Raw genomic sequence first — 44331 nt, 5'->3', positions numbered from 1 at the left:
CCCGATGCCCCTGCGCACGCAGCCGCTCGGCCACCGCGAAAGCAAGAGTGGTCTTGCCCGCACTGGGCAGCCCGGTCAGCCACACGGTGGCGCCGCGCTCGCAGGGGTCGGCCGCGGGGGCCGCCTCTGCGGCTTCCCCGGCGGCCAAGGCGTCGGCTGTCGTCACGGTGATGTCTCCTGGATAGTAAGTGAGTTGACTGTGCGTCAGAGGTGGATGCCGCACTCGGTCTTGCCCGAGCCCGCCCACCGCCCGGCCCGGCCCTCCTCGCCCTCGCCGGGCTTGGCGGTGCAGGAGAGCGGTGAGCAGCCGATGGAGGTGTAGCCCTCCCACAGCAGCGGGTTGAGCAGTACCCCGTTGGCGTTGACATAGGCGTCCACGTCGTCCTGGGTCCAGCGGGCGATCGGTGCGATCTTCACCTTGCGGCGTTTGGCGTCCCACGCCACAACCGGGGTGTCGGCGCGGGACGGCGACTCGTCGCGGCGCAGTCCGGTCGCCCAGGCGTCGTACGCGCCCAGGCCCCGGTTCAGGGGCTCGACCTTGCGCAGCGAGCAGCACAGGTCCGGGTCGCGGTCGTGCAGGTTGGGCCCGTACCGGGCGTCCTGCTCGGCCACGGTCAGCTTCGGGGTGAGCGTGATGACGTTGACCGGCATGACCGCCGCGACGGCGTCCCGGGTGCCGATGGTCTCGGCGAAGTGGTAGCCGGTGTCCAGGAACACCACGTCGACGCCGGGAAGGACCGAGGAGGCCAGGTGAGCCACGACGGCGTCCTCCATCGAGGAGGTGACGCAGAACCGCTTGCCGAAGGTGTCGGCGGCCCAGCGCAGGATCTCCTGCGGCGTGGCCTCCTCCAGCTCGCGGCCGGCTCCGGTGGCCAGCTGCTCCAGATCGACCTCCGTGCTCATGCCCCCTCCCCGCTTCGCTTGTCGGGCGCTTCGCACAATGCGCAGATCCTGTTGATTCGCTCGCTACGCTCGCTCATGTGCCTGGCCCCCGTTGGCAGTCGACAGCAGTCCCAGGAACTTCAGCTGGAAGGCCCGGCGGCAGGCCGCGCACTCCCAGGCGCCGTGTCCGGTCTCGTTGGGACGCAGGTCCTCGTCCCCGCAGTACGGGCAGTAGAACGGTGCTGCGCGCTCGCTCACGACAGGGCCTCCTCGCTCGCGCGGGCCGTCCACTGGGCGAACCTCTCGCCCTCGTGGCGCTCGGCCTGGTAGCGGGTCAGCACGCGCTCGACGTAGTCGGGCAGACCCTCCGCGGTGACCTTGAGGCCGCGGACCTTGCGGCCGAAACCGGCCTCCAGGCCCAGTGCGCCGCCGAGGTGCACCTGGTAGCCCTCGACCTGCTCGCCGTTCTCGTCCGTCACCAGCTGGCCCTTGAGACCGATGTCCGCGACCTGGATCCGGGCGCAGGCGTTCGGGCAGCCGTTGATGTTGATGGTGAGCGGCTCCTCGAAGTCCGGCAGGCGCTGCTCCAGCTCGTCGATGAGGCTGCGGCCGCGCTCCTTGGTCTCGACGATGGCGAGCTTGCAGTATTCGATACCGGTGCAGGCCATGGTGCCGCGGCGGAACGGTGACGGGGCGACCCGCAGGTCGAGCGCCTCCAGGCCGGCCACCAGCGACTCGACGCGGTCCTCGGCGATGTCGAGGATCAGCATTTTCTGCTCGGCGGTGGTGCGCAGCCGGTCGGAGCCGTGCAGGGCCGCCAGGTCGGCGATCTGCGAGAGCAGCTTGCCGTTGACCCGGCCGACGCGCGGGGCGAAGCCGACGTAGAACCTGCCGTCCTTCTGCCGGTGCACGCCGACGTGATCGCGCCAGCGGCCGCTGGGCTCCTCGGGCGCCGGGCCGTCGATCAGCTGGTACTTGAGGTACTCGTCCTCCAGGACCTGGCGGAACTTCTCCACGCCCCAGTCGGCGACCAGGAACTTGAGCCGCGCGCGGTTGCGCAGACGGCGGTAGCCGTAGTCGCGGAAGATGCCGATCACGCCGCCGTAGACGTCCGCGACCTCCTCCAGCGGAACCCAGGCACCCAGCCGGACGCCCAGCTTGGGGTTGGTGGACAGACCGCCGCCGACCCAGAGGTCGAAGCCGGGGCCGTGCTCGGGGTGCACCACGCCGACGAAGGCGACGTCGTTGATCTCGTGTGCCACGTCCAGCAGCGGCGAGCCCGAGACAGCCGACTTGAACTTGCGCGGCAGGTTGGAGAAGTCGGGGTTGCCGATGAAACGGCGCTGGATCTCCTCGATGGCTGGCGTGCCGTCGATGATCTCGTCCTCGGCGATACCGGCGACGGGCGAGCCGAGGATGACGCGGGGCGTGTCACCGCACGCCTCGGTGGTGGACAGGCCGACGGCCTCCAGCTTCTGCCAGATCGCCGGGACGTCCTCGATCCGGATCCAGTGGTACTGGACGTTCTGGCGGTCCGTCAGGTCGGCGGTGCCGCGCCCGTACTGCTCGGAGACCTCGCCGATCGCCTTCAGCTGGGCCACGGTCAGGCGGCCGCCGTCGATGCGCACGCGCAGCATGAAGTACTCGGCGTCCAGCTCGTGCGGGTCCAGGACGGCCGTCTTGCCGCCGTCGATGCCCTCCTTGCGCTGGGTGTAGAGACCCCACCAGCGCATCCGGCCCCGCAGGTCGGCCGGGTCGATCGAGTCGAAGCCCCGGTGCGCGTAGATCGTCTCAATGCGTGTCCGCACATTGAGACCGTCGTCGTCCTTCTTGAACTGCTCGTTGGCGTTGAGCGGAGTGAAGTGCCCCATGCCCCACTGGCCCTCGCCACGGTGGCGGGTCACCTTGCGGGCGGCGGCAGGACGGCGCGCGGGCGCGCCGTCGGCCGCGGGCTCGACCGTCTCGGGAGTGGTGGCCATGGTGTTGTCCTTAGGCAGCAGGCTTGGTGGCGGGGCTGGCATCCCCGGGCGCGAAACTGCTGCTGACCTGCGGGTTCCAGCAGGTGACAGACAGACAGTGACCTCGGCCCAAGGACGCCTGTGCATCCGCGTCGGCGGAAGTGGCGAGGGGTGGCGCCGAGTGCGGTGGTGGCGGCGGGGTGGGGCTCAGGTCACCGGACAGATGGCGCTGGACACGCGAAGGAGATCGACGTGCAGTCGACCTACTAGGGTGGCTCCGGCGCTTGGCATGGCAAGAGATTCGCACGGCGAGCGACTCGCGGTCCACTAACGTCCGAATTGTGGACGCATTGGTTTCACTTTCTGAGACTCCGGTGACCGTGCCCAGACCGGGGCTCCGGTGCCACGTGCCGCGCCGGGCCGGCCGGCGTCCGATCCCGCCGGGTTCTCCCCTTCTATATGTCGTGTGCGTGCCGTCTGCGGGGGTGCTCGGCCGCGAGGGCCGGCAAGCCCCGCCCGACGTGTCGCCGGGCAGACCGGGCGGGGGCCGGGGCCCGCTACCGTAGGGGCGTGCAACCAGCAGGGGAAACCTCCAGGACGACGCCAGAGCGGCCTTCGCGACGCCGGGGCAAGGGCTCGCGCCGTGCCGTACGCAAGGCGACATGGCCGACCACGTTCTGGGCACTGATCAAGGACACCACCAACACCTGCGTGGAGTACCGCGTCACCGGGCTCGCGGCGGAGGCCGCGTTCTTCACTCTGCTCTCCATCCCGCCGCTGCTCCTCTGCCTGGCCGGCACCCTCGGCTACCTGGACGAGATCCTCGGCGCGGGCACCATCGACAAGCTCAAGCAGGACATCGTCTCGGCTGCCGGGACGGTGCTCTCGCCGAGCTCGATCGACCAGATCGTCCAGCCCCTGCTGAACGGGGTCTTCGGCAACGGCCGCCCGGACCTCATCTCGATCGGCTTCCTGCTCTCCCTCTGGTCCGGGTCACGGGCGCTGTACATCTTCATCGACACCATCACCGTCATGTACGGGCTGGACGGCAAGCGAGGCATCGTCAAGACCCGGTTGATGTCGCTCGGCCTCTACCTCGGGGCGCTGCTGATCGGCTCGCTGGTCCTGCCGCTGCTGGTCGCCGGTCCCGGGCTGGTGGTCGCCGCGTACCGACCGGCGGCAGGCGTGGTCAGCGCGCTGTACTGGCCCACCACCATCCTGCTGCTGATCGCCTTCCTCACCACGCTCTACCACGTGGCCGTCCCCGTCAGTACGCCGTGGCGCGAGGACATTCCAGGCGCGCTGGTCGCCCTCGTCGTCCTGGTGGTCTGCAGTGTGCTGCTGCGGATCTACCTGATCAGCTCGGTCGAGGGGCCTTCGGTGTACGGGTCGCTGGCCGCTCCGGTGGCCGTGCTGCTGTGGATCGGGGTGGTCGCGCTCGCCGTCCTGATCGGCGCCGCGATGAACGCCGCCATAGACCGCCGCTGGCCGACCGTCGAGACCGCCGACGCCCGTGCCGAGAACGAGCGCGCCAGCGAGGAGGCGGCTGCTGCGGTGGTCCGCGAGGTCACCGCCCGGCGCGCCGTCGAACGGGCCAGGCTGGCCAGGGAACTCGGCCTCGGCGAAGGCCACGAGGACGACCTGGAGGAGGACGAGGACGGCGGCGACGCACCCTCCGAGTACCCCGAACGCTGGGCCGACTTCCTGCCGCCGACCGACCTGCGCGGACGCCTCGGCGGCCGGGGCACCCACCGCCGCCGGCCTCCGCCCCCGCCCGACACCGACCGTCCGACCGGGCCCGCGCCGCACACCGACCCGCACCACCACGGCAGCTGGGGCAACCAGCGGCAGCGCTGAGCAGACCTCCTGGCGGGCTCTGCCCCGGCCTGGGCCCGCCTCGGCCTACTGCCGGGGGAGGATCGGGTTGGCGATCACACTGAGGCAGTCCGCGTAGCTGGCCGGGACCTCGACCCGCCGGGAGCCGTGGAAGCGGGTGCAGGCCACCGGGCGGAAGCGGATGGTGTCCGGAGTGTCGTCGTTCCGGCCGAACGCGTCGCAGTCCGCAGCCGAGCCGGTGGAGCGGTACCCGTCGTCGAATCCGCAGGCCACGGAGGTGTCGTAGGCCGAGAGCCGCGCCTCGTCCAGGGGAGTCCGCGCCTGGGCGGCGGCCGGGCCGCCGAGGCCGAGGGCGACGGCGGTCACCGCCGCCGCGAAGACGGTCGCGGTGCGGGGGGCGGCGGGGCGCGAGACGGACATCTGACCTCCACGTGGAGACGTGTCAGGGCGGCGGCGTTGCCGTTCGCATCCAACCGGTAGCCTCCCGGCATGGACCGGGCGAATCGCCCCACCGCCGATGAATATCACCCGATTGGGGCGTTTCCCAGGGCGGGCGTCCGTCGAGGGTCCGCTTCGGCCTCGGCCTCGGCCTCGGCCGGCTCCGGCCGGGTGGCCCGGTACAGCCGACGAGCCGACAGCAGGGCGGCCGCCAGCAGGAGGAGGTCGCGCGCGGCGAGCAGCCCAGCGGCCGTGGCCGACCCGTCGACCAACGCGCGGCCCATGAACGGGAACACCGCCATGGTCACCGGGCAGGCCGTCAGCACCAGGTACGCCACCGGCCGCTGCGAGGTCTCACGGTGCAGCAGACAGACCGCCGCCAGCGCCACCAGCCACACCAGGTACTGCGGACTCAGCACCCTGCTGGTCACCGTGAACAGCAGCACCGCCGTCAGCGCCGCGTCCGGCAGCACCCACCCCGGCCGCAGATCGGCCCGCAGCCGCCACCACACCAGCCACCCGAGCGCGAGCACCGTGCAGACCTCGCTGACCACGGTCGCCAGCGGAACGCCGGGCCCGAGGAACTCGGTCGAGCCGTAGTTGACGGCCAGTCGGCCAGACCAGCCCAGGTGCCGGGCGAGGTGGAACGGCAGTGCGCCGAGCGACTCGAACTGGATGCCGCGCTCCTCCTGCGCCGTCAGGAAGTCGTACGCGCCGGGGAAGGCGAGCGCCACTCCGCCCCCGGCCGATACCGCGGTGACCGCCGCCGCCGACCACGCCCGCCGGGTGCGCGGCCCGCGCGCCGTGCCGATCAGCAGCAGCACCGGCCACACCTTGATGAGTGTCCCGAGCGCGACCAGCACTCCGAACGCGCGGTCACCGCGCCTGGCGCTCAGCAGCGCCGCCACCGCCACGGCGGCCACCACGATGTCGAAGCGGGTCCACGGCACGGTCCACAGCAGTGGCAGTCCCGCCGCCCACAGCCAGCCCGCCGCGGCCCCGTGCCGGGCCCGGCCGGCCACCCGTACCAGCCCGGCCATCACCGCCAGGTCGCACAGCGCGCACAGCAGGACGAAGGCACGGTCGTACCCGACGAACGGGAACAGTACGGGCGCCGTGATCACCCCCGCCGCACCGGGCGGGTACTGCCAACTGACATCCCCGATCGGGAAGCGGCCCTCTGCCAGCACCTCGAACCAGCCGTGGTAGACGTGCGAGACCGAGTAGTCGAGCGGGTCCGTGGTCGCGAAAGGACCGACCTTGAGCGCACCCGCCACCAGGACGGTACGGCTCACCAGCCAGACGAGGACGGGCCAGGCCACGGGCGGGACGCGTCGTTGCCGGTACCGTCGTTGCGGGTGCGAGAGCATCGGGCCAGTCTCTCAACCCGGTCGGGACGGTCCGCCGCCGGTATTCTGCATACTGAGTGATCGTGATACCTCTGACGCCATCGACGCCCGGGCGGGCCTGGCCCGTTGTCCTGCCGCCGGCCTTACTGACTCTCCTTCTCGGGCTCTGGGGGATCGGCCGGGGCGGGAGTATCTGGCGGGACGAGGCGGTCAGTTACCAGGTCGCCCACCGCACCCTGCCCGAACTGTGGCGACTGCTCGGCGAGATCGACGCCGTGCACGGGCTGCACTATCTGATCCTGCACGCGGTCTTCTCCTGCTGGGACGGCGGTCTGGTTGCGCTGCGCCTGCCTTCCGTCCTTGCGATGACGCTGGCCGCCGCCGCTCTCGCCGAGACCGGTCGCAGGCTCGCCGGACCGCGGGTGGGGCTGCTCGCGGGCCTGGTCTTCGCGCTGGTGCCCGCGGTGCAGCAGTATGCGCAGGAAGGGCGCTCGTACGCCTCGGCGTGTGCGGCCGTCGTGGTCGGCACTCTGCTGCTGGTCCGCGCCTGGCAGCGGCCGAGGGCCGGGGCCTGGGCGGCGTACGGGGCGGTCATGCTGCTGGCGGCGCTGCTGCACGAGTTCGCCGTGCTGGCCATGGCCGGGCATGCGATCACGCTGGGGTGGGGACGGGCGGACCGGCGGGTGTGGCGGGGCTGGGCCGTGGCGACGGCCGCCGCTGCCCTCGCACTGCTGCCGCTGGTGCTGATCAGCCGCCAGCAGGCGGACCAGGTTGCCTGGATCAGGACGCCGGGCTGGACCGACATCTGGGCCCCGGCTCTCACCGGTGCCGTCGGCGCGCTCTGTGCGGGTCTGCGGGAACCGGCGGCTGCCGGGGCGCCGGTCCGGCTGCGGGCGGTGGCGCTGCCGCTGCTGGTCGTACCCCCGGCGGTGCTGATCCTGGTGTCGTATCTCGATCCGCTGTATGTGGACCGCTATGTCGTCTTCAGTTACGCGGGTCTTGCGCTGCTGCTCGGACTGGCCCTGGACCGCGCCTGGGCGCGGTCGGCGCTGCCGGTGCCGCAGCGGGCCCGCCCGGTCGTCGCGGCCTTCGCGCTGGCCGCGCTGCTGCTGGGGCCACTGCCGCTGGAGCACGGACTGCGGACCCCGCAGAGCAGGCCCAACGACGTCGCGGCGGCTGCGCGGGCCGTGCGGGAGCTGGGGCGTCCGGGAGATGCGGTGCTCTTCGTCCCCGGCGCCCGCCGGGAAGCGGCCCTCTACGACCCGGCTGCCTTCGCCGGGCTTCGGGATCTCGCTCTGGCCGAGACCGGTGCGGCCTCCGGCACCATCAACGGCGTGGAGGCCGAACCCGGCGCGATCAGCGCCGCCCTGACGACCCCGCGCCGCGTCGTGCTGGTGACCGACCCCCGCCCCCGTGCCACCGTCCCCGCCCGCGACGAGGCCAAGCTCGCCGCTCTCGCCGACCGCTTCCAGCCCTGCCGGACCACCACGGTCCACGGCATCAAGGTCACCCTCTACGCCGTCCCGGAATCCTGCGGCTGACTCTGCATCAGATCTGGTCGGCCGTACGGGAGCCGGCTGATCCGGGCGGGACGGAGGCCACCGGCCGGGCTGCCCGAGGGAGCGCCCCGGCCGGTGGGGTGCGTCTAGACCAACGGGACCGCGCCCGGAAGGACATCGGCGCGGAAGTTCAGTTCGCCGTTCTGGTGGGCGGTGACGCGGACCAGTCCGGAGGGGATCAGCTGGGCGTCGATGCGGCACGGGGCGTCGAGTTCGACATAGCGGTGGAAGCTGGTCTCCATGGCGACCGGGAGTGCGGGGTGCGGGTGCAACACCGCCTGGGTCGCCTGCCGGGCCGCTTCGAGCAGCAGCATGCCGGGGACGTGGTCGACGGGATGGTCGAAGTACTTGCGGTGCGTGGTGTCCACCCGCAGCTGCCAGCTGCCGCCCGGCCCCTCGTGGTCGTCGAGCGGGGAGAGCAGGACGTCCTCGGGGCGGTGGCGACCGGATTCCGCTGCGGGGACGGGGGCTTGGAGGGGGACCGCGGAGGCCATGGCCTGGGCCGAGTCGCCGTGGCCGGCTCTCAGTCTTCTGTAGACGGCGGGCGCCTGGATGGTGAAGCGGGAGCGGGAGCGGGCGTGCAGCATGCCGTCGCGGAGCAGCTCGACGTGCATGGTCATGGCTGTCGGATGGGCCTTGCGGCGTACTAACTCGGAGCAGACCACGCGCAGTTCGAGTTCTACGGGGTCGGGCCCGGCGCCGGGATGCAGCACGTCGGGTATCAGGGCGTAGCGGTAGCTCTCCCAGACCAGGTGCCGGTCCAGCGGGATGTCGTATCCGCCGTGGCAGAGCAGCGGGAAGAGCTGGCGGATGGTCTCGCTGACCAGCAGCGGCTCGTAGGAACCGTCGGCGCCTAAGTAGAAGGGCTGGTCGCCGGGCCAGCGGGCGGAGATCGTGAAGGTGTCGGGGGCGGAGCGCCGCCAGTCCATCAGGAAGACCTCGCCCGGGTCGAGCTTGTGGACGAGATGCCGGGGGACGGTCCCCGCGGACATGGCAGCGGTAGGGGCATCATGCGCAAGACTGGTCATATCGGTGTCTCTCAACTCCGAGGACAGCGTTTCTCGGTGTACGGGTTGAATGCTGCGACGGCTAAAAAATAAAGTACGTTCTGTTTTTTGTCGATGGTCCTCAGGAGTGAGTCGATGGCGCAGCCCAAACAGGAACGGGCGATCCGCACGCGGTGGTTGATCTTGGAAGCCGCCGCCGAAGTGTTCGACAGATGCGGCTACTCCGGAGCGGCGATCACCAAGATCATGGAGCAGGCCTCGACCACCCAGGGGGCGATGTACTTCCACTTCAAGTCCAAGGAGGACCTGGCGCGGGCCGTCATCGTGCACCAGGCCGACCGGCTCGACCTGCCCAAGTCCCCCAAGGGGATGCAGCAGTTGGTGGACCTCACGCTCTACCTGGCGGTCGAGCTCCGGCACAACGTGCTGCTCCGGGCCGGGGTGCGGCTCGCGGTCGAGCAGGAGGAGTCGGGCCTCTCCGAGTACTCGGTCTACGAGTGGTGGATCGAACAGTTCTCCAAGGAACTCGTCGTCGCCCGCGAACGCGGCGAACTGCTGCCGAACGTGGACGAATGGGGCTTCGCGCGGCTGCTGGTGGCGTCGTTCACCGGGTCGCAGGTCATGTCGCAGATCGCGACCTGCCGGATGGACCTGCCGGAGCGGATCGCCCAGTTGTGGCGCTACCTGCTGCCGGGAGTCGCCACGCAGCAGGTACGGGAGTCCCTGAAGGTCGACATTCACCGGGCCGGGGTGTGGTCATGACGTTACGTGTCGCTCTGACGGGTGCGACCGGGTTCATCGGGTCCACCGCACTGCGGGCGCTGCTCGGCTCGGGTGCGGAAGTCCGCGCCTTGGCGCGGACCGTCCCGGCCGGTGGGAAGCCGGCCCCGGGCGGGATGCGGGTGCCACGGGCGGAGTGGGTGCACGGTGATCTCGCCGATCGGGCGTCGCTGCGTGAACTGTGCCGCGGTGCCGAGGCGCTGGTCCATCTTGCCTCCCGGGTAGGCGGCCCGGAGGAGGACTGCGAGGCCGTCAACTCGCTGGGTACCGAGGCACTGATGCGCGAAGCCGTACGGGCTCGGATCCCGCGCATCGTGCACCTGTCCACGGCGGCGGTGTACGGCTTCGGCCCGCACCGGGGCATCGCGGTGGACGGGGTGCGCCCGGCTCCGGTGTCCCCCGCCAGCCGGACCCGGCTGGCGGGGGAGGGGTTCGCCAGGGCGGCGGGCGCGGTGGTCCTGCGGCCCGGTCTGGTGCTCGGCAGGGGGGATCGCTGGGTGGTGCCCGCCTATGCCGAACTCGTCCGCCGGGTACCGGCGGTGTGGGACGGCGGCACCGGCCTGCTGTCCGTGGTGGAGGTCGGCGACCTGGCCCGGCTGATCGCGACCCTGGCGACGGCGGCCGAGCCGGTCGAGCCGGCCGTCCACCATGCGAGCCACCCCGTTCCGGTGCCGGTCGGCGAGCTGCTCGCCGAGCTGGCACGGCACGGCGTGCTGCCCGTGCGGCCCGAGGCCGACCTGCCGTGGCCGACGTGCCTGCGGCTGCTCGGCGAGACCCCGGGGCGGGTGTCGGAGCGTCAGTTCTCGCTGCTGGCACAGGACCACTGGTACCGCAGTGAGGAGATCTGGGACCTGGCCGACTGTCCGGCCGGGCCGGGGCTGCTGGCCAGGCTGGGCGCGTCGGCCGGCTGGTACCGGGATCACCTGGCGCTGGGCGGCGAGCCGGGGTGAGCCGAACTCCGGTCGCCGAGACGGGAATGCGCGTGGCCGGGCGCTGATTGTACGTAGTAGTCCAGAACCGAGGAGGTTCACAGCATGCGTGCTCTCGTTGTCGACCATTCCGTGCCCGGACAGCTCTCTCCGGCCACCGTGCCCGACCCGGTACCGGGGCCGGACGAGGTGCTCGTCAGGGTCGCCGCGACTTCGCTGAACTACGGCGAGCTGCCGAAGCCCGGCGACGACCGGCCCGACGGGACGGTCCCGGGCTGGGACGCCGCCGGGGTGGTCGAGCAGGCCGCCGCCTCCGGCCGAGGACCCAAGCCCGGCGACCGCGTCGTCACCTGGGCCTGGGACGGCGGCTGGGCCGAACTCCGGGCTGTGAACGTGGACGAACTCGCCGTCCTGCCCGACTCGGTGGACTTCGTCCGGGCGGCCTCCCTGCCGGTCGCCGGGCTGACGGCGCTGCGCGCCCTGCGCCGCGCCGAGGTCCGGCCGGGGCACCGGGTCGCCGTCACCGGCGCCTCGGGTGGCGTGGGCAGCTTCGCCGTCCAACTCGCCAAGCTGGCAGGCGCGGAGGTGTATGCGCTGGTCGGCAGCCATGCGCGCGGCGAGGGGCTGGCCGAGCTCGGTGCGGATCACATCGTCACCGGCCCCGAGGAGATCGGCGCCCCGCTCGACATCGTGCTGGACAACGTCGGCGGCCCGCTGCTCGCCGGGCTCCTCGGGCACATCGCCCCGGGCGGCGTGGTGATCTCCATCGGCGCCACCTCCAACGAGCCGACGCCCATCCAGCCCTACCAGCTGATCCGCGGGCGGATCACCCTGATCGGTATCCAGGCCGGCGGTGACACCGGCGCCGACCTCGGACACCTGGCCGCCCTGGTCGCGGACGGCCGGTTGCAGGCGCGGGTGGACCGGGTGAGCGACTGGGAGACGGCGACCGAAGCGGCCGCCGCCCTGCTCGACCGCCGTATCCGGGGGAAGGCCGTGCTCACCATCGGCTGACAGCGGGTTGTGACGTCTCGTCAACTGTTCGGTCGGATGCGCGGACGTGCCGACGGGCTCATCGGTCGGTACCGAAGTCGTCGGCCCGTCCGCGTCCTTCTTCGCCGGTGCAGACCACCCCCCAATTGCGGAGGATCTAAATCGGTGGTGCGCGCGGACGGGGCCCACTACCGTGGTGGCGTTCGCAGCGACCCGACAGGGGTCGCGCTGTCGGCTGTCGAGTGAGCAGGGAGGTGGGGATCGTGGTGGCTGTCGTTGTCCGGCGCGTGGCCCGCGCCAAGAAGACCGGCGTTCCTACCCCTGTGGTCTCCGGCCGACCTACTTCCACACCCATGCGCTGACGTCCGATCGCGATCGTCGCTCTTCGATCGGCGCACGGCCGGGGCCACCCTTTTCCCTGAAGGGTCACCCCCGTTGAACACCTCCTCTGTCGCCCCCCTGCTGTCCGGCTTCGGCTGGGACGAGGCGCGGGCAGCCGAGTTCACCCCCCTCGCCGAGGCGGGGCTCACCCCCGCGCGGATCGCCCGCGTGGACCGTGGCCAGTGCGATGTCGTGCTCGTCGACCCGGAGTCGGGAGAGCTGCGGACCGTACGGGCCGACTCGCGGCCGGTCGGCGATCCCGACCCGGTCAACTGCCCGTGCACCGGTGACTGGGCGGCTGTCGACCTGACGGCCGATCCCATGCCCGCGGTGGCGGCGCTGCTGCCGCGCAGCACCGCGATCATCCGGAAGTCCGCAGGCGGGCGCTCGGACGGGCAGGTCCTGGCGGCCAATGTCGACTCGGTGCTGATCGCCGTCTCGCTCGCCGCCGAACCAGACCTCGGCCGGATCGAGCGCTTCCTGGCCCTGGCCTGGGAGAGCGGCGCCGAGCCGCTGGTCGTCCTCACCAAGGCCGACCTGGTCGACGACGCCGAGCACATCCGGGCCGATGTCGAGGAGATCGCCCCCGGTGCGACCGTCCTCGTGGTCAGCGCCGAGACCGGTGAGGGCATGGACGTCCTGCGGGCCTGCCTGCCCGGCTCCACCGCCCTCATCGGGCAGTCCGGGGCGGGCAAGTCCACTCTGACCAACGCCCTGATCGGCGCGGAGGTGATGACCGTCCAGCAGACCCGGGACCGGGACGAGAAGGGCCGCCACACCACCACCACCCGAGAGCTGATCCTGCTGCCCGGCGGCGGCGTGGTCATCGACACCCCCGGTCTGCGCGGCGTCGGCCTCTTCGGCGGCGAGGGCCTCCAGCAGGCCTTCGCCGAGATCGAGGAACTCGCCGAGGGGTGCCGGTTCCACGACTGCGGCCACAGGTCCGAGCCCGGCTGCGCCGTGGTTGCCGCCCTGGAGGACGGCACCCTCCCGCAGCGCAGGTGGGAGAGCTACCTCAAGCTCCAGCGCGAGAACCAGTGGATCGCCTCCAGGACGGACGCCCGGATCGCGGCCGAGCGCCTCAGGCAGTGGAAGATCATTACGAAGACGATGCGCGGGCCGCACAACCCCACTCGCCGCTGACCTTCGCCATGTCCACCGTGCGGTCCCCCGGTCGAATCGGGGCGGCCGCACGGTGGTTCCGCTCCGCCACCCGCCGACGGCCGCGTCCGATTTCCGCCAGTCGATGCCTCGCCGGTGACGCAGACTGGACAGCGTGATCGACGACGACACCAGATACCGAGCCGTGGACAGCCGGGACGCCCGCTTCGACGGTGTCTTCTTCACGGCCGTCCGCACCACCGGCATCTACTGCCGCCCCAGTTGCCCCGCGGTGACGCCGAAGCGTGTGAACTGCACCTTCTTCCCCACCGCTGCGGCCGCTCAGGGCGCCGGATACCGGGCCTGCCGTCGCTGCCGCCCGGACTCCGTCCCCGGCTCGCCCGAGTGGAACCACCGCGCCGACCTGGTCGGCCGGGCGATGCGGCTGATCGGCGACGGGGTGGTGGACCGCGAGGGCGTCGCCGGCCTGGCGGACCGGCTCGGCTACAGCTCGCGCCAGTTGCAGCGCCAGCTGACGGCGGAACTCGGCGCGGGTCCGCTCGCGCTGGCCCGCGCCCAGCGTGCCCAGACCGCCCGCCTGCTGCTGCAGACCACCGAACTTCCGGTCACCGAGATCGCCTTCGCGGCGGGCTTCGCCTCCGTGCGGCAGTTCAACGACACCGTCCGCGAGGTGTACGACCGCACCCCGAGCGGACTGCGCGCCGAGGTCGCGAGCGGCCGCCGGGACACCGTGCGGGCCGGGACGATCAGTCTGCGGCTCGCCTACCGGGGCGCCCTCGACAGCGACCACCTCCTCGACTTCCTCGCCCTGCGTGCCGTCCCCGGTGTGGAGGAGGTCGTCCCCTACGGACAGCCCGATGCACAGAACGGCGCCCAGACCGGCGGGCAGACCGGCACACCGGCGGTGGCACAGCCGGGCATGCGGTCGGGCTCGCGCCCGGGTGTACGCACCTACCGGCGAACCCTCGCGCTCCCGTACGGCCACGCCGTCGCCGAGGTGGACGGGCTCGGCCCAGGCACCGACCCCCTCCGGGGCTGGCTCGACTGCCGCCTGCGCCTGACCGACCTGCGCGACCTGACCACTGCCGTGTACCGGCTGCGCGCACTCTTCGACCTGGACGCCGACCCGGACGCCGTGGACGGGCGGCTCGGCGCCGACCCGGTGCTCGGCGCCCTGGTCCGGGCCCGGCCCGGCGTCCGCTCACCCGGACATGTGGACCCGCACGAGCTTGCGGCGCGGGCCGTGCTCGGCCAGCAGGTCAGCGTGGCGGCGGCGCGTACGCTGGCCGGTCGGCTGGCCGACCGCTACGGCGTGCCGTTGGCGGAGCCCAGCGGCGGGCTGCGCGTGCTCTTCCCGAGTGCGGCCGCCCTGGCCGGGGCGGAAGCCGCCGACCTGGCCATGCCGCAGTCCCGCCGCCGCGCGTTCACCGGCCTGTGCGCGGCGTTGGCCGACGGTACCGTCCGACTGGACGGCGGCGTCGATCGCGAACAGGCGGCGGCCACGCTGCTGGCCCTCCCCGGGATCGGACCGTGGACGGTCGGCTACCTGCGGATGCGAGCCCTCGCCGACCCGGACGTCTTCCTGCCCGGTGACGCCGGGGTCCGGCACGGGCTGCTCCGCCTCGGACAGCCCGGCGACCCGAAGGCGGCCGGGGCAGCGTGGGCGCCGTGGCGCTCGTACGCCGTCCACCGACTGTGGACCGCAGCGTCAGCGGACTCGGCGGAGCAGGGCCCGCAGCAGCAGACGACTTCGAACAGTGTGAAGGATGACCAGGCATGACAACGGTGTTCACAACCATGGAGAGCCCGCTGGGCGTGCTGCTGCTGAGCGGTGTCCAGGACGGCAACGGCCCGGCGGCCCTGACCGCGCTGACCGCACCCGGCCAGAAGGGCGCGCTCGCCGAACCTGCCGTCGACTGGGTGCCCGACCCGCTGGCGCTGGCCCCGGCAGTCGAGCAGCTGACCGCCTACTTCGCCGGTGAGCTGACCGCTTTCGACCTGCGACTGGCGCCGGTCGGCACCGAGTTCCGGCAGCAGGTCTGGTCCGCGCTCGACGACATCCCGTACGGCACGACCGTCACGTACGGCGAACTCGGGGCGGCGGCCGGGAAGTCACCGCGTGCGGTGCGCGCGGTGGGCGGGGCGGTGGGTGCCAACCCGCTGCTGGTGGTCCGCCCGTGCCACCGGGTGATGGGAGCCAATGGTGCGCTCACCGGCTTCGCCGCCGGGGTCGAGCGCAAGCGCTGGCTGCTCGAGCTGGAGCGCGGGACGCTGTTCTGACGGCCCCGGGCGGAATCGCCCGCCGTCAGTGACCGGTACGGTCCTCGGGGGCACCCGGTCCGGCCAGTGCCCTGGCCAGCAGCTCGAGGCCGGGCAGGGCGCGCATGACGGCGTCGCGGTCCGCCCGGGAGAGGCTCTCCAGGGCGGACGCCATCCGGCGCTCGTGCGCACGCTGCCAGTCCCGGAGCTGCTGGTGGCCCGCCTCGGTCAGGGCGATCCGGGCGGTGCGACGGTCACCGGGGTCGGCCTGCCGGTCCACGAAACCGGCCTCCAGCAGCTTGCCGATCAGCCCGCTGACGGTGTTGGGTGCCAGCCGCTGACGGGCGGCGAGTTCGCCGACCCGGAGCGGCGCGGCGGCCAGCGTCTGCAGCAGCTCGACCTGGGCCATCGGCAGCGACTCCCACGGGTAGTCGGTGCGGATGCTGCTGCGCAGGGCCCGGCGGAGCCTGGTGATCACATCGGTCAGCCGCTGAGCGCGCTCGATCGCTGCGGCCTGCTCCAGCGCAGACTCGCCACCGAACTCACCACCGGAGAGGGTGGGGTCGGGGGAGGTGGAAGCGGAGTTGGACTGCGACGGCATGGCGGACAGCGTATCGCCTCCTAGCACATGGCCCGGTCCGTGACCAGCTCTGTCGCAGAGCACCTCCAGCGGGGATCGGATCGCCCGGGGACAGACTCTGTCCACGAGCAGTTCCGTTCCGGACGCATTCGTCGACGGCCGCCCGCTGCGGCCGGCCGACAGCGAAACGGGGTGGGGCGGACGAGAAGTCCACCCCACCCCGCCGCCGGGGATGACGGATCGTCAGGAGAGCGGCTTGGCGCCACGCTCCGCCAGCATGCCGGTGATCAGGTCTATCTCGGCGCGCTGCCCGTTGACCATGGTCTGCGCGAGCCGCTTCTCCACCGGGTCGGTGCTGACGTCGACGTAGCCCTGGGCCATCTCGACCCCGCCCTTGTGGTGCTGGACCATCAGCTGGAGGTAGTTCACCTCGGCGTCCCGCCCGCTGAGCCCGCGCAGCTTGTCCAGCTCGGCGTTGGTGGCCATGCCGGGCATCAGCGAACCGTCGTGCGCGGCATAGGCGTGGTCCATCTTCATCCACGCCATGGGCTGTGCGGCCGAGCTCTGGGTCAGACCCCACTGGTCGAGCCAGCCCATCAGCATGCCGCGCTGGTTGGCCTGGGTGTTGATGATGTCGAAGGCCAGGTTGCGGACGGCGGCGTCCTGGGTGCGGTCCCGGACGATGAAGGACATGTCGATCGCCTGCTGGTGGTGCGTCGCCATGTCGCGGGCGAACCCGGCCTCGGGGGAGTCGGTCGCGGGCGCACTCGCCGCCGTCCCCGAGGCGGCCGGGCCACCGGCCAGCAGTGCGGGGACACCCAGGCCGAGCGCGACGGCGGCAGCCAGCGCGGCCGGCCACCACATCCGCCGACTGCGCCGCGCAGCAGGGCCCTCAACGGTCTCGACCGGCTCCACGGCGTCCACGGCCTTCCCCCGGTCAGAAGCATCCACGGTCACGTTCCCGGCCCCCGTCACTGAGTGGTGCTGCACGAGGCGCCCGGCTCCTGCGTCTGCGGGCCCTGCACGTACTTGGTGAAGAACTCCGCCACGCGCGGGTCCTTCGCGCTGTCCAGGACCAGCTGGGTGCCCCAGGCCGTCAGCGTGATGGTGCCCTTCTCGTCCGGGTACGGGCTCATCAGCGAGTACGGGGTCACCTTCACCTTGTCCGACAGCGTCTTGAGGTCGTCGGCGGAGGCCTTGGAGTTGTAGGTGACCCAGACCGCGCCGTGCTCCAGCGAGTGGACGGCGTTCTCGTTCGCAAGCGGCTTGTCGTAGACCGTGCCCATGCAGTTGGCCCAGATCGGGCTGTGGTCGCCACCGACCGGCGGGACCTGCGGGTAGTTGACCTTGGTGGTCACATGAGTGCGGGAGAGGTTGTCGTACGTCTTCACGCCCTCGATCGGGGCCTTGGCGTCGGCCGTCTTGGCGTCCTGCTTCGACTTGGCGTCCAGTGCGACCCAGGCGCCGACGCCGAGCATCGAGGCGACCAGCACGGTGGCCGCGCCGATCGCGATGAACCTGTTGCGGCGGTCGCGGCGCTGCTCCTCGGCCCGGAGCTCGGCGATCCTGGTGCGGCGGTCGGCCGTTCCTTCCTTGCCCGGCTTGTTCGACTGCTTTGATGCGGAACCCATGGGAAGTGTCCTTGTCCCCGCCGCGTGTGAGGGCACGGCGGTATGCGGTGTGGTGGGGCCGGCGGAGCCGTCGGCCGTCCGCGATGCGGCTCGGGCCGACGGTGGGTTCCGCTCAGGACCGGTGAACCTGAAGCACATGGAGGTCGGGCGCGTGGTCAGGCCCGGCCAGGGGGGACAACTCCGTGGGAAGGGGCAGCACCCCGGGCGGGAGCAGTTGGGCCGACGCGATGGACACGGGCTGCGGCGGCGCGTTCGGCAGCTGCGACTCCTGGCCGCAGAACGGGTGGTTGGAACAGCCGCTCCCGGGCAGCGGGTGCTCACCGTCGACCGAGCACCAGGTCAACGGCAGGCTGTCGTCCACCGGCAGGCCATGCACCGCCTGGGCGGTGATGAGCGCGTGCGAAGTCGGGGCATGCTGCCCTGGAGTGTGCGCGGCCGACGGGGTGAGCCCGGTCGCCCCTCCGGGCGCGCCGGGAGCCCTGACCGTGGATGGTGCGGTGGGCACCGCCACCGTCACGGTGGTGACCGGCACGGGGCTGGGATTCGCCGCGACTGCCTGGGCGCGACCCGCGCAGGGCAGCAGGGCCAGCAGACCGACGAGCAGCAGGACCAAGAGGGCGCCCGCCGGGCGGCCCGCGTCGCTGGCCCTCCCCGGCTGCGGTGCGGTGGCTCCCGGCGCGGTCATGCGCACATATTAATCAGCCGAAGGAGTGAAGGGATGCCCCTTGCCGGCCTTCATTTTCCAGTTCGATGGTGCTTGGAAGGTGCTGAACCCTCCCTGGTCGGGGCAGTTCCGGGCAGGTCAGGACCGATCGGACGCAAAGGTGGCCGGAAAGCTGCCCCCACCGGGTGACCGGTTGTCCACGATTCCCGGACACCGTCGTTCTCCTTGGGGAGAATGACGTCGAGTCCGGCCACCCAGGCTGCTCGGCAGACGGCAGCACACGGACGAGGAGCCGCCAGATGAGCAACCAGGGCGCACCCCCGCAACACCGGCCGGACGACGGCTGGTGGCACACGGTGTACGCGGGCCCGGCAGGCACCCTCCCGGACACCCCCGACGCCACCGCGGCCGAGGGCAGCATCGACGACTGGTTCGAGACGGCGGCCGGGATGATCGGCGCCCAGCGCGGGGGTGACGGCGGGCTCGGCCCGGCGCTGCCGTCGGACGGTCTGGCGGAGGACGACGGTGAGGGCGCGGACGAGGGCGCGGGCGCGGACGTACGCCTGGATCCGGCCGAGATCACCGTTGACGACTGGTTCGACTCGGCCGCCGGGATGATCGGCGGCCGGCGCACAATCGAGCACCCGCCCACCCCCGAACCGACGCCCGTTCCCCCGCTGCCACCCGATGCCGCCGCACCCGATGCCATCGCACCCGGGGCCGCCCGCCCCGACCTCGCCAAGCACGCAGCCGACCCCGAGCCCCCGGCCGCCGCTCAGCCCCCGGCGGCCCAGGACGCGCCGGACCTCACGGCTGCACCGGCCGCCCCCGCGCCAAAGACTGACGTGACGTCAGCAGCCATGCCACTCGCGGACCTCGCGCCGACCGTCGCTGACGACGAGGCGCCGCTCCGTCAGCCGTCCCCCCGCCAGACGCACCAGCACCCGCATCCGCACGAACAGCCTCACCCCGTCCCGCACGTCGGCGAACGTCCGCCCACCTACGGGCCCGAGCCCACCATCCTCCCCGCGGCCGACCCGCACGAACAGCCTCACCCCGTCCCGCACGTCGGCGAACGTCCGCCCACCTACGGGCCCGAGCCCACCATCCTCCCCGCGGCCGACCCGGACGAACTGGCCGTCCTCGTACCCGACACCGTCATCGAGGGCGCGCAGTACGGTGCGGCGACCGTCCGAGCCGCCTCCGTACGGGGCGACTCCGCCCGCTACCGGGGTGAACCCCGCCGCGACTCGCTCCTCCTCGCCCGCTTCGGCGAGGGCGAGGAGGGCCTGCTGCTGGCGGTCCTGGCGACGCCGGGCCGCTCGAAGCCGCCGTCCGCCGCCGCTGCGGCCGCAGCCGAGGCATGCCGTCAGCTCGCCGCTGCGATCGGCCGCAGCCGCCCCGAACTCGCTGCCGACCTCCGGGCCGGAGCCCGCGACCGCCTCCGCTACGGCTTGCAGCGTCTGACGGCCCGGGCGGTCGCGCCACTCCGAAGCGATGAATCGTCAATTCCGCCCAATCGCAAGCCGACAGACCTCACCGAGCCTTCCGCCGAGACCAGTACGGCCACCGGATCAGGGTCGCTGCACTGCCTGTTGCTCTCGCTGGACCCGGACGCCACCCACCGTGCCGCCTTCGGCACCGGACTCGGCGGCCTCTACCTGCTGCGGTCCGGACACTGGATCGACGCATACGGCGCCAGGCTGCTCCACCATCCCGACGGGCGGCAGCCCGTACCGCCGCCGTCGGTGGCGCCCCCGCGCCCGTTCCGGTTCCGGCTGGTCCCGGCCACACCGGGGGACATCCTGCTGCTCTGCTCACCGGGCCTGGCCGAGCCGATCGCCGAGGAGGCGGCCGTCGCGCACTTCCTCTCCAGCCACTGGGCCCACCCGCATCCGCCGGGCACGGTCGACTTCCTCCGCCAGGTCCAGGTCCGCGCCAAGGGCTACACCGACGACCGCACGGCGGTCGCCCTCTGGACGGAGTAGCCGGTCCGCCGCCCGGCCGACGGGCTCAGCGCCCGTGCCCGCGTCCCAACAGGGCCGTTGTGACGGATGCCACGTGCGCGGCGGCCTCGTCCCGGCCGGCCCCCGGAAGCCCGATCGCGATCGGCACGGCGAAGCCGTCCAGCAACGCGCGGATCTGTACGGCCCGGTCGTGTGCCCCCTCCGCCGTGAACTCCCCGTCAGCCACGCCCTCTTCGATCAGGGTGACCAGGTCGGCCTGCCAGGGGGCCTCGATCTCCAGCTGCCCCTGCCGGATCTCCGCACTCGACGGCGACCGCCCCCACACCTCAAGCCACAGAATCCAGCGCGGATCCCCCGGCCCTTCGGGCAGGTAGAGCTCCACGTAGGCGGCGAGCCGCTCCCAGACACCGCCGCCGTCCTGGCCGAGGGCCACGCTGCGGCGTGCACCGAGCTGTTCCTCGCTCCACCGCAGGGTCTCCAGCAGCAACTGGTCCTTGCTGCCGAAGTAGTAGAGAAGATGCCCGGCGCTCATCTGGAGTTGCTTGCCGAGCCCGGCCATTGTCAGCTTTGCGACCCCGTGCTCCGCGATCGCGGCCCGAGCGGCGGCGAACACCTCCTCGCGCGGCCGCGCAGCCCGGCGCGCCCGTGCCTCCGCCATCTGCTCGTCCTCCTCCTGCCCGCTCCGACCGGCCTCCCACCATACGGCTTCGGCCACCTCGCGCCTGGTCGGCCGCGACCGGGCGGCCGCGGAGCCGGGCCGATGCACGGCCCGGCGTCAGTGCGAGCGGCTGCGCCGTCCACGGCGGAGCGTGCTGCGAGCCCGTACGTGGAGGCGTGGTTGTCGGCGACAGCCACGCAATCCACCGGTAGCCGGCTCACTTGAGGACGAGCCGAAGTACCTCGGCGTTGACGCGTACGCCACGCGGGCGCTCCATCACGCCGGCATGGCATGGCCCCACTCGCTCATGACGGCCCGACAGCCGTGCCACCGGGCCCCTTGCGGCCCGTCGCTGCGGCGGTCACCGTTGTGCCGACCGGGTGGCCGTCTCGCGGACTTCGCGTGCGACGGTCGGCCAGAGTGCGGCGGGCAGGTCGTGGCCGACTCCTGGGAGGGCCACCAGGCGTGCGCCGTTGACGGCCCGCGCGGTGGCACGGCCGGCCGGGCCGGGCGAACCCGGTGAGCCGCTCTTCGACCGGGTGCTCACCCGGGTCCTGGCCGGACTCCTCCGGCCGACCGCAGGCTGAGGCCGGCAGGCGTCCCCGCCGGGGTGTCCGAGGGTGGTGACAGGATGCGGGAGTGACGACGAAACACGAGGGTTCTCCGGAGGACCACGCCGCCGGCTCCCGGTCCTGGACGTGCGCGGGGCCGATCCACGGTGACCTTCTCGCGGCGAAGGCGCTGGTGTACGACCCGAGCGGGTTCACGTGTTCACGGCCGGTGGCCGAAGCGGAGAGTGCCGAGTACGCGGCGCACGAATTCACCGTGAACGGCCTGTCGGTGAAGTTCCGCGCGGCCAGGACGACCCCGACCAAGGCCGGCCAGTTCGTGACCGTGTGGAAGAGGTCGGACGGCGGGCCGATCCAGCCCTTCGACGCGGAGGACCCCGTCGACCTCTTCGTCATCAGTAGCCGCGACGGCCGGCACTTCGGGCAGTTCGTTTTTCCGCGGGATGTGCTCTGCGAGCGGGACATCGTGTCGACGAACGGTTCGGGTGGGAAACGGGCATTCCGCGTCTACCCGCCATGGGTTGCGACGACAAGTCGCCAGGCCCGCAGTACGCAGACGTGGCAGCTGGACTACTTCCTGCACGTAGCCGAGGGCGGTCCCGCCGGATCCGACCGCGCTCAGACCCTCTACCGCCCGGGACTTCGGTAGGGCCTACGGGTGCATGACTTCGCTCGGCGGCGCGGATTCACCTGTCGGCGGCGGCTGTTACGGTGCGCTCATGGAGAGACGGGTGCCACCCACCGGTGGGGAGAAGGAGAGCCTGCACATCAGCCTCGATCGGCATCGGGACGCGGTGCTGTGGAAGCTCGACGGGCTCGATGAGGAGCAGGTGCGGCGGCCCATGACGCCGACGGGGACGAATCTGCTGGGGTTGGTGAAGCATCTGGCGGCCGTCGAGTACGGGTGGTTCTGCCAGGCCTTCGGGGTCGAGCCCGAGCCGTTCTGGTTCGCGCCCGAGGAGGACATGCGCGTCGAGCCGGGCGAGAGTACCGCCGACATCGTGGCGTTCTACGGCCGGGCCAGGGCTGCCGCCGACGAGGTGATCGGCCGGCTCGGTCTCGACGAGCTCGGTACGGCGTGGACGGGGGAGCGGGTGTCGATGCGCTGGGTGCTCATCCACATGATCGAGGACACCGTGCGGCACGCGGGTCACATGGACATCCTGCGGGAACTGACCGACGGTGCGACGGGTGATCACCGCCGCAGTCGACAGTCCGGGTCGGTGGAGATTAACGAGGGAGAACCTCTGCGCCAATAAAGGGAATTGGCGCTTCCTTCGCCTTCCCGGTCGCTGGTGTGCACACATAGCGTTGGGTGCGCTATCGCGATCATTCAGCACAAGTCCCGCGGGGGCAGTGGTGGGCGGTTCCGGGCGTGCCGGAGAGAGTGGAGCGGCCCGGGCCGGCCGGGACGGGCTGCAGGCCGAGCGGGTGGCCGGCGGCCGCTTCCGGTGGCAGCTGAAGGCTCCCAACGGGCGGGTGGTCGCCGTCTCCTCGCCGGTCTACGAGTCGGCGGCGGAGGCCAGGCGGGCCTTTGCCGAACTGGCGGCCGCCGCGCCGACCCTGGTCGCCAGGATCACCCATGTCCGGGAGGGGCTCGGCTGGATGTGGGCGGTCCCGGGTGCCCGCGGAAACCCGGTGGCTCGTTCCAGCAGGGCGTACGAGCGGTACGCGACCTGCCAGAACGCCTTCCGCAGGTTCGTCGCGCTGCTGGCGAAGCCGGACCTCCCGGCAGGGCCCGGACTGCCTCGGTGACCTGCGGGCGCCACCCCCGGCCACGTGCCCAAGGCCCGCCGGGCCGGGCCTAGATCGAGCCGACGACCTTACGCGGGGTGATGCGAACGACGACGCGCTCGGCGTCATCCTTGGCGGCGGGGTTGAAGTCGGCGTAGTCCTTGCCCGTGTACTTCCGCGACAGCTGGTTGATCAGATCCTGGGCGCCCTCGGTGGTGAGGGAGGCCGTGCCACGGATCTCGGCGTAGGTGTACGGCGCGTTGTGCGGATTGATCAGGACGGTGATCCGCGGGTCGCGGCGGAGGTTCGTCTCCTTCCGGCGACCCACGGTCGTGGAGAGCAGCAGATCGTCGCCTTCTCGCGTGATCCAGGTGACCGACAACTGGGGGCTGCCGTCGGGCTGGAGGGTCGCAATGGTCGCGAAGACCGGGGTGTCGTCCACGAGCTTCCTCAGGTCGTCAGAGAGTGCAGCTGACACGGTCCAGGGCCTTTCCTCGGATGATGACCTACGCGACGTAGCGCTGCGGTTGCCGAGCGTGACGTCGGCTCACCATAGCGCCAGAGGCGGGCATTCCGGGCTGAGGAGGCCGGACGAGTCGAGGTCGTCGTTGCCCTGTCGACGCCGCCTACCGCTGGGTGGTGACGACCCCGCTGCGCCAGTAGGCACCGTCCTTTCGGTCCAGCAGACGCTCGTTCACCAGCTCCCGGCGCAGGGCGGCGTGGTCGGCCGCGCCGCCCTCGCACCACCGCTGCAGGATCTCGTTGACCTCGGGCTCGCCGTAGGTGGCGCCCTCGCGGAAGGAGTGCGCCGTCACATGTTCCAGGACGACGATCCGCTTGCCGCGCTTGGCGGGCAGCCGGGTCAGTCGGCCGTCCTGGACGAAGGCGCGCAGTACGGCCTCGGTGTGCGGGTCGGCAGGCGTCTCGCGCTCGCCGCCGGCATTCCGGGTGTCCCGGGTGTTGTGGGTGTCCTGGTGGTTCTGGGAATCCTGGGGGTCCTGGGTGGTCATGGTGGCAGTCCCTGCGTTCGAGTGGTCGGTGGTGAAGCCCGGCCATCCTGCCGCCGCCCGCGTCCCCTGCGCACCCGGATTTCGTGTCCACGCCCCTCGCCCGCGTCCCTGGCGCCGGGGCCGCCGCCGAACTCGCGGTCGACGACGGCTGGACCACGGGACCGACCGTCAACCAAACGATGGACAAGCAACCCTGTAATCCCCGCTCTACGCCCTCCGATCGGCGCGGCGTGCCGCTGTCCCCGGAGAGCGGTGCGCCGCGCCACGCCGTCCGTCGCACACGGTCCACGCCCGACGCGGCCGTCCGGCCCGAGCGGGCGGGCAGTCTAAGGCATCGTCAGTGTCCCATCCACTCCCGTAAGTTGATCAGAATGAGGCTGCGTCGGTGAGATGCATAATCCATCGCGTGATCGCATCTCTTGATGACGTCGAGCGTCTGCTGCGCCCCGTCGGCTACCTGGGGCTCGCCGCGCGCCCGCTCTACCTGCTGCCCCTGTTGCGCACGGGCTGTCTGTCCGAGCTGCTGACCGTGGAGGCTGCGGATATCGGCTGGGCCGAGCGGTTCGGGGTCCTGATGCACTCGCTGGAGGAGCAGACCGGGCGCCGGGAGGACACCAGCAGCGGGCGGCATCTGGAGGAGCTGATGCCCACGCTGCCCGGCCTGGTCGGCAGCCGTTGGCGCGGGCGCGAGTTCGCGCTGGCCGCCTACGGGACGTACCGGGAGCGCTGGCGGCAGGCGATCGAACGGACCGGCGCGAGCCTGCTGGTGCCGCCCGCGCCGGGCGGTGCGGAGCTGCTCACGGACAAGGTCCTGATGCGGGACTGGTTCGAGCACCTCGGCGTGCCCACCCCGGCCAGCGTCGTCGTCGACCGGGTCGAGTACCCGCTCCTGAGCGGGAAGTTCGGCCCGACCTTCGTCGCGCAGAGGCCGAGGAGTTCGGGCGGCAACGGCACCTACCTGATCACCGACGCGTCCGAGGCCCGCGAGCTGCCGCAGCGCGACTGCTGGCTGGTGAGCGAGTACGCGGGCGACACCACCTTCAGTTTCCACGGCTTCGTGCCCCGCGAAGGGATGCCCGAGGTCCTGCGGCCCGCCCTCCAGCTCACCGGCGTGGAAGGGCTCGGCTCGGGGTTCGGCGGATACGTCGGCACCGACTTCCACGCCCCCGCCCTGCTGCCGTCGCCGGTGCTGGCCAAGGGGCGGGATGCGATGGAGCGGATCGGCCACGGCCTGGCTGGCCTCGGCTACCGGGGCATCTTCGGCGGTGACTTCGCGCTGCGCGCCGACGGCTCGGTGGCCGCACTGGAGATCAACTGCCGGGTGCTCGGCTCCACTTGGCTGCTCGGTGAACTGGAGCTCGCCGCCGACCGGTTGCCCACCATGGTCCGGCACATCGCCGAACGGCACGGCCACAGTACCCTCGGCAAGCCCGATCTCGATCCGGTCGAGGCAGTTCAGCTGACGATCCGTCATTCCGGCGGCCCTGGCGTACTGCTGAACGCTCCGCCGGGTGGCGTGTACGCACTGGAGGGGGAGCGGCTGGTCTTCCGGCGGGCGGGTGCCGGGCTGCTGGAGTGCGGGCCCAAGGAGTCGCAGGAGTGCGTCCTGGTCAACCTGCCCGGTGAAGGAACGGTGCTGCACCCCGGCGGCATCCTCGGCCGCCTGGTCGCCCGCCGCCCGCTCACCACCCCGGACGGCCGCTCTCTCAGCCCGCACGGCCGGGTGCTCGTCGCCGCCATGCGCAGTCTCTACTCTTTCGGGGAGACGGCGAGTTGACGTCGGTGGCGGTGTCGCACCGCCACCGCCACCGCATCCGCCTGATAACGCACCGTGTCCAATCCGGTACGCTGAGCGCCGATCCGGCGTGGCCCCAGTCCCGGGCCCGCATCCGGCGCTACAAGGACAGCCCCATGAACCGTCTCGTCAGCACCGTCGGCACGCTTGCCGCCGCCGTACTTCTCGCCGTCTCCCTGCCCGCCTCGGCGTATGCCGCCACCGGGTGGCTCATCGTCAATGGCGTCCCGCACCGGAATCCGCAGCGGGGCTGTTACGGCGCCTCGTCGCCGATCGCGGTCGACAACTTCACGAACGCGACGGTGCTGGTCCACGCGGCCTCCGACTGCCAGGGGCCGGTCACCGCCGCGATCGGCCCGAGCGAGATCGATACGGCGTTCGGGAACAGCTACTTCGTCCTCTGAGCCGGCCGGGCCCCGGCGGGCCCGACTCCTCGACGGGCGTTGCGTGATCAGCCCCCGGGCCACCCGCCCGGGGGCTGATCGGCAGTCGGGCGGCCGGAAATCCGGTCGCCGACCGCCGATGCGGCGCATGAGAATCCGCCGCATGGCGAGCTCGACGCGTGATCTCCTGCTGCAACGATTCCGCGGAGCCGCCCGGCTCCTGACCGGCCCCGTGCCGAAGGCATGTCCCCGCTCGGGGCGTTGCTCCGGCCGGGTACTCCGGTGACGCTGCGGCGACGACGAGCTCACTACGGTGCGTGTGCAGACAGCTACTTTCGGCTGTCAGTGTTCGCGTCCCTGCCCGAGGTCAGGGGTCGGACGTGGCGCATCGGTTCCAGTGGAGAGTGGGGCAGCGCAGTGGGATTGAGGATGAAGCTCCTGCGGAGGCGGGTGCTCGTCGCGGGTGCCGCGACCGGGCTCGTCATCGGCGGGGCGGTCGCCGCCGCACAGGCGGGGGCGCACGCGGGCCATGGTGTACGGTCGGCCGTCGCAGCCGCCGCCGGCGGGCAGTCGGTGCCGCAGGACGGTCGGCGCGTCACCGCCCTTGTGTCGCCGCGGGACCTGGTCGGGACGGCCGGGGTCAGGACGGACGGCGCGTGGCGGCTGCACGGTATCCAGCTCGGTTGGACGGTGGGCGACAACTACGGCCAGGAGAGCACGCCCGGAGACTGGAGCGACGGCAGGGCGGCGTACCCCAAGGTCTACGAGGTCTGGATCAACGGTGGCCAGCTCAAGCAGACCGTGTACCTCGACTGGTGCCAGTGGTGGGGCTGTTGGAAGGCCGCCCGGCAGCACTGGGTGAACCTCGGTGACGCCCCCGCGGCCCAGAACACGGTCAAGATCCGCGCGAAGCTGGACGGCGGGCAGTGGAGTCAGTTCACCAACGAGGTGGTCGTGACCACCGGCCCCTGACGCGTTCCGACGAGGAGAGCAGACATCCACCGAAGACCGAAGAAAGCAGAGATCCGCACCATGCCAAAGCGATTCACCCGGGGCCTCGTCGGCGCACTCGGCGCACTCACGCTGTCCCTGGCGGCCCTCATTCCGGCGGCCCAGGCCGACCAGCCGACCACCAGGCACGGCACCCTGGCCGCTCCCGTGAGCCGTGCCCTGCTCTGCCACCCGGGCGGCCTCGACTCACCGGATCCGATGTGTCAGGCCGCACGCCAGGCAGGCATCTACCTGTGGCAGGAGGTCCAGCCCGAGGGGTCGGCCATGAAGGCCGATCCCCCCTTCAACGCCCGTGGCCGGTACAGCGAGTACCGGAAGTTCAGCCCGGGCGCGAACGTCTGCAGCGCGGGCAACCCCAAGAACGCCGGCCTCGACCTCAGGGACTCCGCCGACCGGAAGTGGAAGACCACCGATCTGTCCGGCACCGAGGGCAGCTACACCTTCCAGTACCGGTACACCGCCAAGCACCCGGGCGAGTACTGGACCCACGAGTGGTACGTCACCAAGGACGGCTGGGATCCGGCTGCCGGGGTGTCCTGGAGTGACGTGGATCCCGTGCCGTTCATGGTGGGCCACTTCGACTCGATGGACCAGTACCCCACGGAGACCCTGCCTCCGAAGTCCGGTCGGCACGTGATCGTCGAGATCTGGTCCGGTCCCGGTGGCCCCGACCTCGACCCCGACAAGATCATCGACCCGCAGTTCCCGAAGGCCGGCGAGTTCTTCACCTCCTGCTCGGACGTCGACTTCGGCTGAGCGCCCGTTCCTCCGTCGCACCAGTGCCGGACCCGGCCCAGAGCCAGGTCCGGCTTTCTGCTCCGAAGGTGCCGCGGTGGACCGGTCCGCAGGGTCGGCGCCGGAAAGCGGGTTTGCGGGGCGCGAAAAAGTGATATCACTTTGCTAGATGCGTGCCACACTCGCAGGAGAGGAACCCGGTCCGATGACCACACCGCACAACCCCGCTGACGAGGCCGACGGCTTCGTCCTCGACATCCCGGCCCCGAAGGTCACCGAACGAGTCATCACCGGTCTGCCGGGACTGCCGATGCTCGGCTTCAGCCTGCTCTGCCTGCTCGCCGGGGTCGCCGTGACCATCGTCGGCGCCAACCAGCAGGCGACGGGCGCCACCGGGATCGGTGTCACCCTGCTGGTCACCGGGCCGCTGCTCCTTCTTCTCGGCCTGCTGCTGTCCTGCGGCCTGACCGCGGTCGCTCCCGGCCGGGCCCGGGTGGTCCAGCTGCTCGGCCGCTACCGGGGCACCATCCGGGCAGACGGCCTGACCTGGGTCAACCCCTTCACCAGCCGTCGCGGGATCTCCACCCGGATCCGCAACCACGAGACCGAGACCACCAAGGTCAACGACGCGGACGGCAACCCGATCGAGATGGCCGCAGTCGTGGTCTGGCAGGTCGAGGACACCGCCAAGGCGATCTTCGAGGTGGACGACTTCACGGAGTTCGTCGCCATCCAGACCGAGACCGCGGTGCGGCACATCGCCAACAGCTACCCCTACGACGCCCACGGCGAGGGCGAGATGTCGCTGCGCGACAGCGCCGACGAGATCACTCGCAAGCTCTCCGCGGAGATCGCCGCCCGGGTCGCCTCGGCCGGGGTGCGGGTGATCGAGTCCCGGATCACCCGCCTCGCGTACGCCCCCGAGGTCGCGCAGGTGATGCTTCAGCGCCAGCAGGCCGGTGCGGTGGTCGCGGCCCGTCGGCTGATCGTGGAGGGCGCCGTCGGTATGGTCGAGCTGGCCCTGGAGCGGCTCGCCGAGCGTGACGTGGTCGAGCTGGACGAGGAACGCAAGGCGGCGATGGTGAGCAATCTGCTGGTGGTGCTCTGTGGCGACCGGGGTACCCAGCCGGTCGTCAACACCGGCTCCCTCTACCAGTAAGGAGCAGCACGGCGGTGGCGACGGAGCGGAAGAAGATCCTGCTGCGCCTGGATCCCGGGGTCCACGACGCACTGGCCCGGTGGGCCTCGGACGAACTGCGCAGTACCAACGCGCAGATCGAGTTCCTGCTCCGCCGGGCGCTCACCGACGCAGCCCGGATGCCCGGCGGCGTGGCCCGACTGCCCCGCCGGGGACGTCCGGCCAAGGAAAACCCCGAGCCCGAGAGCCCCGACCCCGAGGGCTCCTGAGCCTGAGCCTGAGAACGCAGAACGCAGAACGCAGAACGCAGACCGCGCGAGCGCAGAGCCCGAAAGTACGGCTCCGGACAGCACCGCGCCCCAGCCGCCGGGGCCGACTGTGCCCGCCCCGCCCGGCCGGTGGCCACAGCACGGTCGGCCCGCCCGGCCACCCGTCCGCCGTCCGGTGGCCCCGGCTCGTCCACCCATGCCGATCCGTCGGTACCTCGTTGAGTCTCACCGAGTTTCAACCAAGCCATGTGGAGCCCGCCATGGACCTGCCCGACACCCTCCCCGGAAAGCTGTACCTGCTCGCCTACGATCCCCAGCGCGAGCGCCTCACCGGCGTCCGTGACCTCGACCTCCTGATGCGCGCGGCGGCACTGGCCGATCTGCTGCGCCGGGGCCTGCTGCGCGAGGACGGACGCGGACCGGCCGCTGTCGGCACCGAGCCGGCCGGACTCGACCCCGTCCTCGCCGAACTGCTGCGGCAGATCCGCGAGGAGCGGCCGCGCAGCTGGCGGTCCTGGGTCGGTCGGCGCCGTGGCCGTACCGCTCGCGCCGTCCGGGACGAGCTGGCGGCGGGAGGCTGGATCAGGGTCGAGGAGTACCGTGTCCTCGGCCTCTTCCCCGCCGCCCGGATCACCCTGCGCGATCCGCGCGTACGCAAGGCGCTGGCCGAGGCCGTCTCCTCGGCACTGCGCGGCCCGCTCTCCCGGGTGGAGCCGGGCGACGCGGCTCTGGTGGCTCTCGCCGACGCCGCCCAGCTGCGCGCCGTGCTGACGTGGCGCCAGAGTCGCGAGTTCCGCGCGCGGATCGACAAGCTCGCCCCGGCGGCCGGCCCGTTGCCGCGTGCCCTGCGGCAGGCGATCCGCTCCCGCAACGCGGCCGCGGCTGCGGCTGCGGGCTGAGCGCGCGGCGGCCAGGCCGGATGCACCGGCGCCGAGCGGGACCGGCCGACCCGGCGGGGGAGAGCCGGTCACTTGTGCTTCCGGCTGTCGCCGGACAGCCGGTCGGCGAGAACGGCGGCCTGGCTGTGGTCGACGTCGCGGCTGGCGGTGAGGAGCGTCAGGTGTCCGTGGTCCGCGATGTCGGCCAGGTTGCGCAGGGCCTCCTGATGGTCCGCGTCACGCAGTTCGGCGAGGTAGCGGCGGCGGAACTCACGGTAGCGCTCGGGGTCGTGGCCGTACCAGCGCCGGAGCTCGGTGGACGGCGCCACGTCCCGGAGCCAGACGTCGAACGCGCCGGAGTCCTTCCGCAGGCCCCGCGGCCACACCCGGTCGACCAGAACCCGCACGCTGTCCCCGGGTTCGGCGTCAGTGTCGGCGCCGGCGTAGATCCTGCGGTACTCAACGTGTCTGGTCATGGCTGTCCTCCGTGCGGCTTGCTCGCGTTGCCCCGCCCAGGCTTCGAACGGGGCGCTGCGCCAGGGCCACCGTCCAGGCTGTCGGCAACGGCTCTGCCCCTACCTGGTCATATGCCCCGCCCGCGGCCTTCGGACCCAGCCTTGCGGCTGTCGAGACACCGGACACGGTGGGGCAGGCCGAGCGTCACCGAGCGCGATCCCGTCGCTACGCGGCGCCGGTCCGCCATGCACTCTGCGGCAGGCCGCCGCCGACGCCCCGACCGCTGTACGACCACCACGAGGCCAGACGCCTCCGGTCCGGCGTCTACGGTCCGATGCCTCAGGTCCGACACCGTGACACCCTGAACGGCCCTGGCCCGTAGGGTCCGAGGCCGGTGAACGGATCGCAGGCGACGACCCGTCCACTGGGCAGGTTCAGGCTGCTCGACGGGTTGACACCGATCGTTCCGCTCTGGCCGCTCGGGTAGTTGAAGGTGACCCCGGCGGTGAACAGGCGGGCGACACCGGGGGCGGAGAGTGGCACGGGGAAGTCCTCGGTCGGTGGGGCGAATTCGGGTCGAAGAGTATCCGCCACCGCCGACAACGACGGCTTCCCCGGCTGCGCTCACGGTGCGTCGGACGGGCCGCACGGCGGCGGCTCCGAAGCCGCCGTCGGCGGTTCGGTGCGGAGCAGGATGCGTACGCCCTCCCGGTCGGTGCGGGCGGCGGAGGACCGGAGACGGTGGATCACCACCCACCGACCGTCAGGCATCGCACCGGTGAACACGGAACTGTCCCGGGTGGCGCCGTTGTGCCAGTGCAGCTCACCGGTCCGCTGCCAGGAGGGCGCGGGTTCGCCCAACCGCCGTTCGACGAGCAGGCCCGTCACCAGCGCGGCCACGGCCCGAGGCGTCGCCCACAGACCCCCGGCGGGCAGAATCGCACCGTCCATGCTCCAGGGCGCCCGCTCCCGGCCGAACAGGCCGCGAGCGCACAGCCGCTGCCCGGCGGACGGGTGGACCGCAACCTCCGCGACGGCGAGCGGAGCCAGGACGTACGTCCCGAGCAGTTCCTCGTAGGGGACTCCGGCCGCGGCCTCCAGCGCTGCGCCGAGTACGGCGTAGCCGAAGTTGGAGTACTCCTTTGCCGCGCCCGGCGCTCGGACCGTCAGCCGGCCGAGCCTGCCCAGGAGCACGGTGAGCGCATCGCGGTCGAACGCGGCGTACGGATCCCTGAGGCCCAGCCCGGGGGGCAGCCTGGGCAGCCCCGAGGTGTGCTCCGCCAACTGCCGCAGCGTGATCCCCGTACCCGGCGCCTGCGGCAGCCACCGCTCCAGCGGGTCGTCCGGTGCCAGCACCCCGGCCGCTGCCATCCGCATCAGCGCCGTCCCGGTGAGCACCTTGGTGAACGACCCGATCTCGGCATAGCGGTCCACCGCATGACCGCCGCTGACCGATCCGGCCGAGGCGCTGCTGATGACGCAGGTAGGGCTGCGGAACACCGATCTCAACCTCCTGCCTCGACCTCTGGACCGAGAGCACGGTCGACCTGTTGCGCCTTCGCCCCAACAGGTCCGCCAGGAGGCACCGTTGGCCGAGCACGCCATACAGTGTAGAACCGTGCCCAGCCGCCGAACGTCCATCCGAAGACGTCATCCCGCTGCCCCCGACAGCGGGAGAGAGCCCGTGTCCGAGCCGCTCTCCGGTCCCCGGAGGAACTGCGCCGGGCCGCATACACATCCGGGGCCCTGTCTGTCGGGCCCTGTCTGTTGCAGCTCGAGTGCTCGTTGCTCAGCTGCCGTTGACGACGGAGTTCTGGACAGCGCCGACGGACAGCTGCCGCTTCGTGAGGATCTGGTCGTACGTGCCGTTCGCGATGAGTGTGTTCAGGGCCTTCGTCAGGATGGTCTGCAGGTCTTTGTCGCCCTTGCGGAGGGCGATCCCGTAGGGCCTGGGCTGCAGCTGGGGACCGGCCAGGTCGAAGTCCTGTCCACCGCCTTCGGTCTGGCTGCGGTACTGCGCCTTGGGGTAGTCGGTGAGGTACGCGTCTGCCGAACCACTGCGCAGCTCATCCAGGGCCTTGTCGTCGCCGTCCAGCTCCATGACCTTGAGGGGCTTGCCGAGGTGCTCGCATGCCTTCATCTGGTTGGTCGCGAGGTCGTCGTGAATGGTGCCCTTCTTCACCGAGACCGTCCTGCCGCACAGGCTGTCGAGCTTGGTGAGCTTCTCGGGGTTCCCCTTGCGGACGACTATCCCGATTCCGGCCATGAAGTAGTCGACGAAGTCGACGCCGTCGTTGACCTGCTTGCCGTTCTTGTCAACGCCCTGCTGGCGCTCACGGGTGTCGGTTATGCCTGACAGCCCGATGTCGTACTTCTGGGCCAGCAGGCCCGGGAGCACGTTCGAGAAGGCCCCGACGTCCTGGAACTCGAACTTGACACCGAGTGTCTTCTCCAGGGCGGCGGCGATGTCGGGGTCGAGGCCGTCCGGCTGTCCCTGCGGGTTCCGGAAGATCACCGGGGCGGCGGTGAACGACGCGCCCACCTGGATCACCCCGGCTTTGCGGATCTTCTCGGGCAGCTGGTCGTGCAGCGAGGCCTTTCCGCCGCTCGTACCGCAGGCGCTCAGCAGGAGCGCACCGGCGGCGATGACGGCGATGCTGCCGCAGCTGCGACTGGTGAAAGCTTTCATCTGGGATTCTCCCGGTGGTCGACGCACAGTGCCGCGCGTTCGAGACGTGTGGCGGCACCAGGCCGCGCCGACAGCCTCCCACCGGCCCTGCTCCGGTGAGAGGGCATTCTGCCCCCGGACGCGGCCGGGTCGGCACCCGGCAGCCTCCGGAGGCGGAGAAGCCGGTCAGACTATAACCACGACCACCACGTGAGTGTTCACCCAGGCTCACGAGCGGCGGTGCCGAATCCTCGCGCCACTCGCCGTCGCCGGTGGCCCACCAGCCGGCTGCGGCCCCGCCCCCGGCAGATCGGCGGCCCGGCCGAGGACGCTGGGCTGAACCCGCCGCAGGTCGAGCTCGGCGAGCCGCGGGACAACCCGGGCGCCTGGGCCGGCCCGGAGAAAGCAGCGCAATGCCGCCCCGAAGGGTGTGTCGTGCGTGTGCTGCGACAGGCTCGGTCAGAGCGTTTCCAGCTCGGCCGGCGCCCCTCTGCACTGGTGGCGACGGTGATCCCGACCTACCGACGTCCCGAGGGGCTGCGGCGGGCGGTGGAGTCCGCGCTGGCGCAGACCGTGAAGGAGCAGGTGGTGATCGTGGTGGACGACGGCGCCAGACCGCCCGAACTCCTGGACGATCCACGGCTGTTCGCGGTCAGCCCAGCCCGGAACGTGGCGGAGGAGGGCGTGGTGCGTAATGTCGGGATCCGACTCGGCTCGTCACGGTACGTGGCCTTCCTGGACGACGACAGCGAGTGGAAGTCCGACCATCTGGCGCGCGCCGTCGAGGTGTTGAGCGCTCCCGGCGGTCCGGACGCCGTCTGCACGGCGCTGCGGCGACTGCACCCGGGCGGCAGTGAGATGGACGTGCTGTCCGTCCCCTTCGACCGGCGGCGCGCTGCCGAGGAGGGCTTCCTGGACGCCAACGCGGTGGTGGCCCGGCGCGCCCGTGCCCTCCGTTTCAGCCGGCTGCGACGCCCTTCGCAGGTAATCCCGTGCGAGGACCGGGAGTTGGTGTTCCGCTACAGCCGCACCCATCGGATCGGACACCTGCCCGTGCCGACCGTGCGCTACCTGGTCAACCCTGACGGCTACTGGTTCAGCTGGGCCGAGCAGCAGGCTTGAGCAGGCCGTTGCCCGCCCCACAAAATGTTCATCAGTCAATTCTCCTTATAAAAGCCGCATTTGGCTTCCCCTGATGGTTCGCTCCGATGTACGACGATCGGCCTGAATGGCGGACCGCAGCGTGTGCCATCCGGCTGAACTCCGTATCACGGTTGATTCCGCCGATCTCTGCCCGGGGACCTGACAGGCGTTCCGCTACTCAGCGTGAATTCAGCTGCCACCGCCCTTCCCACGGGCCAGAGCCGTTAGAGGAAGACCTTCATGAAGTACTCGTCCCTTCGGGGATCCGCGATCGCTGTCGGGCTGACCATGGGCCTGGCCGTCGCTGCCGCTCCTTCGATCGCGTACGCGCAGACCACCATCGCGTGCGGTGACATCGTCGGGCTGATCACCGCCATCAACACGCTCAACAGCGGCAACGGCGGGACGATCGAGCTGGCCAAGGGATGCACCTACACCTTCACCGCCCCGATCACCGGCACGGACGATGCGCTGCCACCCATCCTCAAGAAGATCACGATTACCGGGCACGACTCCGCGCTTGTCCGGCAGGCCTCCGGCGCTCCCCTGTTCCGCCTGCTCGAGGTGGCAGCCCCGACGGGTGACCTCACGCTCCACGGCATCGAGATCAGCGGTGGTCACATCGGCATCACCGAGACGGAGGATGGTGATGGCGGCGGCATCAAGAACCACGGCAAGCTCACTCTCGACGAGAGCGAGGTCACCGGCAACGCCGCCGACGACGAGGGCGGCGGTATCTACAACGACGAAGGCGCGACGCTGACGGCGCACCGGAGCAGCATCTCCGGGAACACCTCCGTCCAAGGGGGCGCCGGGCTCAGCAACAACGAGACCGGCACCGTGACCCTGAAGCACACCAAGGTCGAGGGCAACCAGTCGGGCGATGACGCCGGTGGTATCAACAACGCGGGCAACGCCACCCTGACGGTCGAGGACAGCTCCGTCTCTCACAACACCTCCCGCGAGGGCGACGGCGGCGGCATCATCAACGGCGGAACGGCAACGCTGAGGGAGACCGTCGTCTCCGACAACTTCGCCGCCTTCGACGGCGGCGGCATCAACAACAGCGACGAGGCCACGCTCGAGATCATCGGTGGCCAGATCACGGAGAACAACGCCGGTGGCGACGGCGGCGGCATCAACAACGAGGGTGCCGCGACGCTGACGAAGGTCAAGGTCAAGGAGAACTCGACCGGTGGCGACGGCGGCGGCATCAACAACCAGTTCAACACCGAGACGGGCCTCGGCGCCACGCTGACGCTCCACCACAGCACGGTCAGTGAGAACACGGCCGCTCGCGACGGCGGCGGCATCAACAAGCAGGCCGGCACCAACGTGACCCTCGACGACAGCAGCGTCGTCAAGAACAAGCCCAACAACTGCTTCCCGCTCGGCAGCGTCACGAGCTGCCAGAACTGACGGTCCGAATGCGGGGCGGCAGCTCGACTACTTCGAGCTGCCGCCTCGGACATCAGCGCTCTATGCCGCTTACCTGCTGAAACGCCGCCGACACGCGGTCGAGCTGACAGCCGCGTTTGCTCGCCTATCCGGCCTGTTTCAGGGTGTCTTCGACCGCTGTTGGTCACGTTGGTCACGTGGCCCAACGCCATAGCCGCCTACCCTCACACCTGCGTCTGGTAGGCCAACGATTCATTCATTCAGTGTTTGATCTGTGTGCTGGATGCAGCACAGGTTCGGATCACGGCGATGAGTGGCGGCGCGTCCGGCGACGGCTGGACTCGGTTCACAGCCTCGTATCCCCACGACTTGTACAAGGCGAGCACCTTGCCGTCCCCAGCAGCCGGGTTGACCATGAGCGTCATGCGATCCTCGCCGCGCCCAGCAAGAAGTTCGTCGTGGATGCGCCGCGCCACGCCTGTGCCCCGCCAGGGGCCACGCACGCCGAGTTCCTTCAGTGCGAGTGTCGGCGACGTGATGATCTTCTGCGGCATCGGTTCGGCCATGCAGGTCCACCAACGGTCACCGGAGGTGACCGTGTTGCCATAGGCGTAGCCGACGGGTTCACCTTGCTCGTAGCCGATGACAGCCTCGAACCCGGGCTCCGCTCCGTCGCGGTTGTGAGGGCCGGTTCGATGTCGCCTTGGCCGAGTTGGGCGCGGGCCAGGCGCGCTCGTGATGGCGCGGCTGCGCTGCATGACCAGTTGCCGAGCCGACGAGCCGACCGGGCAGGCACTCCGCAGCTGAAACCGCGTCGGAGCCACGATGGGCCGTTCACCGACTCCCTGATGTCGGCTACCTGGGGGCAAGCGTCGGCGCCGCCAGCGCGGAGTGCTCAGGCGGCGCCGAGATCTCGAGCGGCGACCGGTCGGCACGCCGCCTGGTAGTGGGTGTGGCCGGGGCCGACCATGCCGCTTGCGGAGTAGCAGGTGTCCCGGTACGGGGCGGTGAACGATCCGCTGGTGTACGCGCCGGTCCGTGCGGACATGAACACCTTCACGCCGCCGGGGCGCGCAGAGGCGCTGGCGCACTGCGGGGCGGAGAGTGGTGGGCCAGCGAGCGGTGGGTGACGGCGACCGGCCTGACCGAGACCACCATCACCGCCACCACGCACGCTCTCGCCGCCGGGCAGCTGCCCGAGGGCGACGTGCTGCCGATCGGCGAGCCGCTGCCCGGCACCGAGGTCCACCTGCTCAACGCCGAGTTCGCGCCTGTCCCCGACGGCGCCCCGGGCGACCTCTACGTCGGTGGCGCGCTACTGGCCCGTGGCTACCCGGGCCACCCCGGGCTGACGGCCGAGCGCTTCGTGCCCGACCCGTTCAGCGGTCGGCCGGGCGCGCGGCTCTACCGCACCGGCGACATCGCGCGGCGGAACCCGGACGGCGCCCTGGCCTTCCTCGGCCGCTCCGACGACCAGGTGAAGATCCGTGGCCAGCGCGTCGAGCCGGCCGAGATCAGTGCCGCGCTGTGCGCCCACCCGGCGGTCCGGCAGGCGCACGTCCGGGCGGTCGACAACGGGACGGACGGCAAGCGCCTGGTCGCGTACACGGTGGCCGTCGCCGACGGTGTCTCGGTCGCGGAGCTGCGCGCGCACCTGGCGAAGAGCCTGCCGCCGGCCCTGGTGCCCGCCGCCTATGTGCTGTTGGACGAGCTGCCGCTGACCGCGAACGGCAAGATCGACCACCGGGCGCTCCCGGTGCCCGCCGTCGCGCCCGCTTTCTCGCCGACCGCCGGTCCGGCGTCCGGGCTGGAGGCGCAGATCGCCGCGATCTGGCGTCAGGTGCTCAAGGTCGAGCAGGTCGGCGCGGATGACAGCTTCTTCGAGATCGGCGGGCACTCGCTGCTGCTGGTCCAGGTGCAGCGGCTGCTGTCGCAGGCGCTCGGGCGTCCCGTCCCCGGTGTCGCGCTGTTCGCCCACCCGACCGTCCGCAAGCTGGCCGCCCACCTCGGCGCGGACACCGTCAGCACCGCCGCTGCCGACACCCGCGCGGACGAGCGCCGCAGCGGCCGGGTCCGCCTCCAGCAGCGCCGGGCTGCCCGCCAGAGCGCCGGGGGCGAGCGATGAACCCCGACCCGATGAACCCCGACCCGATGGACGACGAACCGTTTCTCGCCGTCGTTGGCATGGCGGGCCGCTTCCCGGGTGCGCGGGACCTGGACGAGTTCTGGAGCAATCTGACGAAGGGTCAGGACTCCATCACCCGCTTCCCCGGCAACTCGGCGGACTACCCCGACTACGTGCCGGCGATCGGCCTGCTTGCGGGTTCCGAGGACTTCGACGCGGAGTTCTTCGGCTACTCGCACCGCGAGGCGCTGATCCTGGACCCGCAGCACCGCCTCTTCCTGGAGTGCGCCTGGGAGGCGATGGAGGACGCGGGCTACGACCCCAAGGCCTACCCCGGACCGGTGGGCGTGTACGCCGGGAGCAGCCAGACCGGCTACTTCGAGGCGCTGATGGCCAACCGGGACAACCTCGGCCCGGTGAGCGAGTGGCAGCTCCGGCTGGCCACCGGCATCGACTTCCTGACCTCCCGGGTCTCCTTCAAGCTCGGCCTCACCGGCCCGGCCGTCACCGTGCAGACGGCCTGCTCGACCTCGCCGACGGCGACCACGTCCGGGCGGTGCTGCGCGGCACCGCGATCAACAACGACGGTCTCGACAAGGTCGGCTTCACCGCCCCCGGCGTCGGCGGCCAGGCCGAGGTGATCCGGGCCGCCCACCTGGTCGCCGAGGTGGAGCCGGAGACCATCGGCTACGTCGAGACGCACGGCACGGGGACGCCGCTCGGCGACCCGATCGAGGTGGCGGCGCTCACCCAGGCCTTCGCTGCTTCGGGGCCGATCGGCCGGGTGAGGTACTGCTCTCGGACCCGGTCGGTCGTGACCAGGCGCAGGGTCGGCTGCAAGACCGGATCATCCGGAATCGCGTCCCACTTCATGTAGGGCCACCACCGATCATGGGCGGCCAGCAGCATCCGCTCGCCCCGGGGTACATTGCCCCGCACGGCGTACCAGCCGGCCATCCAGAGACAGGGCGCATACCGGTCAGGGGTCTCGCCGGACGATTCGACCAGTTGGTGTGCCTGTTCGAAGTCGTTGGCCTCGGCCAGTGCCTCCCACAAGGTGTACTTGTCGCCTGTGTCCAATGTGCTGAAGTCACGCTCGGCCAGCTGGGCTCCGGCTTCGTCCAGCGGCTCGGCCGGGCCGCCCCAGTTGAAGTGGCTGGGCAGTAGCTCCTCAATGGGTCGCTCGGGGAGTTCTTCCGCCAGCCACAACAGGTCGTCGCCCAGGTTCCGGCCGTCGGGAACGTAGCCGGCCGCCGTTAGGAGGCGCGGCTGAGCTGGCGCTCCCGCGTGCAGTTCACCGGCCAACAATGCGGTGCGGAAGGGCATGTCCTGGTCGCACAGCTCACCGCCGAGCGGGCCGTCCTGGGCGATGATCGTCTCTGCCAGGTCGGCTGCCTCAGCGAACCGGTCCTGCCAGAACAAGATCTGGATGGCCGCAGCAGCGGCCTCCCAGGCTTCGTTGCGGTCACCACCTGAGCGCTTGGCCAGCTCCAGCAGGTCAGGGAGCAGCTCGCTGAACCGGCCATGCCGGGCCCGCGAAATCAGCTTTTCGGCGGCGTTCACCCGCGCTCCTTCCGCTCCGTCATCTCACGCTGATTTTGACTCTGGCCCCGTGTTTTAGTCCGCGGACGGCGCTGCCCATGCTGGAACGGGAACCCTGGTTGTCGCTCGCAGGTACGTACTTTACGCTCGCGCCCTTCCCACCTTCCTGGTACATGGCGGGCGGGTACTCTTCGCGGTCGTCCGGCGGACGGGTGGCGATGCCGCGCAGGGAGTCGGCGCGGTTGGCGTCGGCGTTCACCTCGTCCTTGTCGATGGTGAGGACGGATGGCTTCCCTGCCCTGACCGAACAGCAGATCGCCGACCTCGTGAACCAAGCCGGCGACATCGTCGACGTCCTGCGCGACGCCAAGCCCGAGACCAAGCGGCAGACCTACGCCGCCCTCGGCCTGCGCTGCCGGTACAATCACGCGCAACGCAAAATGCAGGTCAGGATTGCTCCTGACCTGCATTCCCTGGCCAACTTCGTTGGCCAATGGGTCGTGTCCGAGGGGGGACACAGACCGTTACCCCACGGCGTTCGGGCGTGCTGGGGGAGCTGGAGTGGAACTGACCTATGGGCGCGGGATGGTGGCGGGCGGCGGTCACCGCTGGAACACCACCGGCCTCGTCACCAGGGTCGCCACCGCGCATCTGGTGCCTCGTCCTTGTACGCGATGCGGTCGAAGCTGGTGGACGGCCACCGGCTGGGCCACGGGGCAACCGGTGACCGACCTGGTCCTTCTTCCTCAGGGATGCTGCCGCCCGCACGCTGCGTTCATCTGGGGAGCAGATCGACGTTGCCGTCGAACTGCCAGAGCGGGTTCGGCACCGCCTTTCCCCCACTGACGATCAGGAAGTAGCCGTTCACCTCCACCGGGCCGTCTCCGTCGGCGGTGTACCGCCCGGTCGCGGTGACATCGAGCTGGTAAATGGCTTGGGCGGTGGCGTTGTAACCGGGGACGTTCCAGGAAACCGTGCAGCGCCAGTCGTTGCCCGGTCCCTCCTGTGCGCCGAGTCCCTCGCTCTTGTCACAGGCCGCGGAGGTCTGCAGCTGCGCTTCGGTGACCGGCGGCTGGCGCATCTGCGCTTGCTGGAACCGGTAGAGGTGGGCGAACGCCGTGGCCACCGACCGTTGCACCTTGGCCCGGTCGATGCCGGAACCGCCCGCCCCGGTCGTCACTGCGAAAACACCGACCGTCGCGGCCAGCACGCCGACCAGCGGGAGAACACCCACGGTCAGCACCCTGCGTCCGGCGCCGTCGTTGTTGAGATTGGTGAAGTCCCGGCGGAGGAAGAGCAGGTAGGCCAGTGCCGTCGCGACGACCGCCCACACCAGACTGACCCCGACGCCGATCAGCAAGGGCCCGAGTTGCTGGGGCTCGGCGAAAAGGCCGTTCCAGGAGATGAAGGCGTAACCGGGCAGTGCCAGACGCACCGGGACCGGCAGCGGCAGCAACTGCGCCACCTGCATCCCGAGGGCGGCGAGCGTGGGCAGGAGCAGGCCCATCGGGGATCGGCCCAGGGCGACGGACCCGAGCAGCCCGATGGCCGCCAGGGCGAGCGTCGGCGCCAGCGCGCAGACCCAGGCCAGCAGGACGTTTTTGGCCGCGTCCCCACCGGAGAGCAGGTGGCCATCCAGCCCGACCAGCGGCTGGTTCCCCTCCGCGAGCAGCCCGCCGAACACGCTGGAGACGGCCAGGCCTGCCACCAGCAGCCCGATCACGGTGACGCTGGCGATCGCCTTGGCCGCGAAGATGCGCCGGTGCGAGCGGACGGCGATGAGCAGATGGCGCCAGGTGCCCAGCCGGTCCTCGGAGGCGAACACGTCGCCGGCGACTATGGACGTGACCAGCGGCAGCGCCCACGAGCCGGCGACTCCGAGCACCACGAGCGGCCCGGCCCAGCCGGTGGCGTGCATCCACCGGCCGAACAGGGTGTCCGACGGCAGAGTGCTCTGCTGGCCGATCGCGAAGACCAGCAGGCCCGGACCGAGCCAGCACAGCCCGATCAGCAGGCGCACCCGCCAGGCGGAGAACTGTTTGACCAACTCGAAGCGGAGGATGCGGGCCACCGGGACCGGGCGCGCGCCCGCTGTCCCAGCCCCAGCCCCAGCCCCAGCCCCAGCCCCAGCCCCAGCCCCAGCCCCAGCCCCGGCCCCGGCGGCGGGGGCGTCAGCAATGGTCGTGGTCATCGGTCGGCCTCCTGCTCGGTCAGGGCGAGGAACGCGGCTTCCAGCGATGAGACGACGGGCGCCAACTCACGCACCGCGATGTCGTCGCGCACCATTCGGGCCACGAGTTCGTCCACGGCTGCCACCCGTGCGCGGACGACGATCACGTCGGTGTCCGGCCGCGCCGGGGCGTCGTGGCCGTCGATGATGCTGATACCGGGCGTTCCGGCCGCGACCGCGCGAGCGGCTGACGGATCCGACGCGCGCAGCCGGTAGTCGAGTTCGCGGTTGTCATCGGAGAGCTTTGACACCGGTCCGGAGAAGACCACGCGCCCGGTGGCCAGGATGGTGACCTCGGAACACAGCGCCTCCAGATCGTCCATCCGATGGCTGGACATCACGACCGTGACGCCTTCGGCGGCCAGCCGGCTGAGCACACCGTGCACCTGCTTCTTGCCGAGCGGGTCCAGGCCGTTGGACGGCTCGTCGAGCACCAGCAGCCGTGGCTTGGTCAGCAGCGCCGCGGCCAGCCCCAGCCGCTGGCGCATGCCCAGGGAGAAGCCGCGAACCTTGGCGTCGGCGACGTCGGCGAGCCCGACCTCCTCCAACGCCTCCTCGAGACCCGTGGCGGGCGCGTCATCAGGGCGCAGCGCGACGAGCGTTGAAAGGTTCTGCTTCGCGGTGAGAGTGGGGTAGAGGCCAGGTCCGTCGACGAACCCGGAGACACCGTCAGGCGCGTTTGGCGCGCGTCCCACCGGAGTGCCGAGGATCTCCAGACTCCCTTCGTCGGCGACGGCCAGGCCCAACAACAGGCCCAGGAGTGTGGTCTTGCCGGCGCCGTTCGGGCCGACCAGGCCGTGGATCTGACCCTGCGTCATGCTCACATCGATGTGGTCGAGGGCGACGACATCACCGAAGACTTTGGTGATGCCGCGGCCTCTCACCGCGACGGGTGTGTCCATCTATTCATCCATCCCTCAGCTGATCCTCAAGAACCTGTTCCTGCCGCATGACGCGCAACCTCGAGGACGGGGGCCTCGGCCCGCGAACGCGGCACCGGGCGGTGCACCGCAGTGCACCACCCGGCGGGTTGCGCGATCAGATGATCCGCATCGGACATTCGTCTGATTCGTCTGACTCAGCTGACGTTCAGCGCGGTGTCATCGACGACGAACGAGGTCTGCTTCTGGTAGTCCTCAGCCCCGGTGAACTTCAGCGTGACGTTCTGCCCCGCGTAGGCCGCCAGGCTGAAACTGTGCTGCGAGTAGCCGGTGTTGTGGTTGAGGTTGGAGTAGGTGGCCAGCGTGGACAGCACCGTGCCGGAGCTGTTGAGCACCTGCACCTTCAGGGTGTCGTACGCCGTCGTCGTCGTGGTCTCCGCCGTGTCGATGTGGAGCCAGAAGTTGAAGTTGTACGTGGAGCACCCGGACGGCAGGGTGACCGCCTGCGAGAGCGTGTCGGTGTGGGTGGTGCCGTAGCCGCCCAGCCAGGCGTCCCAACTCCCGGAGTGCGGCGGTTCGGAGGAGCTGTTGTTGAGCACTCCGCTGGTCGCCGTCCACGGCGAGGCGGTGCCGGTCTCGAAGCCCGGGTTGCCCAGCAACTGCTGCGACCCGCAGCTGCCGACCGGCTGGACGCTCGCCTCGTTGCTCTGTGCCCCCTCGCCCACGCCGTTCACCGCGCTGACCTTGTAGTAGTAGGTCTGACCGGCGGTCAGCCCCGTGTCGGTGCACGAGGTCACCGCGCCGAGACCGCTGCAGCCGCCGCTGGTCAGCAGCGTCTCGCCGCCGCTGCTGGTACCGCGGTACACCTTGTACGAGGTGATGTTCTCGCCGCCGGTGTTGGCCGGCGGCGTCCAGCCCAGCGCGGCCTGCCCGGTGCCGGCCGTCGCCGTCAGGCCGGTGGGCGCGCCCGGTACCGTCGCGGCGATCGGTGCGGCGGTGATGGTTACTGTCGAGGTCGCGGTGTTGGCCGGCGAGGCGCTGTCGGTGACGGTCAGCGTCGCGGTGTAGGTGCCCGCGGTGCTGTAGGTGTGGCTCGGGTTCTGGGTCGTGCTGGTGCTCCCGTCACCGAAGTTCCAGCTGTAGCTGTACGCCGGGGTGCCACCGGTGCCGGTGCCGGTGAAGGCGACGCTCAGCGGCACCTGGCCGGAGGTCGGCGTGGCCGAGGCGCTGGCCGCCAGCGGGTTGCCGACGGCGCTGACCGTGGTCGTCACCTGTGACGTCGCGGTGTTGGCCGGCGAGGCGCTGTCGGTGACGGTCAGCGTCGCGGTGTAGGTGCCCGCGGTGCTGTAGGTGTGGCTCGGGTTCTGGGTCGT

50 protein-coding genes and 1 pseudogene are annotated in these 44331 nt (G+C 71.1%); 24 read left to right on the top strand and 27 right to left on the bottom strand.

From position 1 onward, the window contains the following. The 5 genes from P3T39_RS32570 to P3T39_RS37665 all read right to left on the bottom strand — a co-directional run. Positions 1–148 (bottom strand): adenylyl-sulfate kinase (locus P3T39_RS32570; protein ID WP_280702860.1); only part of this gene is annotated, 148 nt, incomplete at its 3' end. Positions 149–204: 56 nt separating this feature from the next. After that, complete coding sequence (locus P3T39_RS32565) at positions 205–903, bottom strand: phosphoadenylyl-sulfate reductase (protein ID WP_280702857.1); 699 nt, start codon at positions 901–903, stop codon at positions 205–207. 63 nt (positions 904–966) lie between these two features. After that, positions 967–1140: a hypothetical protein gene (locus tag P3T39_RS32560; protein ID WP_280702856.1), complete on the bottom strand. Its 174-nt coding sequence runs from the start codon at positions 1138–1140 to the stop codon at positions 967–969. Then, positions 1137–2861 (bottom strand): nitrite/sulfite reductase, encoded by a 1725-nt coding sequence (locus P3T39_RS32555; protein ID WP_280702855.1) that lies wholly within the window; start codon positions 2859–2861, stop codon positions 1137–1139. The genes P3T39_RS32560 and P3T39_RS32555 overlap by 4 nt, the downstream gene beginning before the upstream one ends. Positions 2862–3047: 186 nt before the next feature. Further along, positions 3048–3131, bottom strand: coding sequence for a putative leader peptide (locus P3T39_RS37665; protein ID WP_317634116.1), 84 nt, complete (start codon positions 3129–3131; stop codon positions 3048–3050). Positions 3132–3410: 279 nt separating this feature from the next. Here P3T39_RS37665 and P3T39_RS32550 point away from each other — a divergent pair, with 279 nt between their 5' ends. Then, positions 3411–4697 (top strand): YihY/virulence factor BrkB family protein, encoded by a 1287-nt coding sequence (locus tag P3T39_RS32550; protein WP_280702854.1) that lies wholly within the window; start codon positions 3411–3413, stop codon positions 4695–4697. A 45-nt stretch (positions 4698–4742) separates the two neighbouring features. On the opposite strand, the gene P3T39_RS32545 is transcribed toward P3T39_RS32550, so the two are convergent. Both P3T39_RS32545 and P3T39_RS32540 read right to left on the bottom strand, forming a co-directional pair. Further along, the gene (locus P3T39_RS32545) at positions 4743–5096 is read right to left on the bottom strand and encodes a hypothetical protein (RefSeq protein WP_280702853.1); all 354 of its coding nucleotides are present in this window, start codon (positions 5094–5096) and stop codon (positions 4743–4745) included. Positions 5097–5200: 104 nt separating this feature from the next. Then, complete coding sequence (locus tag P3T39_RS32540) at positions 5201–6484, bottom strand: glycosyltransferase family 87 protein (protein ID WP_280702852.1); 1284 nt, start codon at positions 6482–6484, stop codon at positions 5201–5203. A 56-nt stretch (positions 6485–6540) separates the two neighbouring features. Here P3T39_RS32540 and P3T39_RS32535 point away from each other — a divergent pair, with 56 nt between their 5' ends. Continuing rightward, on the top strand, positions 6541–8004 hold the full coding sequence (locus tag P3T39_RS32535) for a glycosyltransferase family 39 protein (RefSeq protein ID WP_280702851.1): 1464 nt from the start codon (positions 6541–6543) through the stop codon (positions 8002–8004). Between the two features lie 104 nt (positions 8005–8108). On the opposite strand, the gene P3T39_RS32530 is transcribed toward P3T39_RS32535, so the two are convergent. Beyond that, positions 8109–9014, bottom strand: a complete 906-nt coding sequence (locus P3T39_RS32530; RefSeq protein ID WP_280702850.1) for a ScbA/BarX family gamma-butyrolactone biosynthesis protein — start codon at positions 9012–9014, stop codon at positions 8109–8111. A gap of 150 nt (positions 9015–9164) precedes the next feature. Between P3T39_RS32530 and P3T39_RS32525 the strand changes: the two genes are divergently transcribed. The 6 genes from P3T39_RS32525 (at position 9165) to P3T39_RS32500 (ending at position 15514) form a co-directional block, all read left to right on the top strand. Continuing rightward, a complete protein-coding gene (locus P3T39_RS32525; protein ID WP_280702849.1) occupies positions 9165–9791 on the top strand; it encodes a ScbR family autoregulator-binding transcription factor in 627 nt (208 codons plus the stop codon). Further along, entirely contained in the window at positions 9788–10759 is a 972-nt protein-coding gene (locus P3T39_RS32520; protein ID WP_280702848.1) for an NAD(P)-dependent oxidoreductase, read from the top strand. The genes P3T39_RS32525 and P3T39_RS32520 overlap by 4 nt, the downstream gene beginning before the upstream one ends. 84 nt (positions 10760–10843) lie before the next feature. After that, entirely contained in the window at positions 10844–11752 is a 909-nt protein-coding gene (locus tag P3T39_RS32515; RefSeq protein ID WP_280702847.1) for a zinc-binding dehydrogenase, read from the top strand. Between the two features lie 414 nt (positions 11753–12166). Next, on the top strand, positions 12167–13255 hold the full coding sequence (gene rsgA / locus P3T39_RS32510; protein ID WP_280702846.1) for a ribosome small subunit-dependent GTPase A: 1089 nt from the start codon (positions 12167–12169) through the stop codon (positions 13253–13255). 133 nt (positions 13256–13388) lie between these two features. Continuing rightward, entirely contained in the window at positions 13389–15014 is a 1626-nt protein-coding gene (locus tag P3T39_RS32505) for an Ada metal-binding domain-containing protein (protein ID WP_280702845.1), read from the top strand. Then, positions 15011–15514 carry a methylated-DNA--[protein]-cysteine S-methyltransferase gene (locus tag P3T39_RS32500; RefSeq protein ID WP_280702844.1) on the top strand — a complete coding sequence of 168 codons (504 nt, stop codon included), beginning with the start codon at positions 15011–15013 and terminating at the stop codon, positions 15512–15514. Before P3T39_RS32505 ends, P3T39_RS32500 begins: the two co-directional genes overlap by 4 nt. Positions 15515–15539: 25 nt before the next feature. Here the strand turns inward: P3T39_RS32500 and P3T39_RS32495 are convergent, their stop codons facing one another. The 4 genes from P3T39_RS32495 to P3T39_RS32480 all read right to left on the bottom strand — a co-directional run bounded on the left by P3T39_RS32495 (position 15540) and on the right by P3T39_RS32480 (position 18389). Beyond that, a complete protein-coding gene (locus P3T39_RS32495; RefSeq protein WP_280702843.1) occupies positions 15540–16094 on the bottom strand; it encodes a MarR family transcriptional regulator in 555 nt (184 codons plus the stop codon). Positions 16095–16316: 222 nt separating this feature from the next. Then, positions 16317–17024 (bottom strand): DUF305 domain-containing protein, encoded by a 708-nt coding sequence (locus P3T39_RS32490; RefSeq protein ID WP_280702842.1) that lies wholly within the window; start codon positions 17022–17024, stop codon positions 16317–16319. Positions 17025–17044: 20 nt separating this feature from the next. Next, positions 17045–17704: a DUF3105 domain-containing protein gene (locus P3T39_RS32485; RefSeq protein ID WP_280702841.1), complete on the bottom strand. Its 660-nt coding sequence runs from the start codon at positions 17702–17704 to the stop codon at positions 17045–17047. Between the two features lie 112 nt (positions 17705–17816). Further along, the gene (locus tag P3T39_RS32480) at positions 17817–18389 is read right to left on the bottom strand and encodes a hypothetical protein (RefSeq protein ID WP_280702840.1); all 573 of its coding nucleotides are present in this window, start codon (positions 18387–18389) and stop codon (positions 17817–17819) included. Between the two features lie 278 nt (positions 18390–18667). Between P3T39_RS32480 and P3T39_RS32475 the strand changes: the two genes are divergently transcribed. After that, on the top strand, positions 18668–20356 hold the full coding sequence (locus tag P3T39_RS32475) for a hypothetical protein (protein WP_280702839.1): 1689 nt from the start codon (positions 18668–18670) through the stop codon (positions 20354–20356). A 25-nt stretch (positions 20357–20381) separates the two neighbouring features. Here the strand turns inward: P3T39_RS32475 and P3T39_RS32470 are convergent, their stop codons facing one another. Further along, positions 20382–20993, bottom strand: a complete 612-nt coding sequence (locus tag P3T39_RS32470; protein WP_280702859.1) for a TetR/AcrR family transcriptional regulator — start codon at positions 20991–20993, stop codon at positions 20382–20384. 361 nt (positions 20994–21354) lie between these two features. Then, complete coding sequence (locus P3T39_RS32465; RefSeq protein ID WP_280702838.1) at positions 21355–21540, bottom strand: hypothetical protein; 186 nt, start codon at positions 21538–21540, stop codon at positions 21355–21357. A 197-nt stretch (positions 21541–21737) separates the two neighbouring features. On the opposite strand from P3T39_RS32465, the gene P3T39_RS32460 reads away from it, so the two are divergent. From P3T39_RS32460 to P3T39_RS32450, 3 genes are all read left to right on the top strand, one after another. After that, positions 21738–22211, top strand: coding sequence for a MepB family protein (locus tag P3T39_RS32460; protein WP_280702858.1), 474 nt, complete (start codon positions 21738–21740; stop codon positions 22209–22211). 70 nt (positions 22212–22281) lie between these two features. Further along, positions 22282–22821: a DinB family protein gene (locus tag P3T39_RS32455; protein ID WP_280702837.1), complete on the top strand. Its 540-nt coding sequence runs from the start codon at positions 22282–22284 to the stop codon at positions 22819–22821. Between the two features lie 100 nt (positions 22822–22921). Beyond that, complete coding sequence (locus tag P3T39_RS32450; RefSeq protein ID WP_280702836.1) at positions 22922–23317, top strand: DUF1508 domain-containing protein; 396 nt, start codon at positions 22922–22924, stop codon at positions 23315–23317. Positions 23318–23366: 49 nt separating this feature from the next. Here P3T39_RS32450 and P3T39_RS32445 read toward each other — a convergent pair whose 3' ends face one another. Beyond that, on the bottom strand, positions 23367–23774 hold the full coding sequence (locus P3T39_RS32445; protein ID WP_280702835.1) for a PPOX class F420-dependent oxidoreductase: 408 nt from the start codon (positions 23772–23774) through the stop codon (positions 23367–23369). Positions 23775–23922: 148 nt separating this feature from the next. Then, entirely contained in the window at positions 23923–24306 is a 384-nt protein-coding gene (locus tag P3T39_RS32440; protein ID WP_280702832.1) for a DUF2087 domain-containing protein, read from the bottom strand. A 406-nt stretch (positions 24307–24712) separates the two neighbouring features. Here P3T39_RS32440 and P3T39_RS32435 point away from each other — a divergent pair, with 406 nt between their 5' ends. The 7 genes from P3T39_RS32435 (at position 24713) to P3T39_RS32405 (ending at position 30536) form a co-directional block, all read left to right on the top strand. Next, positions 24713–26083, top strand: a complete 1371-nt coding sequence (locus P3T39_RS32435; RefSeq protein ID WP_280702831.1) for a hypothetical protein — start codon at positions 24713–24715, stop codon at positions 26081–26083. Positions 26084–26217: 134 nt separating this feature from the next. After that, positions 26218–26505: a hypothetical protein gene (locus P3T39_RS32430; protein ID WP_280702830.1), complete on the top strand. Its 288-nt coding sequence runs from the start codon at positions 26218–26220 to the stop codon at positions 26503–26505. A 408-nt stretch (positions 26506–26913) separates the two neighbouring features. After that, complete coding sequence (locus P3T39_RS32425; protein ID WP_280702829.1) at positions 26914–27456, top strand: hypothetical protein; 543 nt, start codon at positions 26914–26916, stop codon at positions 27454–27456. A gap of 60 nt (positions 27457–27516) precedes the next feature. Next, a complete protein-coding gene (locus P3T39_RS32420; protein ID WP_280702828.1) occupies positions 27517–28251 on the top strand; it encodes a lytic polysaccharide monooxygenase in 735 nt (244 codons plus the stop codon). Between the two features lie 184 nt (positions 28252–28435). Further along, positions 28436–29389: an SPFH domain-containing protein gene (locus tag P3T39_RS32415; RefSeq protein WP_280702827.1), complete on the top strand. Its 954-nt coding sequence runs from the start codon at positions 28436–28438 to the stop codon at positions 29387–29389. Between the two features lie 14 nt (positions 29390–29403). Then, on the top strand, positions 29404–29637 hold the full coding sequence (locus tag P3T39_RS32410) for a hypothetical protein (protein WP_280702826.1): 234 nt from the start codon (positions 29404–29406) through the stop codon (positions 29635–29637). A 260-nt stretch (positions 29638–29897) separates the two neighbouring features. Then, positions 29898–30536, top strand: a complete 639-nt coding sequence (locus P3T39_RS32405; protein ID WP_280702825.1) for a GPP34 family phosphoprotein — start codon at positions 29898–29900, stop codon at positions 30534–30536. A 68-nt stretch (positions 30537–30604) separates the two neighbouring features. Here the strand turns inward: P3T39_RS32405 and P3T39_RS32400 are convergent, their stop codons facing one another. The 4 genes from P3T39_RS32400 to P3T39_RS32385 form a co-directional block, all read right to left on the bottom strand. Continuing rightward, entirely contained in the window at positions 30605–30991 is a 387-nt protein-coding gene (locus P3T39_RS32400; protein WP_280702824.1) for a DUF488 family protein, read from the bottom strand. A 319-nt stretch (positions 30992–31310) separates the two neighbouring features. Next, positions 31311–31514 (bottom strand): hypothetical protein, encoded by a 204-nt coding sequence (locus P3T39_RS32395; protein WP_280702823.1) that lies wholly within the window; start codon positions 31512–31514, stop codon positions 31311–31313. An 81-nt stretch (positions 31515–31595) separates the two neighbouring features. Continuing rightward, positions 31596–32471, bottom strand: coding sequence for a serine hydrolase domain-containing protein (locus P3T39_RS32390; protein WP_280702822.1), 876 nt, complete (start codon positions 32469–32471; stop codon positions 31596–31598). 289 nt (positions 32472–32760) lie between these two features. Further along, a complete protein-coding gene (locus P3T39_RS32385) occupies positions 32761–33660 on the bottom strand; it encodes an ABC transporter substrate-binding protein (RefSeq protein ID WP_280702821.1) in 900 nt (299 codons plus the stop codon). Between the two features lie 477 nt (positions 33661–34137). On the opposite strand from P3T39_RS32385, the gene P3T39_RS32380 reads away from it, so the two are divergent. Next, positions 34138–34761: a glycosyltransferase family A protein gene (locus P3T39_RS32380; protein WP_280702820.1), complete on the top strand. Its 624-nt coding sequence runs from the start codon at positions 34138–34140 to the stop codon at positions 34759–34761. Between the two features lie 261 nt (positions 34762–35022). Beyond that, the gene (locus P3T39_RS32375; protein WP_280702819.1) at positions 35023–36201 is read left to right on the top strand and encodes a hypothetical protein; all 1179 of its coding nucleotides are present in this window, start codon (positions 35023–35025) and stop codon (positions 36199–36201) included. 239 nt (positions 36202–36440) lie between these two features. On the opposite strand, the gene P3T39_RS32370 is transcribed toward P3T39_RS32375, so the two are convergent. Then, positions 36441–36746, bottom strand: a complete 306-nt coding sequence (locus P3T39_RS32370; RefSeq protein ID WP_280702818.1) for a hypothetical protein — start codon at positions 36744–36746, stop codon at positions 36441–36443. A gap of 329 nt (positions 36747–37075) precedes the next feature. Next, on the bottom strand, positions 37076–37228 hold the full coding sequence (locus P3T39_RS32365) for a hypothetical protein (protein ID WP_280702817.1): 153 nt from the start codon (positions 37226–37228) through the stop codon (positions 37076–37078). 78 nt (positions 37229–37306) lie between these two features. Between P3T39_RS32365 and P3T39_RS32360 the strand changes: the two genes are divergently transcribed. The 3 genes and pseudogenes from P3T39_RS32360 to P3T39_RS32350 form a co-directional block, all read left to right on the top strand. Next, a complete protein-coding gene (locus P3T39_RS32360; RefSeq protein WP_280702816.1) occupies positions 37307–38305 on the top strand; it encodes a phosphopantetheine-binding protein in 999 nt (332 codons plus the stop codon). Continuing rightward, complete coding sequence (locus tag P3T39_RS32355; protein WP_280702815.1) at positions 38302–38946, top strand: polyketide synthase; 645 nt, start codon at positions 38302–38304, stop codon at positions 38944–38946. The genes P3T39_RS32360 and P3T39_RS32355 overlap by 4 nt, the downstream gene beginning before the upstream one ends. Beyond that, positions 38880–39017 (top strand): annotated as a pseudogene (locus P3T39_RS32350) (hypothetical protein); the annotation flags it as partial. The gene P3T39_RS32355 and the pseudogene P3T39_RS32350, both read left to right, overlap by 67 nt. Here P3T39_RS32350 and P3T39_RS32345 read toward each other — a convergent pair. The 5 genes from P3T39_RS32345 to P3T39_RS32325 form a co-directional block, all read right to left on the bottom strand. Next, positions 38993–39868, bottom strand: a complete 876-nt coding sequence (locus P3T39_RS32345; RefSeq protein ID WP_280702814.1) for a hypothetical protein — start codon at positions 39866–39868, stop codon at positions 38993–38995. The pseudogene P3T39_RS32350 and the gene P3T39_RS32345 sit on opposite strands and share 25 nt — an antisense overlap. 19 nt (positions 39869–39887) lie before the next feature. Then, positions 39888–40193 carry a NucA/NucB deoxyribonuclease domain-containing protein gene (locus P3T39_RS32340; protein ID WP_280702813.1) on the bottom strand — a complete coding sequence of 102 codons (306 nt, stop codon included), beginning with the start codon at positions 40191–40193 and terminating at the stop codon, positions 39888–39890. A 429-nt stretch (positions 40194–40622) separates the two neighbouring features. Then, positions 40623–41918 (bottom strand): ABC transporter permease, encoded by a 1296-nt coding sequence (locus P3T39_RS32335; RefSeq protein WP_348534415.1) that lies wholly within the window; start codon positions 41916–41918, stop codon positions 40623–40625. A 116-nt stretch (positions 41919–42034) separates the two neighbouring features. Continuing rightward, on the bottom strand, positions 42035–42979 hold the full coding sequence (locus P3T39_RS32330) for an ABC transporter ATP-binding protein (protein ID WP_280702811.1): 945 nt from the start codon (positions 42977–42979) through the stop codon (positions 42035–42037). Between the two features lie 176 nt (positions 42980–43155). Further along, positions 43156–44331 (bottom strand): PKD domain-containing protein (locus P3T39_RS32325; protein WP_280702810.1); only part of this gene is annotated, 1176 nt, incomplete at its 5' end.

The sequence above is a fragment of the Kitasatospora sp. GP82 genome, assembly GCF_029892105.1.
Lineage (GTDB): Bacteria > Actinomycetota > Actinomycetes > Streptomycetales > Streptomycetaceae > Kitasatospora.
This window is presented reverse-complemented; position numbering and strand designations above follow the sequence as displayed.

Coding starts and splice junctions, on each gene's coding strand:
- P3T39_RS32565 (WP_280702857.1), bottom strand. CDS start 903: ATGAGCACGGAGGTCGATCTGGAGCAGCTGGCCACCGGAGCCGGCCGC.
- P3T39_RS32555 (WP_280702855.1), bottom strand. CDS start 2,861: ATGGCCACCACTCCCGAGACGGTCGAGCCCGCGGCCGACGGCGCGCCC.
- P3T39_RS37665 (WP_317634116.1), bottom strand. CDS start 3,131: ATGCCAAGCGCCGGAGCCACCCTAGTAGGTCGACTGCACGTCGATCTC.
- P3T39_RS32545 (WP_280702853.1), bottom strand. CDS start 5,096: ATGTCCGTCTCGCGCCCCGCCGCCCCCCGCACCGCGACCGTCTTCGCG.
- P3T39_RS32540 (WP_280702852.1), bottom strand. CDS start 6,484: ATGCTCTCGCACCCGCAACGACGGTACCGGCAACGACGCGTCCCGCCC.
- P3T39_RS32530 (WP_280702850.1), bottom strand. CDS start 9,014: ATGTCCGCGGGGACCGTCCCCCGGCATCTCGTCCACAAGCTCGACCCG.
- P3T39_RS32525 (WP_280702849.1), top strand. CDS start 9,165: ATGGCGCAGCCCAAACAGGAACGGGCGATCCGCACGCGGTGGTTGATC.
- P3T39_RS32520 (WP_280702848.1), top strand. CDS start 9,788: ATGACGTTACGTGTCGCTCTGACGGGTGCGACCGGGTTCATCGGGTCC.
- P3T39_RS32515 (WP_280702847.1), top strand. CDS start 10,844: ATGCGTGCTCTCGTTGTCGACCATTCCGTGCCCGGACAGCTCTCTCCG.
- P3T39_RS32500 (WP_280702844.1), top strand. CDS start 15,011: ATGACAACGGTGTTCACAACCATGGAGAGCCCGCTGGGCGTGCTGCTG.
- P3T39_RS32495 (WP_280702843.1), bottom strand. CDS start 16,094: ATGCCGTCGCAGTCCAACTCCGCTTCCACCTCCCCCGACCCCACCCTC.
- P3T39_RS32485 (WP_280702841.1), bottom strand. CDS start 17,704: ATGGGTTCCGCATCAAAGCAGTCGAACAAGCCGGGCAAGGAAGGAACG.
- P3T39_RS32480 (WP_280702840.1), bottom strand. CDS start 18,389: ATGACCGCGCCGGGAGCCACCGCACCGCAGCCGGGGAGGGCCAGCGAC.
- P3T39_RS32475 (WP_280702839.1), top strand. CDS start 18,668: ATGAGCAACCAGGGCGCACCCCCGCAACACCGGCCGGACGACGGCTGG.
- P3T39_RS32470 (WP_280702859.1), bottom strand. CDS start 20,993: ATGGCGGAGGCACGGGCGCGCCGGGCTGCGCGGCCGCGCGAGGAGGTG.
- P3T39_RS32455 (WP_280702837.1), top strand. CDS start 22,282: ATGGAGAGACGGGTGCCACCCACCGGTGGGGAGAAGGAGAGCCTGCAC.
- P3T39_RS32440 (WP_280702832.1), bottom strand. CDS start 24,306: ATGACCACCCAGGACCCCCAGGATTCCCAGAACCACCAGGACACCCAC.
- P3T39_RS32430 (WP_280702830.1), top strand. CDS start 26,218: ATGAACCGTCTCGTCAGCACCGTCGGCACGCTTGCCGCCGCCGTACTT.
- P3T39_RS32425 (WP_280702829.1), top strand. CDS start 26,914: ATGAAGCTCCTGCGGAGGCGGGTGCTCGTCGCGGGTGCCGCGACCGGG.
- P3T39_RS32420 (WP_280702828.1), top strand. CDS start 27,517: ATGCCAAAGCGATTCACCCGGGGCCTCGTCGGCGCACTCGGCGCACTC.
- P3T39_RS32415 (WP_280702827.1), top strand. CDS start 28,436: ATGACCACACCGCACAACCCCGCTGACGAGGCCGACGGCTTCGTCCTC.
- P3T39_RS32405 (WP_280702825.1), top strand. CDS start 29,898: ATGGACCTGCCCGACACCCTCCCCGGAAAGCTGTACCTGCTCGCCTAC.
- P3T39_RS32400 (WP_280702824.1), bottom strand. CDS start 30,991: ATGACCAGACACGTTGAGTACCGCAGGATCTACGCCGGCGCCGACACT.
- P3T39_RS32385 (WP_280702821.1), bottom strand. CDS start 33,660: ATGAAAGCTTTCACCAGTCGCAGCTGCGGCAGCATCGCCGTCATCGCC.
- P3T39_RS32375 (WP_280702819.1), top strand. CDS start 35,023: ATGAAGTACTCGTCCCTTCGGGGATCCGCGATCGCTGTCGGGCTGACC.
- P3T39_RS32370 (WP_280702818.1), bottom strand. CDS start 36,746: ATGGCCGAACCGATGCCGCAGAAGATCATCACGTCGCCGACACTCGCA.
- P3T39_RS32365 (WP_280702817.1), bottom strand. CDS start 37,228: ATGTCCGCACGGACCGGCGCGTACACCAGCGGATCGTTCACCGCCCCG.
- P3T39_RS32355 (WP_280702815.1), top strand. CDS start 38,302: ATGAACCCCGACCCGATGAACCCCGACCCGATGGACGACGAACCGTTT.
- P3T39_RS32340 (WP_280702813.1), bottom strand. CDS start 40,193: ATGTCGCCGGCTTGGTTCACGAGGTCGGCGATCTGCTGTTCGGTCAGG.
- P3T39_RS32330 (WP_280702811.1), bottom strand. CDS start 42,979: ATGGACACACCCGTCGCGGTGAGAGGCCGCGGCATCACCAAAGTCTTC.